Consider the following 56,577-nt stretch of genomic DNA (forward strand, 5'->3'; position numbering starts at 1 on the left):
CGGCGGGGGCCCCGGCACTGTTTTATTTGGCGCGGGGGGCGGCGCGTTTGGTGGGGGCGGTATGCCCCGGCCCGCCCCGGGGGGGGTCCCGGGGCGGGGTTGGGGGGGGGGGGGGGCGGGCCCCGCCCCCCCCCCACCGTTCGCAGATTCAGCCCCTCCGGCGTTTGAGGAACGGGTCCGGGGTGTGGAGCCCCAGGGGCGGAGGGGCGGAGGGGCGGAGGGGCGGAGGGTCGGAGGGGCGAGGGAAGCCTCGAGGACGGTCGCACGCTGCCCGGTCCGGGGGCGAGCCCTCCACCCGTGGGTGGAGGGATGAGGGTGTGGGGGATCCACCCACGATCCACCCGGGCGCCGATCTGCCGAGGGTGCGATTTCCGTAGCGTCGATGGTGTCGGCAGCGCTCGCTGCGGACACCCGCTCCTCGCTCACGGAGGCCGTGCATCAATGCTGTGGCGATTTTCGCCGTTGCCGTCGTGGTGATCGCGCGCCAGTTCCGCGCGCGCCGGATCAATTCGGACAGGCGCTGGTGGATCGTGCCCGCTGTGCTCGCCTTCATGGCACTGCGCGACCCCGGAGTGATCGACCCGCACCACCGGGTCGAGGCGTCCCTCCTGCTGGGCACGGAGCTGGTGACGGCGCTGGCCATCGGCGCCGGATGGGCGTGGACCACCCGGATATGGACGGAGCCGGACGGCGCATTGTGGAGCAGGAGCACCAAAGCCAGCGGGGCCATCTGGATCGCGGGCATCTGCCTGCGCCTGGGTCTGTTCGGTATCGGTGCCCTGCTCGGTGTGCAGCAGAACTCCTCTGCCTTGATGCTCGGACTGGCGTCCACCCTCCTGGTCCGTTCCGGGCTGGTGACCTGGCGGGCACAGTCCCTGCAGCCGGCGGCGACCCGACAGGGCTCGCCGTACGGTGACGGCGTGGGCCGGGTCCTGTGGAAGGAGCGCCTGTGACCGACAACGCCTGGATGCGCTGGCCCTCCCGTGAGGCACTCTCCCGAGTGGGCGTGCACAAGGCCCGCCGTGCGCTCAGCCGGTTCACGCGCGCCATCCTCCTTGCCATGCTCATCGCCACGACGTTCACGAACACGGAGCTGAACGGTTGGGCGCTAGCCGGAGGCGTCACGGGAATCGTGGCGTGCGGGCTCCTCGCCTGGGGGTTCTGGCGCACCACACTGGAGCATCGCCTGCTGCCGTCCCTGGTGCTGCTCGCTCTGCTGCTGGCGATCGCGGCCGTGGGGCAGAGTGCGGGCTTCCGGGTTCCGGCACTCGTTCTGTGGTGCGGGTGTGCCGCCGGCGCCATCGAACGGCTGCCCCTCGCGGCGGCGTTGCCCGCCACCGCGGTGGCGCTGAGCGCGTACGCGTCGGTCAACAACGACGTCTGGCTGACCACCGCGGCCACCACCGTGGGGCTCGCACTCGCCGGGTATGTGCTGCGCCTCGACGCGGAAGCGCGGGGGAGTGCGCAGCGGCTGCTGGCCCAGGAGCGCGCGGCCCGCGTGGCCGAGGCGGAGTCGGCGGCGCTCGCGGAGCGCGCGCGGATAGCGCGGGAGATCCACGACGTGCTCGCCCACAGTCTCTCGGCGCAACTTGTGCATCTGGAGGCGGCGCGGCTGCTCATCGAGAGGGGAGCGGACCGGGAGATCATCCTCGAACGGGTCGTGGCGGCACGCGGAATGGCCCGCGAGGGGCTCGCGGAGACGAGGCAGGCACTCTCCGCGCTGCGGGGCGAGATGTCTCCGCTGGAGGAATTCCTCGGCGAACTCGTCACCACAGCCGACGGTGCCGATGTCACGGTGACGGGCGACCGTCAGCCGCTGCCGGCGGAGGCCTCCCAGGCGGTGCGCAGAGTCGCGCAGGAGGCGCTGACGAACGTACGCAAGCACGCTCCGGGCGCCAAGATTCACATCCGGCTTGACTACGGCGAGCACGAAGTGACGCTGGACGTACGGGATTCGGGTGGAAAACCGGGCGAGCTCAGCGGTTCGGGAGCCGGGTACGGTCTGCTGGGCATGCGGGAGCGCGCCGAGCTGCTGGGCGGCTCGCTGGATGCCGGACCGGGCGAGGAGGGGTTCGTGGTGACGTTGAAGGTGCCGGTATGACCGAGCAGGTGGAGGGCAGGAAGCCGGCGCGGGTTGTGGTCGCGGACGATCAGACGGTCGTGCGCGAAGGCATCGTGATGCTGCTGGGACTGCTGCCCGGGATCGAGGTCGTCGGAGCGGCCGGTGACGGAGCCGAAGCGGTGGCGCTGGTGGCCGAACTCGCCCCGGACGTCGTGCTGATGGATCTGCGCATGCCCCGCTGCGACGGGGTCGAAGCGACTCGGCGCATCCGTGCCGAGTACCCCGGGACGCAGGTCGTCGTGCTCACGACGTACGCGGACGACGAGTCGTTGTTCCCCGCGCTCCGCGCCGGGGCCCGTGGCTATCTGACCAAGGACGCGGGAGGCGACGAGATCGTGCGGGCCGTGGAAAGCGTGCTCTCCGGGGACGCCGGGCTCTCGCCGAGCATCCAGCGACGGCTGCTGGAGCGGCTGTCGGATCCGGAACCGGAGCCCCGACCGCCCGCGGAGGCGCCCGACGGGCTCACCTCGCGCGAGACCGAGGTGCTCCTGCTGATCGCCGAGGGCCTCAGCAACCATGAGATCGCCCGCAAGCTGCATGTGTCCACGGCCACCGTGAAGACCCACATCAACAATCTCTTCGCCAAGACGGGTCTCAAGGACCGTGCGCAAGCGGTGCGTTACGCCTATGGGAAAGGTCTCGTACGGCCGCCCGCGGGATGAAGTCACCTGATGGGGTGAAGAGCCCGGAGAGAGGAGTCCGGGAGCCTCCCGATCTGCACATCCTTGGGCACGTGGCCGAAACGGGTCGCGGACAAGGAGAGTTCGGTGGACAAGCACGACGGCGGCGACTCCGGGGAGGTCCGGTTCGACGACCCCTGGTACGACGCGCTCGCTTCCGGCTGGGGCGAGTTGGACGGCACGGGTGCGCTCGCTCCCGCCGTGCCGGCCGCCCGCTCGGAGCACGAAGGACGAACGGGCGGAGCGGCCCACGTCTATCTGGAGGTGCAGCGCAGTGCCGCCTTCCAGGAAGTGCGCGGCAGGTACCGCAGGTTCGTGATCCCGGCCATCGCCGTCTTCTTCCCCTGGTACGTGGGTTATGTGGTGACCGCGACCACCGCGCCGGGCTTCATGGCGCGTCCCGTCGCCGGTGCGGTGAACGTGGCACTGCTCGCGGGACTCGGGCAGTTCCTCACGACGTTTCTGTTCGCGTGGGCCTACGCGCGCCACGCGCGGCTGCGCAGGGACCGGGCCGCGCTGGAACTGCGCTGGGACACCCAGGAGATGACGCGGAACGCCAGGGGTGGTGAGCGGTGAGCGGCCACCATCAGACCCTGGCCCTGTTGTTGTTCAGCGCGTTTGTCGCGGTGACGCTGGCGATCACGACGTGGGTGAGTCGCAACCGGCATGGTTCGGCGGAGGAGTTCTACGCGGGCGGGCGGTTGTTCTCGCCCATGGAGAATGGCTTTGCCCTCTCCGGGGACTACATGTCGGCCGCTTCCTTCCTCGGTATCGCGGGACTCATCTCCCTGTACGGCTACGACGGGATGCTGTACGCCGTGGGCTTCCTCGTGGCCTGGCTGGTCGTTCTGTTCCTGGTCGCCGAACTGGTGCGCAACTGCGGGCGGTTCACGCTCGCCGACGTCGTCGCGGCCCGGATGGACGAGCGGCCGGTGCGGATCGCGGCCGGAACTTCCTCGGTGGTGGTGTCCGTTCTGTATCTGGTGGCGCAGATGGTGGGTGCGGGCACCCTGGTCTCGCTGCTGCTGGGAGGTACGAGCGACGCGGCGCGCAACTGGACGGTGATCGGTGTCGGCGCGCTCATGGTGATCTATGTGTCGATGGGAGGGATGCGGGCAACCACCTGGATCCAGATCGTCAAGGCGGTTCTGTTGATCGGCGGGGCCGTCGTGCTCACCGTGCTGGTTCTGATGCGGTTCCACGGGGACATCAACGACCTGCTGCGTTCGGCCGCGCGGCGCAGCGGGCACGGTCAGGCCTTCCTCGCGCCCGGGTTGAAATACGGCGGTGACTGGACGGCACGCTTCGACTTCATGAGCCTCGGGCTCGCGCTGGTGCTCGGCACCGGCGGGCTGCCGCACATCCTGTCGCGCTTCTACACCGTGCCGACGGCTCGAGCCGCCCGGCGCTCGGTTTTGTGGGCGATCGGGCTCATCGGCGGCTTCTACCTGATGACGATCGTGCTGGGCTTCGGCGCGGCCGCCGTCGTCGGTCCCGACGCGGTGCGTGGATCGAACGCCGCGGGGAACACCGCGGTTCCGTTGCTGGCCCTCGACCTGGGCGGCGGAGCCAACTCCACGGGCGGAACCGTCCTGTTCGCGGTCGTCGCCGCCATCGCCTTCGCCACCATTCTCGCGGTCGTCGCCGGAGTCACCCTCGCGTCCTCGGCCGCCGTGGCCCACGACCTGTATGCCTCGCTGCGTCGCCGCCGCGCGAAGCCGCACGGCGAGGTCGCGGTGGCGCGCGCCGCGGCGGTCGGCATCGGCGTGATCGCCATCGCCCTGAGCCTCCTCGCCCGCGATCTCAACGTGGCCTTCCTGGTCGGTCTCGCCTTCGCGGTCGCCGCGTCCGCGAACCTGCCGGTGCTGCTGTACTCCCTGTTCTGGCGGTCCTTCACGACGCGCGGGGCCGTATGGGCCGTATACGGCGGCCTGGTGCCCGCGCTGCTGCTCGTGTTGCTGTCGCCGGTGGTGTCGGGCGGCCCCGAATCACTGTTCCCGGGCGTGGACTTCGAGTACTTCCCGCTCCAGAACCCGGGTCTCGTCTCGATCCCGCTGGGCTTTCTCGCCGGCTGGCTCGGCACCGTCACCTCGGCGGAGCCGCCGGACGAGGCCAAGCACGCCGAGGTCGAGGTCCGCGCGCTCACGGGCGCCGGGGCTGTCTGAGGGCCCCTGAGCCGCGTACGCGACCGGACTCGGGCGACGATCCACACGACAGCCCCTGGTCATGGGAGTGCGGCTCAGGGGGCCACCCACGCGTAGCGGTGTTCCGGGCGTCCCGCGTCGCCATATCTGAGGGAGAGGCGCAGCCGTCCCGCTTGTTCCAGGTGCCGCAGATAGCGCTGGGCGGTGGATCGGCTGAGGCCGGTCTCGGCGGCCACCTCGTGGGCCGACAGTGGGTGGCTCGCGCGGTGCAGCAGGTCGCAGATCAGATCCGTCGTCGGCTCCGAATGACCACTGGGCAGCCCGGGGGAGGACGGCGCGGGTGCGGTGCGCAGGGCGCCGAAGATCCGGTCGACCTGCTCCTGGCCCGTCACACCCCGGCCGCCCACCCGGTCGACGGTGCGGCGCAGGGCGGCGTAGGAGTCGAGGCGGGTGCGCAGGGCGGTGAAGGTGAACGGCTTGACCAGGTAGTGCAGGGCGCCCAGGCGCATCGCCGTCTGGACGGTGACCACATCGCTGGCCGCGGTGATCATGATGACGTCGGTGCCGTGACCGTTTTCCCGCATCTGGTGGACGAGTTCGAGGCCCGTCCGGTCCGGCAGATAGTGGTCGAGCAGCACCAGGTCGATGGGCGCGCGCTCGACCGCGGTCAATGCCTGGGCGGCACTGTGCGCGCGGGCGGCCACCCGGAATCCGGGAACCTTCCCCACGTACCTCGCGTTGATCTCGGCGACGCGGAAATCGTCGTCCACGACCAGGACGTCAATCATCGGGCCTCTTTCTCTCAAGGCCGGGGCGAGTGTTGCGCCCGTGTTTCGGCTCCGCTGTTGTAGCGCGAGCAAAATGAGCACAACAGACTCTTGCGAGCAGAAGAATGCCTTGCGCCCAGAAGACTGATGCTGTGGCCCGCACCACATCTACGGTCCCGGGCCATGAGCACAGACACCAGCCCCGCCATCGAGCTGCGGGGCGCCAGCAAGATCTTCAAGACCCCGTCAGGGGGTTTGCACACAGCCGTCAGGGAGCTTGACCTGACCATCGGCCGGGGCGAGTTCGTGGCCGTCGTCGGACCGACGGGCTGCGGGAAGTCCACCACGCTGACCCTGGTCAGCGGTCTTGAAGAGCCCACCGAGGGCGAGGTCCTGGTCGCCGGAGAGCCGGTCGCCGGCGTCGGAGAAAAGGTCGGCTTCGTCTTCCAGCAGGACGCCACTTTCCCCTGGCGCACGGTTCTGTCCAATGTGATGGCCGGGCCCCGCTTCCGCGGTGTGCCCAAGGCGGAAGCGAAGCAGCGTGCCCGGGAATGGCTCGCCCGGGTCGGGCTCGCGGCCTTCGAGGACCGCTATCCGCACCAGCTCTCCGGCGGTCAGCGCAAGCGCGTCGCCCTCGCCGCCACCTTCGTCAACGACCCCGAGATCCTGCTGATGGACGAGCCCTTCTCGGCGCTCGACGTGCAGACCAGGGCGCTGATGTCCGACGAACTGCTCGAACTGTGGGAAGGCACGGGTGCCTCGGTCGTCTTCGTCACCCACGACCTGGAGGAGTCCATCGCGCTCGCCGACAGGGTCGTCGTGATGACGGCGGGCCCCGCCACCGTGAAGCAGGTCTTCGACATCGATCTGCCGCGGCCGCGCAAGGTCGAAGAAGTACGCCTGGAGCCGCGGTTCATCGAGATCTACCGCGAGATCTGGGAGTCCCTGGGCGAAGAGGTCCGCATCACCCGCGAGAGGGGTGCCGCTCATGTCGCCTGAGGTCCTCAGCACCCCGGTCGTCGAAGCGGCCAAGATCCCGGGCCGCGCGCACTCCCGCGCCCGCGCCGCCCGCAAGCGCAAGATCGTGGTGGGCATCGCCCGGGTGCTGCTCCTGGTCGCCGTGCTCGGCCTGTGGGAAGTGCTTTCGCGGGCCAAGGTCATCGACCCGTTCAACTTCTCGATGCCTTCGAAGATCTGGGAACAGATCCACACCTGGGTGATGCACGGGACCGCGCTCGGCTCTCTCGGCGAGCAGGTCTGGTACACGCTTCACGAGGCGCTGCTCGGCTGGGTCATCGGTGTGGTCGCCGGTGTGCTCTTCGGTATCGCCCTCGGGCGGATCACCTTGCTGGCAGACATCCTTGGTCCATACATCAAGGTGCTCAACTCCATACCGAGGATCGTCCTCGCACCCATCTTTGTGATTTGGTTCGGCCTCGGACCGGCCTCCAAGATCGCCTCGGCCGTGGTGCTCGTCTTCTTCCCGGTGTTCTTCAACGCCTTCCAGGGTGCTCGGGAAGTCGACCGGAACCTGGTGGCCAACGCACGGATCCTCGGCGCGAGCGACCGCCGGGTGACGCTTCAGGTCGTCATTCCGTCCGCCACCTCGTGGATCTTCACCAGCCTCCACGTCAGCTTCGGTTTCGCGCTCATCGGCGCGATCGTCGGCGAGTACATCGGCGCCACCAAGGGCATCGGCCTGCTCGTCGCGCAGTCGCAGGGCACCTTCAACGCGGCCGGGGTGTACGCGGCGATGGTCATCCTCGCCGTCGTCGCCCTGCTCGCCGAGGGACTGCTGACCTTCGGCGAACGCCGCATCTTCCGCTGGAAGCCGTCGGAATCCGACCGCTGACCCCCGCCTTGCGGGCACGCACGAACCCGCCCGTACGTACTCGCGATTCCGCCGTACGCACGCACCGTCTCTCCTCCATTCACAAGGACGTGAACCACCATGCGCAAGACCGCCAGATACTCCGCGCTGGCAGCCGCCGGTCTGCTCGCTCTCACCTCGCTCACCGCCTGCGCCAACGACGCGGCGAGCACGACGGCCGACTCCGGCAGCGGCGGAGGTGGCGGCAAGGGGGAGCACGTCAAGATCATGGTCGGTGGCCTGGACAAGGTCATCTACCTGCCGGCGATGCTCACGCAGCGGCTCGGCTTCTTCCAGGACGAGGGTCTGGATGTCCAACTCCTCAGTGAGCCGGCCGGTGTCCAGGCCGAGACCGCCCTGGTCTCGGGACAGGTGCAGGGTGCCGTCGGCTTCTACGACCACACCCTCGACCTGCAGACCAAGGGCAAGGCCGTCGAGTCCGTCGTGCAGTTCTCGCACGCTCCGGGTGAGGTCGAGATCGTCTCCAACAAGCGTTCGGGCGACATCACTTCACCCAAGGACTTCAAGGGCAGGAAGCTCGGTATCACCGGACTGGGTTCCTCCACCGACTTCCTCACGAAGTACCTCGCGGTCAAGAACGGCGTGCAGGTCAGCGAGTTCACGCCGGTCGCCGTCGGCGCCGGGCCGACGTTCGTCTCCGCCCTCCAGCAGGGCGCCATCGACGGCGGCATGACGACGGACCCGACCGTCGCCACGGTCATGGAGAAGAACCTCGGCAAGGTACTCATCGACATGCGGACCCCCGAGGGCTCGCAGGAGGCGCTCGGCGGGCCGTACCCGTCGTCCAGCCTCTACATGCAGACGGACTGGGTCAACGGTCACAAGGAGACGGTCCAGAAGCTGGCGAACGCCTTCGTGAAGACCCTCCGGTGGATGGCCGAGCACAGCGCCTCCGAGATCGCCGCCAAGATGCCCGCCGACTACTCCCAGGGCAACAAGACGCTGTACGCCGGAGCCATCAAGAGCACGCTGCCGATGTTCACCGAGGACGGCGTGATGCCCGAGAACGGCCCCGAGACCGTCGAGAAGGTCCTCAAGGCGTTCAACCCCAACATCAAGAACGCCAAGGTGGATCTGAGCAAGACGTACACCACGGAGTTCGTGAAGAAGGCGGCCGGCTGACCGCCTGCGGCCGAGAATGCGTCGAGCTGCTTTGTCGCGCGTACGACTGTGCTCCCCCGGCAGTCGTACGCGCGACGGGTACGGCGCCGTCCCGCCTCGTCCACCGTGTCCTCAGGCGCGGGTCGCCCAGACGTAGCGATGCTCCGGGCGGCCCGCATCGCCGTATCTGAGGGTCAGTCCGGCCCTCCCCGTACGCTCCAGGAGCTTCAGATAGCGCTGCGCGGTCTGCCGGCTCAGTCCGGTCGCCTCCGCGACCTCCTGGGCCGAAAGCGAGCCCTCCGCGCTCAGCAGGGCGCGCCGTACGAGTTCGGCGGTCGGAGGGGAGTGCCCCTTGGGCAGATCGGGCGCGATGCCTGCCGAGAGGGCCCCGAAGATCCGGTCCACATCGGACTGTTCGGCATTGCCGCCGCGGTCGAGGGCGCGTCGCAGATCGGCGTACGCCTCCAACTTGGCCCGCAGCCCGGCGAACGAGAACGGCTTGACCAGGTACTGGAGTACGCCCTGCCGCAACGCCGCCCGGACGGTCGAGATGTCACGTGCCGCGGTCACCATGATCACATCGGTCTGGTGGCCCCGTCGGCGCATCTCCTGGACCACCGCGAGACCCGTCCCGTCGGGCAGGTAGTGGTCCATGAGGACCAGGTCCAGGCGCGGCAGGGTCTCCATCCGGCGCAGCGCTTCGGCGGCGCTGTGCGCCTCGCCCGTGACACGGAAGCCCGGCACCTTCTCCACGTACGCGGCGTTGACACGAGCAACCCGTGCGTCGTCGTCCACGATCAGGACCTCGATCACCGCGACTTCTCCTCGAGGTTCCAGGCGTCCCCGGCGTCCCGGGCATTCCTGGTGCCTCCTGTGCCTCCTGTGCCTCCTGTGCCTTCGGTGGCGGCGAGGGCGGCACCGAAGGTCTCCGGACAGGGGAGCTGTCGTACGACTCCTGGTTCCTGACCGGGGACGGGGCCGAGCCCGCTCCCCGCCGCGAGCCCGTCGGTCAGCACTCCGCTGTCCTTCGGCGCGAGCTCGGGGTCCGTCAGCGCCTCCGGCAGGACCACTGTGAACTGCGCGCCTCCGCCGTCCGCGTCGGCCACCTCCGCGCTGCCGCCCTGCCGCTCGGCGAGACGCCGCACCAAGGAGAGGCCGATTCCGCGCTTGCCGTGCGCGGGTGGCTTCTTGGTGCTCCAGCCGTCCGTGAAGATCAACTCCCGCCGCTCCTCCGGGACACCGGACCCGGTGTCCCGTACCCGCAGCACGGCGGTGCGCCCTTCGGAGCGCAATTCGACCTCTACGCGCGCGTGGAGCGTGCCCGCGACAGCGTCCAGCGCGTTGTCGACGAGGTTCCCGACGACGGTGACGAGCCCACGCGGGTCGACCAACCGATCGGGCAACAGCGTCCGGTCCGAGATCCACAGCGCCACGCCACGCTCGGCCGCCACCGTCGACTTTCCGACCAGGAGGGCGGCGAGCAGCGGATCGTGGATCTTCTCGGTGACCTGTTCCGCGGTGACCCTGTGGTCGCCGACCACCTCTCCGACGAACTCCACGGCGTCGTCGTACATCTCCAGTTCGAGCAGCCCCAGGAGCGTGTGCATCCGGTTGGCGTGCTCATGGTCCTGCGCGCGCAGCGCGTCGATCAGGCCGTGTGTCGAGTCGAGCTCGCGGCCGAGTTGCTCCAGTTCGGTCCGGTCGCGCAGTGTGGCGACGGCGCCGCCGTCCTCGGTGGGCATCCGGTTGGCGACGAGGACGCGCTGGCCGCGGACGGTGAGCAGGTCCGTGCCGGTGACGCGCCCGGCCAGCACATCCGTCGTACGGCCAGGTCCCAGCGCGTCGTCGAGCGGCTGCCCGATGGCCTCGGAGCCGACCCCCAGCAGCCGCTGCGCCTCGTCGTTCAGAAGGCGCACGCGACCGCCGCGGTCCAGGGCGACCACGCCCTCCCGGATGCCGTGCAGCATCGCCTCGCGCTCGGCCAGCAGCGCCGAGATGTCGGAGAAGGCCAGGTCACGGGTCTGTCGCTGAACCCTGCGGGAGATCAGATAGGCGGCCAGCGCGCCGACGGCCATGGCCCCGCCCGCGTACGCGAACAGTCCGGGAATCGCGTCGATCAACCGGGCCCGCACACTGCCGTACTTGATACCCACCGACACCGCGCCGACGATCCGGCCGGTGCCGTCACGCAGTGGCACCTTGCCCCGTGCGGAGCGCCCCAGTGTTCCGGTGTCGATGTCCATGACGTCCTTGCCCGCCAGGGCCAGGCGGGGGTCCGTCGAGACCTTCTTGCCGATCTCCGCCGGGTTCTTGTGCGACCAGCGGATGTGCCGCATGTCCATCACGACGACGTATTCGGCGCCGCTCGCCTTCCGTATCCGCTCGGCCTGGACCTGCACGGGGCCGGTTCTCGACGGGGCTGTCCTTTGGAGGTCCACGGCGATCTGCGGCTGGGCGGCCGTGGTCTGCGCGATCGCGAGGGCGCGCCGCATGGCTTGGTCGTCCAGCTGCGCGCTCAGCGGCGCCAGGAACAGTCCGGTGGCGAGTACGGCGACTCCCGCCGCGATCGCGATCTGCATCAGGAGCACTTGCGAGAACACCCGCCGCGGCAGACCGAGGCGCAGTCGTCGTGCGGGGGGAGTGGGACTCATGCCCATGACGGTACGGGGGCGTGCCCGTCCCCCCGAAGAGAGTGTGGCGTGGATCTCTTGATCAATGGGTGAGGCGGTCGTGGGGCCTGGCTGAGAGGGAGAGGATCTGGGAGGCGGGATCCGGGATCGGGGTCCGGGAGATTGCGGTCGGTGCGCCGGCGCGGGCCCCCGTACCTGGCACCAGCGGGCACGGCATGGCGTCACGGATCGGGCGACAGGAAGCTTGCAACGGTCCGGTTCGGGCGAGCCCGGCACCTCCGGCCGTCGGGCCGGACTCCGGGTCGCTGATCCGGCGCCAGGGAGCAGACGAGGGCTCCTGGTTCGTTCTGTGGCCCGTTCGGGTCAACCCGGACTCTGGCCCTCGGGGCCAGGTCGCGGCGTAGCTGATCCGACGGTACGGAGCCGGCCCCGGTTCGGGCGAGCGCGGGACGCGGGCCGTCAGCAGGCCACGGCGACCGCCGTCTCCTCCAGTTGCCGTACGGCCACCACGTCCATCCGGGCGGGTGAACCAAGGGCCGAGCCGCAGCTCTCCGGGCGGGGCGGCAGTGAGGCGCCCTGCGCGACGACGACCCGCCACAAGCGGCCGTCGGCGTGGGCGACGGTCACCGCCCAGCGCGGCGCCGCGCCGTCGGTGCGGATCACCGTCAGGACATCGGCGGCGTGCTCTCCCGAAGCCGTCCGTACGGCCAGCTCGGCCGCCTGGCCGGGGCGTTCCCAGGCGGAGTTCCCGCGACAGCCCTCGGCGACGACACGGCCCTCCCGGACGCCCTGGAGGATCTCCTTGACGGCGTGGGCCTCGGCGCGGCCGTACGCGTACCCGTACGGCAGGACCAGCACCGTGGGCGAGAAGCGATGACCGCCCAGATGGGTGACCTCCCAGGCGCCGTTGACACCGGAGGCGGCCAGTTCCGCCGCCAAGGGGCGTCCGAGCAGCGCGCAGCAGCGGTCGCGCTTGCCGTTGGTGCAGACGAGGGCCAGCGGATCGTCGGTGTGGGGCCGCCCTTGGAGAACCTGGTCGAAGGGGCGCGGATCACCCGTGCCGAGCGCCGCGAAGTCGAGGTCGAGCAGCCGCCCGGGATCACGCGTCATGGCGGCGTGCAGCCATACGCCTCCTGGGGTCGTGTGGGCCGCGTACACATGCCGCTCCGTGGACGCACCGCAGTCGGCATGGCGCCCGGGACGGCGGATGAGCGCGATCCGTACTCCTGTGCCCTGCGCGGCGGCTTCGAGGGCGCGGCCGAGCGTGGGGTCCAGGTGGCTCGAAGTGAGCGCCTTGGCACCCCAGGGTCCGGGCTGCTCGATGAGCAGCCATGTCCTCGCGGTGGCCGCGGTCCCGGAGAGGGGCTCATCGAGGTGCCGCGACGCGGTCGTGCACGTACTCACAGAGGTGAGCCTAACCTGACTTCGCCCGGGGCGACTTCCCGCCGTGTACAGGGGGCGCGTCAGGGGTGGTCCGGGCGTGCGGCCGGGTGCGCGGAAGTGCGTGCGGGGAGAGCGCCGGGAGGGCGCCTACAGGGTGCTCTCCGTGCTCTCCCCAGGCCCGGCGCCCCGGGCTGGCGGAGGGCACGTACACGGCGCTCTCCCCGTGACTGGGCTAGCGCGGGAGTGGCTGCGGCGGCCGCTCGCCCACGTAGTGCCCGCTCGGTCTCATCCGCAAGGGGCGCTCCGCGTACTCCTCCAGGGTGTGGGCGATCCAGCCCGCCGTCCGGGCGACAGCGAAGATCGTTTCTCCCGCCGAGGCCGGCATGCCGGACGAGACGGTGAAGACGGCCAGGGCGAGGTCGACATTGGCGTGCAGGGGTGTGTGGCGGGCCGTGGTGGTCACCACGTCATGGGCCGCCGCCAGGGCGGGCGCCGCACCGGGCACTTCCTCCAGGAGCGCGAACAGGGCACGCGCGCGTGGATCCTCGCCCGGGTAGAGCCGATGGCCGAGTCCGGGGACACGGCGCCCGGCGCGCAGTTCGTCGGCGACCACGGGAACGGCGGTGCCCTGGTCCAGTACGTCGAGCAGCAGCCGGTGGGCGAGCCCGCTGGCCGCCCCGTGCAGTGGCCCTTCGAGGACGCCGAGGCCCGCCGACACGGCCGCGTACGGGTTCGCGCGGGCCGAAGCCGCGACCCGGACCGCCAGTGTCGAGGCGGCCAGGTCGTGGTCGACGAGCAGCCCGAGTGCCGTGTCCAGCACTCGCAGTGACGCATCGTCGGGAGTGCGTCCGCTGAGCCGTGCCCACAGCCGATGTGCCAGCGGGCCCTCGTCGCGATGGTCGTGCCGTACCCGGGGAAGCGCGGCGACGAGGGTGGGGATGAGGGTGCGCCCGGTGCCGAGCACGGCGCTCTCGGAGAGGTCGAAACGCAGTGGATCGGCCGCCGCGGCGGCGATCGCCGCGACGCGCAGCCGGTCGGTCGGGCCGCTGTGATCGGGCAGCGCGTCGACGCTGCGCCGGGCGACGGCCGCGGACGCCTCCGGGGCCGTGAACGTGACACCGGGGCGCAGCTCGCCCGTCCACAGCCATTCGGCGATCTCTTCGTAGGAGTACCGCGCGGCCAGTTCCGTCGCGTCGACGCCTCGGAAGTAGTACCGGTCCTTGTCGATCAGGGTGATGCGGGTGCGGACGGACAGCTCGCCGCCACCGCTCGAACTGCCCCCGCCCTCCCGTCTGTTGCGCCGTGCGAGCGCCTCCACCTCCTTGGTGTCGAACGTGCTCCCGCGTCCTCCCGGCTCCCGCCTGCTGCTGAGCTGACCGCGGCTCACATACGCGTACACGGTCTCCGGCTTCACGCCGAGCAGTTCGGCGGTCTCCTTGGTGCTGAGCCGTCTGCCCTCGTGTGCCGGCGTTGCCGCTTCTCGATCCCTCATGAGCGCCACCGTATCTGTGGATCATTATATTGATTGGATCAATATTGACAGCTATAGAGTCAAGCATGGACAGTCGAATCAAGTCCAGGGAGGAAACATGCCGATCAACCGAGCCGCGTCCACCTCTGTCGACGTGCCGCGAGGACTCGCGGGCGTCGTCGTCACCGACACCGAACTGGGTGACGTCAGGGGGCTGGAGGGCTTCTACCACTACCGCCAGTACTCGGCCGTCGACCTCGCGCAGACCCGGGGCTTCGAGGACGTCTGGCATCTGCTGGCCCATGGTGAGCTGCCCGACCGGGCGCGCCGTGCCGCCTTCGCCGCGCGGACCGCGGGGCTGCGCCGGCTGCCGGACGACGTGCGCGCCGCGCTGCCCGCGATCGCCGCGGCGACCGGACCTTCGGGACCGCTCGCCGGACTGCGCACCGCGTTGTCGCTGCTCGGGGCCTCGCTGGGGTTCCGTCCGGTGTACGACATCGACGCCGGGCGGCGCCGCGACGACGGCCTCGCGGCGACGGCGGCCGTGCCGACGCTGCTCACCGCGCTGTACCGGCTCGGGCAGGGGCTGGAGCCGGTGGAGCCGCGCGAGGACCTGGGGTACGCCGCCAACTACCTGTACATGTTGACGGGTTCGGAGCCGGACGCGGCCCGTGCTCGTGCGGTTGAGCAATATCTCATCTCAACCATTGACCATGGATTCAATGCATCAACGTTCACGGCACGGGTGATCGCGTCCACCGGTGCGGATGTGGCGGCCTGCCTCGTGGGCGCGGTCGGGGCACTCTCCGGCCCTCTCCACGGTGGTGCTCCCAGTCGCGCCCTGGACACCCTCGACGCGATCGGGACCCGCGACCGTATCGACCCCTGGATACGCGAACGTGTCCTCGCCGGCGATCGCATCATGGGTTTCGGGCACCCCGTCTACCGTACGGAGGACCCGCGTTCGCGCATGCTCCGCGGGATGGCCCAGGGGTTCGGCGGCCCGCTCGTCGAGTTCGCCGTCGAGGTGGAACGCCAGGTGGAGGCGATCCTGGCCGAACTCAAGCCGGGCCGCGAGCTGCACACCAACGTGGAGTTCTACGCCGGCGTGGTCATGGAACTCTGCGGGCTGCCCCGCGGGATGTTCACCCCCACGTTCGCCGCCGCCCGTGTGGTCGGCTGGAGCGCCAACATCATGGAACAGGCGGAGGACTCGAAGATCATCCGCCCGGCGGCTCGGTATGTGGGGCCGGTTCCGCCGGTGGCGGTGCCCGCTCTCGGCTGAGCGGCCCGAAACGGGCCCGGCACCAGGTCGGTGCCGAGCCCGGGGTGGGGGTTGCTCCGGAACCGCTGCCGCTACGCGGGCGGAATATCGTCCTTGGCCTGGACGAGTGTCTCGCGCGTGATGACCACGATCCGCTCGTCGTCGGCTCGGGCGGCGTCGTGCGGGAGCTCCTGCTCGAGCTCCCGAGTGGCCTCACGCCCGATGACGGCGAAGCTGCCGTCGCTGAGCTCGAAGATGTCGGGACAGGACTGGCCGGTTGCGCTGCCTCGTGCACGGGGAGAGGCACCGATCCGACGGACGACAGTCGTCATTGTCTCGGCCTTTCGTGCGGTGACCCTGAGGTCACGGTGTAGGTCGTCCCGTGGCCGCCCACCGGACAGGGCGGCTTGCGAATCGGGGCCACCGAGGGCAAAGCGAACGCATAGCGATGTGATGGTCTGCCGTACTCGCGTGAGAGTACGGCTTTCGGTCACCTATACGTCGGGAATATCCGCCTTCGCGTGAATAAGGGTTTCGCGGGACACTACGACGATCCTTTCGTAGTCCGCCCGGGACGCGTCGGGGGGAAGATCGGCGTCGAGTGTCTCGGTGACATCTGTTCCGATCACAGCGAACCTGCCGTCGGACAGTTCGAAAATGTCTGGGCAAGTGGCACCGGACGTACTTCCTCGCAAACTCGGAGGAGTGCCAATCCGACGGATGATGTGGCTCACTGTTCTTGATTCCCTTTGATCTCGAGGTGGGATTGCCTGCGCACTGTTGCTGCGCGGCACGATGCGGCCCTGTGGGGCTGCGACCTCGGACCGGGCGGCGTGGAGCGACGGTTCGGTGGGGATCGACCCAAACGTAATAGCGCAGTAGTCAACCCTGTTGGCACCTGGGGAAACGCCGCGGTTTACTGGTTCGTTATGGCCCGAAGGTGTGATCCGCCCGCCAGGGTGGCGCGGATGAACATGCTTGCGCCGGAGCGTGGCAGGCGGAAGGCGCTACTCGCTCGGCGGTTCACCCACGACCCACCACTCGTCCGTGTCTGTCTCCTCCAGTTGTGCGAGGAGATCTTCGACCATAAGTCCGATTTGGGCTTCTTCTGATGTACTGATGAGAGCTGCTCGATGAGGGCGCGTCGCATACCAGTACTCGCGGAAGATCGGGTGCTGGAGCCACCCGCGGGCAAAGCCGAAGAATTCCTCGCGGGTGATGTTGCCCATGCGGTAGTAGCAGAGCGCGTTGGTGTACAAGGCGTTCGTGAAGAGGAACTGGCGCTGTTTCCTCGGGGAGACGGTCCCCTCGTACGCGTCCAGTACCTCGGCCAGTTCGGGATCGTCCATGGCCTTGCTCAATAGTTCCCAGTGAAGCCGCTGCTGGTGGGCGAGATTGGCCTGTCGCTGGGTCTGAGCGGCCTGCTCGAGCAGCTCGATCCGCGCGTGCAGCGCGTCAAGCGTGGTTCGCTGCGCGACGAGGGTGACGGCGGCCCCTGTCAGCAGGCCGATCGCCGCCGCGGCGGCGGAGCCCAACCCACGCACTTTGACTTTCCGTGTGGCCATGTCAACCCCCGAATCAGGCGACCGTCCGCCGGTCGTCGGTTGTGGGGCGACAGGGAGCGGACCGGCGAGCGGTGGGCGGCGCGCTTGCCGCCCCCCAGTGTTGCCGAGCGGCTCTGATCGGCAGGGAGGCGGAGAGGAGGCGCACGGAGGGATGTGCGGGTCGCGTCCACCGGCGCCATGTCCAACGTGTGCCCCGCGAGCGCCGCTAACAATCGTTCACTTCGGGGCGTTTCCTCCCACTCGTATGCTGGGTCGGCATTCATTCCTCGCGTGAGCGCCGGTCCCGTGAGCCGGTGCGCGCACAGGTTCAGAGAGGGCGCATGGTGAGCCAGTCGAGTCCCCGGCAGATCCCGGTCATCGTTCTCGCCGGCTTCCTGGGTTCCGGCAAGACCACGCTGCTCAACCATCTCCTGCACCGCAGCGGTGGCAGCCGTATCGGAGCCGTCGTCAATGACTTCGGGGCCATCGAGATCGACGCGATGGCGGTGGCCGGAGCGCTCGGCGACTCCACGGTCTCGCTCGGCAACGGGTGTCTGTGCTGTGCGGTCGATGTCGGTGAACTTGATCAATATCTTGATCGGCTCGCTCAACCCTCTGCCCGGATCGACGTCATCGTCATCGAGGCGAGCGGGCTCGCCGAGCCCCAGGAACTCGTGCGCATGGTGCTCGCCAGCGAGCACCCGGGGATCGTGTACGGAGGGCTCGTCGAGGTCGTCGACGCCGCCGAGTTCGCCGGCACACGCGAGAAGCATCCCGAGATCGACCGGCACCTCGCTCTCGCCGATCTCGTCGTCGTCAACAAGATCGACCGGGCCGACGACGCCGAGCGTGTGCTGAGTGTCGTCCGGGAACTCGCCGACCGCGCCGCGGTCGTCCCCGCGACCTACGGTCGGGTCGATCCGGAGTTCCTCTTCGACTGCAGGCCCGGCGAGGAGCGCATCGGACAGCTGTCCTTCGACGATCTCCACGGTCACGAGGAAGGCGGCCCGGGGGAGGGCGGTCAGGAGGAACACGGCCACTCCGGCCATCTGCACTCCGCCTATGAATCCCTCTCCTTCAGCTCCGAAGTGCCGCTGGGGCCAAGGCGGTTGATGGCATTCCTCGACAGCAGGCCCGATGGGCTCTACCGGATCAAGGGGTACGTCGACTTCGGCGTCCAGGACACCCGCAACCGGTACGCCGTGCACGCTGTCGGGCGGTTCCTGCGCTTCTATCCGGAGCCCTGGGCCGGTGCGGACGAGCGGCTCACCCAGCTCGTCCTCATCGGCTCCGGGATCGACGCGGTGGCCCTGGCCAAGGAGCTGGAGGCATGCAAGGAGGACACCCCGCATGCCGACGAACACAGCATGTGGGGCGTCCTCCGCTACGTACAGGAGCCGAACCCGGAGGGCTGACCGCGGACTACACCGGGCCCGCCACCACCGACACCGGCTTGCCCAGCGAGATGCCCGAGCCGTCACGGCGCGGGTCGATCTCCGGCAGGTCGACGGGCATGCCGGTCTTCTGTGCCGCGCGTCCCGGCGTCGGACCGGCCCAGGCCAGCGACAGGCAGTCCTCGCCCTTCAGGAACCGCTGGCAGCGCACACCGCCCGTCGCGCGGCCCTTGCGCGGGTACTGGTCGAAGGGTGTCAGCTTGGCCGTGGTCTGGACGGAGTCGTCCAGCGTCCCGCGCGAACCCGCCACCGTGAACACCACGGCGTCGACCGCCGGGTCGACCGCGGTGAACGAGATCACCTTCGCGCCGTCGGTCAGCTTGATGCCCGCCATGCCGCCCGCGGCACGGCCCTGCGGGCGTACCTGCGAGGCCTGGTAGCGCAGCAGCTGGGCGTCGTCCGTGATGAAGACCAGGTCCTCCTCGCCGGTGCGCAGCTCGACGGCGCCGACGATCCGGTCGCCGTCCTTGAGGGTGATGACCTCCAACTCCTCCTTGTTCGAGGGGTAGTCGGGCACCACACGCTTGACGACACCCTGCTCCGTGCCGATCGCCAGGCCCGGCGATGTCTCGTCGAGGGTCGCCAGACAGATCACCGTCTCGTCCGGCTCCAGGGCGGACAGGAACTCCGAGATCGGAGCGCCCCCCGAGAGATTGGGCGCCGACGCCGTCTCGGGCAGCTGCGGGAGGTCGATCACGTTCAGGCGGAGGAGGCGGCCCAGGGACGTGACAGCACCGATCTCGCCGCGTGCCGTCGTGGGCACCGCGGAGACGATCACGTCGTGCTTGGTGCGCTTGCCGTCCGGGTCCTCCCCGAAGGGATCACCGGTCGCCGTACGCGCCAGCAGTCCCGTCGAGGACAGCAGAACCCGGCACGGGTCGTCGGCGACCTGGAGCGAGACCGTCGTGGCGGGGCTGCCCGCGGACTCCAGGAGCACCGTACGCCGGTCGGTGGCGAACTTCTTGGCCACCGCGGCCAGTTCGCCGGAGACCAGCTTGCGCAGCTCGGCGTCCGAATCCAGGATGCCGGTCAGCTCGTCGATCTCGCCGTTGAGCCGGTCGCGCTCCGACTCCAGCTCGATGCGGTCGAACCGGGTGAGGCGGCGCAGCGGCGTGTCCAGGATGTACTGCGTCTGGATCTCCGAGAGGGAGAAGTGCTCGATCAGGCGCTCCTTGGCCTGCGCCGAGTTGTCGCTGGAGCGGATGAGGCGGATGACCTCGTCGATGTCCAGGAGGGCGACGAGGAGACCCTCGACCAGGTGCAGCCGGTCGCGCTTCTTGGTGCGGCGGAACTCACTGCGGCGGCGCACGACGTCGAAGCGGTGGTCGAGGTAGACCTCCAGCAGCTCCTTGAGGCCCAGCGTGAGCGGCTGACCGTCCACCAGTGCCACGTTGTTGATGCCGAAGGACTCCTCCATCGGCGTCAGCTTGTAGAGCTGTTCGAGGACCGCCTCCGGCACGAAGCCGTTCTTGATCTCGATGACCAGACGCAGTCCGTGCGAACGGTCGGTGAGGTCCTTGACGTCGGCGATGCCCTGGAGCTTCTTCGCGCCGACCAGGTCCTTGATCTTGGCGATCACCTTCTCCGGGCCGACGGTGAAGGGCAGTTCGGTGACGACGAGGCCCTTGCGGCGCGCCGTGACGTCCTCGACCGACACCGTGGCACGGATCTTGAAGGTGCCGCGGCCCGTCTCGTACGCGTCCCTGATCCCGGAGAGGCCGACGATCCGGCCGCCGGTGGGCAGGTCGGGGCCCGGGACGTGCTTCATCAGCGTCTCGAGGTCGGCGCCCGGGTACCGGATGAGGTGACGGGCGGCGGCGATGACCTCGCCGAGGTTGTGCGGCGGCATGTTGGTGGCCATGCCGACGGCGATTCCGGAGGAGCCGTTGACCAGGAGGTTCGGGAAGGCGGCCGGGAGGGCCACCGGCTCCCGCTCCTGGCCGTCGTAGTTGGGCGAGAAGTCGACGGTGTCCTCGTCGATCGACTCGGTCATCAACGACGTCGCGTCGGCCATCCGGGCCTCGGTGTAACGCATCGCGGCCGGCGGGTCGTCGTTGCCGAGCGAACCGAAGTTGCCGTGGCCGTCGACCAGGGGAAGACGCATGGAGAAGGGCTGCGCCAGACGCACCAGGGCGTCGTAGATCGACGCGTCGCCGTGCGGGTGCAGCTTGCCCATGACCTCGCCCACGACGCGGGCACACTTCACATAGCCGCGGTCGGGGCGCAGGCCCATCTCGTTCATCTGGTAAACGATGCGGCGGTGCACCGGCTTGAGGCCGTCGCGGGCGTCCGGCAGGGCTCGCGAGTAGATGACCGAGTACGCGTATTCGAGGAAGGAGCCCTGCATCTCGTCCACGACGTCGATGTCGAGGATCTTCTCCTCGTACGAGTCGTCGGGCGGCGGGGTCTTCGTGCTGCGGCGGGCCATCGCTGCTGCGGCTCCTTCACAGTCTCTGCCGGGGCATGAACGGGTTCTGACGCGCACCATTGTGGACCGCCCCACTGACAACGCCGACCGCGACCCGTCCGTAGCGCCCCTCCGGCGCGCTCCGCGGGCGTCGCCGAGACCGTTCCCGAGCGGCCCCCGAGCCCAGTACCCGTCGGCCCCCGAACGCATCCGCGGTAGTTCTCGGGGGGTTCTCCGGGGTGTGTCAGGGACACGCGTAAGTCTCGCTCTCGGCGTATGAGGTGCGGGAACTTCGCCAGCCGTCCGCGCGCTTGCATACAGTGGCAGGACCGACAGGAATGACGCAGTTCCGCGATCGAAGGGACGTACATGCCCATGGGTCACACGGCCACAGCTGAGGCAGGCTCCGGCGGCCTGACAGCGACCGAGCACCGCCTGGCCAACGGCCTGCGCGTGGTGCTCTCCGAGGACCATCTGACCCCGGTCGCCGCGGTGTGCCTCTGGTACGACGTCGGCTCGCGCCACGAGGTCAAGGGCCGGACCGGACTCGCCCACCTCTTCGAGCACCTGATGTTCCAGGGCTCCAAGCAGGTCCACGGCAACGGTCACTTCGAACTCGTCCAGGGCGCCGGCGGCTCGCTCAACGGCACGACGAGCTTCGAGCGCACCAATTACTTCGAGACCATGCCCACCCACCAGCTGGAGATCGCCCTCTGGCTGGAGGCCGACCGCATGGGCTCGCTGCTCGCGGCACTGGACGACGAGTCCATGGAGAACCAGCGCGACGTCGTCAAGAACGAGCGCCGGCAGCGCTACGACAACGTCCCGTACGGCACCGCGTTCGAGAAGCTCACCGCGCTCTCGTACCCCGAGGGCCACCCGTACCACCACACCCCGATCGGGTCGATGGCCGACCTGGACGCGGCCACCCTGGAGGACGCCCGCGCGTTCTTCCGCACCAACTACGCGCCCAACAACGCGGTCCTGTCGGTCGTCGGCGACATCGACCCGGAGCAGACGCTCGTCTGGGTCGAGAAGTACTTCGGCTCCATCCCCGGGCACGACGGCAAGGCCGCTCCGCGGGACGGCTCGCTGCCCGACATCATCGGCGAGCAGCTGCGCGAGGTCGTCGAGGAAGACGTCCCGGCGCGCGCCCTGATGGCCGCCTACCGGCTCCCGGAGGACGGCACGCGCGCGTGCGACGCGGCCGACCTGGCGCTCACCGTCCTCGGCGGCGGTGAGTCCTCCCGGCTCTACAACCGGCTCGTACGCCGTGACCGCACCGCCGTCGCGGCCGGGTTCGGCCTGCTGCGGCTCGCCGGAGCGCCCTCCCTGGGGTGGCTGGACGTGAAGACGTCCGGCGACGTCGAGGTCCCGGTCATCGAGGCCGCCGTCGACGAGGAGCTCGCCCGGTTCGCCGAGGAGGGCCCGACTGCCGAGGAAATGGAGCGCGCTCAGGCCCAGTTGGAGCGCGAGTGGCTCGACCGGCTCGGCACCGTCGCGGGCCGTGCCGACGAACTGTGCCGGTACGCCGTCCTGTTCGGCGACCCGCAGCTCGCCCTGACCGCCGTGCAGCGCATCCTCGACGTCACGGCGGAGGAGGTCCAGGAGGCCGCCAAGGCCCGCCTGCGCCCCGACAACCGCGCGGTGCTCGTCTACGAGCCGACCACCGCCGAAGCCACCGACGCGGCTGACTCCGCCGACGAGACCGACGAGGAGGCGGCGAAGTGACCGAGCTCGCCACCATGGACTTCCACCCGCAGCCCCAGGCCGGCCGGCCCAAGCCGTGGGCGTTTCCCGCCCCCGAGCGCGGCACCCTGGACAACGGTCTGACCGTGCTGCGCTGCCATCGCCCCGGCCAGCAGGTCGTCGCCGTCGAGGTCATCCTCGCCGCGCCGCTGGAGGCCGAACCCGCGGGTCTGGACGGCATCGCCACGATCATGGCGCGCGCCTTCTCCGAGGGCACCGACAAGCACTCGGCCGAGGACTTCGCCGCCGAACTGGAGCGCTGCGGCGCCACGCTCGACGCGCACGCCGACCACCCCGGCGTACGCCTGTCCCTCGAAGTGCCGGTCTCGCGCCTGACCAAGGCGCTGGGCCTGCTCGCCGACGCGCTGCGGGCCCCCGCGTTCGCGGACAGCGAGGTCGAGCGGCTGGTGCGCAACCGGCTGGACGAGATCCCGCACGAGACGGCCAATCCCGCCCGTCGTGCGGCCAAGGAGCTCTCCAAGGAGCTGTTCCCGGCGAGCGCGCGCATGTCGCGCCCGCGCCAGGGCACCGAGGAGACCGTCCAGAAGATCGACTCCGCGGCCGTACGCGCCTTCTACGACAAGCACGTGCGCCCCGCGACGGCCACCGCCGTCGTCGTCGGTGACCTGACCGGTGTCGACCTCGACGAGCTGCTCGGCGACACGCTGGGCTCCTGGACCGGTTCGTCCGCCGAGCCGCGTCCCGTGCCGCCGGTGAGCGCAGACGACACGGGCCGCGTGATCATCGTCGACCGCCCCGGCGCCGTCCAGACGCAGTTGCTCATCGGCCGGGTCGGCGCCGACCGGCACGATCGCGTGTGGCCCGCCCAGGTGCTCGGCACCTACTGCCTCGGCGGCACCCTCACCTCACGCCTCGACCGCGTCCTGCGCGAGGAGAAGGGCTACACCTACGGCGTACGGGCGTTCGGCCAGGTCCTGCGCGCCGCGCCGGACGGCACGGGTGTCGCGATGCTCGCCATCAGCGGCTCGGTGGACACGCCGAACACCGGTCCGGCGCTCGACGACCTGTGGAAGGTGCTGCGCACCCTCGCGGCCGAGGGGCTGACCGACACGGAGCGCGACGTCGCGGTGCAGAACCTGGTGGGTGTCGCGCCCCTCAAGTTCGAGACGGCGGCAGCCGTCGCGAGCACGCTCGCGGACCAGGTCGAGCAGTACCTGCCGGACGACTATCAGGCGACGCTCTATCAGCAACTGGCCGCCACCGGCACGGTGGAGGCCACCGCGGCTGCGGTGAGCGCCTTCCCGATGGACCGTCTGGTGACCGTGCTGGTGGGCGACGCGGCGACGATCGAGGAGCCGGTCAAGGCCCTCGGAATCGGTGAAGTCAGCGTGGTGGCCGCCGAGTAGAGCCCGCGCGACCCGAGGAGGGCCCTGGTGACTGAAGAGTCGTCAGGGCTCTCCTTTTCCCGCACGTGGCCCCCAAGATGTCCCTATTCGTGCGGGAGTTGCCCTTGTGCCCTGTGGGATACGTTACAAAAATCGTGATCCGTTTGTTGTTCGAATGACACCCCGTTTAGCGTCGGTCCGGCTGTTCGTCACGCACTGCGCCGCGCCCGCGGCACCGGACAGTCATCGCCGAGTCCCCCTATGGCGCGAGTCAGGGGAGCCGGGGACCCACGTAGTCCCTGGGGTGAATCGGACGCCCTCCCCGGAGGGGGTCCGTAGGAGACCTTCCTGCTCCGAACCCGTCAGCTAACCCGGTAGGCGAGAGGGAAGGAAAGGATCAGCCCCTACATGGCGTTCTCCTGTGGCACCGGCAAGCATCGTCGTCCGAGCCGGGTGCACAGCACCACCACGGCCGCCGTCGGGGTCGCGGCGCTCACCACCACCGGTGTGATCGGAACCCTGGCCGCCCCCGCGTTCGCCGCGGAAGCCTCCGTCGAGCAGACCGGGCTGACCCAGGCCGTCACCCTCGGCGACTCGGTCGCCGACCAGATCGACGCCCAGGCCTTCGCGCAGCAGCGCGCCGCCGACGAGGCCGCCGCGCGGAAACAGGCCGAGCAGACCGCGCGCAAGCACGCCGCGGAGCAGGCCGCGAAGTCCCGCGAGGCCAAGGAGCGCGCCGCCCGTGAGGCCGAGCGCAAGCGCCTGAACATGTTCGTCATCCCGATCACCGGTTCGTACATCTCCACCGGCTACCAGGCCAGCAGCAGTCTCTGGTCCTCGGGCAGCCACACCGGCGTCGACTTCCACGCCGCGTACGGCACCTCGGTCCACGCCGTGGGCTCCGGCACCGTCGTCACCACCGGCTGGGGCGGCGCCTACGGCAATCAAGTAGTGATCAAGATGCTTGACGGCACGTACACCATGTACGGCCACCTGTCGTCCATCGGTGTGTCCGAGGGGCAGACGGTCACTCCGGGGCAGCAGATCGGCCTCTCAGGGGACACCGGCAACACCACCGGACCGCACCTTCACTTCGAGGCCCGTACGACCGCGGAGTACGGCTCGGACATCGACCCGGTCGCGTACCTGCGCTCGCACGGAGTCAACGTCTGACGACCGCTTCGCGGCTTCTTCGCCGCTTTTGATGCCCCGGCTCAACGAGCCGGGGCATCATCGTTTCCGGAGGCCCTCTGTCCAAAAAATATCCATGGATTCAGGCCCGCCATCGGAAATTCAGGCTTCCTGCAATAGAGTCACTGAACAAGCGTCAATCGATGGCGTTTCGCGGGGATTAAAGCGGAGGTCGGTCATGCGTATTCCGGCGCACTCGGTATGCACGGCGATCCGTGACGACATCGTCGCGGGTGTCTACGAGCGCGGCGGCCGGCTCACCGAGGAACTGCTCGCGCGGCGCTACGGCGTCTCGCGCGTCCCCGTGCGCGAGGCTCTGCGCACCCTGGAGGCCGAGGGCTTCGTGGTCACCCGCCGGCATGCGGGCGCGTGCGTCGCGGAGCCCAGCGAGCAGGAGGCCGCGGACCTCCTGGAGATGCGCATGCTGCTGGAACCGCTGGGGGCCGCGAGGGCCGCCCAGCGGCGTACGGAGGCCCACCTCAAGGTGCTGCGAGGTCTGGTCAGGCTGGGGCAGGAGCGTTCCAGGAGAGGCCACAGCGAGGATCTGCGCTCACTGGGCGGCTGGTTCCACGAGACACTCGCACAGGCGTCCGGCAGCCCCGCGCTGACCTCCACGCTCGCCCAGCTGCGACACAAGATCGCCTGGATGTTCTCGGTGGACGCGCCGGCCAACCCCGCGGAGTCCTGGGCGGAGCACGGCGGCATCGTGGACGCGGTCGCCCGCGGCGACAGCGAGCGGGCCCGCGCGATCACGGCCCTGCACACCGAGCGCGCGACGACCGTGCACCGGCTCCGATTTCCCGGCGGCGATCGGACGGATCGTGTGAGAAGTTCGCAACCTCCCGTAAACATGATGGGCCCGCGTCATTAACACGGGCGCCGTATACAAAGAGGGATATTCGGCAGGGGCTCATTTCCGATGCCCTTTTATTCGCGTGTCCGGAATTTCGGTGCGCGCTATTCCCGTGACCGCGGCGTGAGGGCCGAGCGTGCCCCCGGGGGAATTCCTCCGGTGGGTACGGAAAACGGCTGAGCCGCGCCGCCCGGGGATGGGGAGGCGCGGCTCAGCCGCGTGTGTCCTGGGCGCCTTGTGGGCTCAGACGGTCTCGGGGAGCTCGTCGAGCCCCTCGGCGACCAGCTTCGCCAGACGGTCGAGAGCGGCGTCCGCGCCCTCGGAGTCCGACGCGAGGACGATCTCCTCGCCGCCCTGGGCGCCCAGGCCGAGGACCGCGAGCATGGAGGCCGCGTTGACGGGGTTGCCGTCGGACTTGGCGATCGTCAGGGGGATGCCGGAGGCCGTGGCGGCCCGGACGAAGATGGAGGCGGGGCGGGCGTGGAGGCCCTCGGTCCAGCCGACGTTGACGCGGCGCTCAGCCATGTGATGCTGCCCTTCGGGTGTTCCAGGTTGTCTAGACCAGTGTTCCATATCGTGAGGCATGCCCGGACGGTCCCCGGTTCCGCCTGCCGCGGCGCCGGTCCGCGGCCCCGCTCCGGCGTCCGTCACCCTCAGACTGCCTCGCGCCGTTGTCGTACGCGAGCCGTACTCTGGGCCCCATGCAGACCTCGTCGGACCGGCACGAGTACCCAGCTCACTGGGAGGCCGACGTGGTGCTGCGCGACGGCGGCACCGCACGCGTCAGGCCCATCACCGTCGATGACGCCGAGCGCCTGGTCAGCTTCTACGAGCAGGTGTCCGACGAGTCGAAGTACTACCGCTTCTTCGCGCCGTATCCGCGACTGTCGGCCAAGGACGTCCACCGGTTCACCCACCACGACTTCGTGGACCGCGTCGGCCTCGCGGCCACGGTGGGCGGCGAGTTCATCGCCACCGTGCGCTACGACCGCATCGACGCCGACGGGATGCCCGCGTCCGCGCCCGCCGACGAGGCCGAGGTCGCCTTTCTCGTACAGGACGCCCACCAGGGCCGCGGCGTCGCCTCGGCCCTGCTCGAACACATCGCGGCCGTGGCCCGCGAGCGCGACATCCGCCGCTTCGCCGCCGAGGTGCTGCCCGCCAACAACAAGATGATCAAGGTGTTCACGGACGCCGGATACACCCAGAAGCGCAGCTTCGAGGACGGCGTCGTACGCCTGGAGTTCGACCTCGAACCCACCGACCGGTCGCTCGCCGTGCAGCGCGCGCGGGAGCAGCGCGCCGAGGCCCGCTCCGTGCAGCGGCTGCTCGCCCCCGGCTCGGTCGCCGTCATCGGTGCCGGACGCACCCCCGGCGGAGTCGGCCGCAGCGTTCTCGACAACCTGCGGAAAGCCGGATTCACCGGACGTCTGTACGCCGTGAACGCGGCACTTCAGGAGAAGGAACTCGACGGAGTCCCGGCCCACCGCTCCGTCCGCGACATCGCCGAGCCCGTCGACCTCGCCGTCGTCGCCGTACCCGCCGAGCACGTTCCCGAGGTCGTCACGGAATGCGGCGAACACGGGGTGCAGGGGCTCGTGGTGGTCACCGCCGGGTACGCCGAGAGCGGTCCCGAAGGACGCGAACGCCAGCGCGAACTCGTGCGGCACGCGCGCACGTACGGGATGCGCATCATCGGGCCCAACGCCTTCGGCGTCATCAACACGTCCCCCGAAGTGCGTCTGAACGCCTCGCTCGCCCCGCAGATGCCCCGCCCCGGACGGATCGGCCTGTTCGCGCAGTCCGGCGCCATCGGCATCGCCCTGCTGTCCCGGCTGCACCGGCGCGGCGGCGGCGTCACGGGCGTGACCGGCGTGTCGACCTTCATCTCCTCCGGGAACCGGGCGGACGTCTCCGGCAACGACGTACTGCAGTACTGGTACGACGACCCGGACACCGACGTCGCCCTGATGTACCTCGAGTCCATCGGCAACCCGCGCAAGTTCAACCGCCTCGCACGGCGGACGGCGGCGGCGAAGCCACTGGTCGTGGTCCAGGGCGCGCGGCACGGCGGGGCCGCTCCCCAGGGCCATGCCGTACGGGCCACCCGGCTGCCGCACGCCACGGTGTCCGCGCTGCTGCGCCAGGCCGGAGTGATCCGGGTGGACACCATCACCGAACTCGTCGACGCGGGCCTGCTGCTGGCCCGCCAGCCGCTCCCCAAAGGACCCCGCGTGGCGATCCTCGGGAACTCCGAGTCGCTCGGGCTGCTCACGTACGACGCGTGTCTCGCCGAGGGGCTCAGGCCGCTGCCACCGCGGGACCTGACGACGGCGGCCTCGGCGGAGGACTTCCACCGGGCGCTGTCGCAGGCCCTCGCCGACGACGGATGTGACGCCGTGGTCGTGACGGCCATACCGGCACTGGGGGAGACCTCGGCCGCCGACGCGGAGCTCGCCGAGGCGCTCCGGTCCTCCGCCCTGGCGGCTCCGGCGAAACCCGTGCTCGTGGTGCACGTCGAACTGGGCGGGCTCGCCGAGGCCCTGTCCGCCGCCGCGAGCACCGCCCCCCAGGCCCCGGGGGCGGCACCCGGCGCGGCGCCCGGCGCCCGCTTCCACCCCTCGGACCGGTCACCCACCGCGGTGCGTGCCGAATCCGCGCCGGACTCCCGGCTCATCCCCGCCTACCCCGCCGCCGAACGTGCCGTCCGCGCCCTCGCCGAAGCCGTCAAGTACGCCCAGTGGCGCCTGGACGCCGGCGAGCCCGGCAAGGTGCCCGCATACGAGGACATCGACGAAAAGGGAGCGGCGGGGCTCATCGACGACCTCCTCGCGCGCGGGGAGGGCCTGACTCTGGGAGGCGAGGAGACGGCGGCACTGCTCGGGCGGTACGGCATCGACGTGCACCGCGCCCTGCCCGCCCCCACTCCGGACGACGCCGTCGCGGCCGCGCGGGCCATCGGCTACCCCGTGGCTCTCAAGACCACCGCCCCGCACCTGCGGCACCGCGCCGACCTCGGCGGCGTACGGCTGGACGTGGCGGACGAGGAACAGCTGCGCCGGGCCTACGCGGAGCTGACCGAGCTGTTCGGGACACCGACGGTGCTGCGCCCGGTCGTGCAGGGGATGGCGCCGCGCGGTGTCGACACGGTGGTCCGCGCGGTGATCGATCCGGCGGCCGGGGCGGTGCTCTCCTTCGGGCTCTCCGGAGCCGCCTCCGAACTGCTCGGGGACACGGCGCACCGGCTGATTCCGGTCACCGACCGGGAAGCGGGCTCCCTGGTCCGGTCGATCCGGACGGCGCCGCTCCTGTTCGGCTGGCGGGGCTCCGCGCCGGTCGACACGGCGGCCCTCGAAGAGCTCATGCTGCGGGTGTCCCGGCTGGTCGACGACCACCCGGAGGTCGTCGCGGTCTCGCTGGAGCCGGTGGTGGTCGCGCCGACCGGCCTGAGCGTGCTGGGCGCCACGGTACGACTGGCCCGCGCCCCGCTCCGGGACGACCTCGGCCCCCGGACACTGCCCGTCGTCTGAGTCGTCTGAGTCGTCCGAGGGGCGCGCTGCCTCCGGGGACGACAGGGGCCCCGGGGCCCGGGACGCTCGTCGTCGCCCGAGCGCTGCTGGCTGCGACCTCCCCGGCCCGGAACCCGGCGCAGTCCCAGGTGGCGTCCACCGCGCCCCCGCCCGTCCGGCGTGCCGCAGGGCCCGCCCCCGTGTCCGCCCCCACGTCCGCCCCGTCGCAGCCGCGCCATGGCCCTTGCCGTGCCCGCGTCGCACCGGTCGCCGTCCCCGAATCGATCTGATCAGTCCACGACAGACCCACGCGAGCGGTGCCTCGCAGTCAGTGGGCCCCCGTAGGATGGACGGCATGGCCAAGACCAGTACGACGACCCAGGGGCTGCGAGCGGCGATCGAGCGCAGCGGCTACTACCCGGCCCTCGTGGCCGAGGCGGTGGAGGCCGCGATCGGCGGCGAGACCATCCGGTCGTACCTGGTCCACCAGGAGACGACGTTCGACGCGAACGAGGTACGGCGGCACGTGACCGTGCTCGTCCTTACCGGCAACCGTTTCATCGTGAGCCACACCGACGAGCAGAACGCGGACACCACGTCCCCGACGCCGTACGCCACGACCTCGACGGAGTCGGTCAAGCTCGGCCGGATCTCCTCGGTCGTCGTCAGCCGCGTCGTCGCGAACCCGGAGTCGTACACGCCGGGCACGCTGCCCCGCGAAGTGGTCCTGACCATCGGCTGGGGCGCCGTCTCCCGCATCGACCTGGAGCCGGCCGCCTGCGGTGACCCCAACTGCGAGGCGGATCACGGTTACACCGGCAGCTCGACGGCCGACGACCTGAGCCTGCGGGTCAGCGAGGCGGGGGACGGTCCGGAGACCGTCCGTCAGGCCCTCGCATTCGCGCAGTCCCTCTCCGAGGCGACCGCGGACGTCGCCCGCTGATGGCCCTGCCCACCTGGGACCACCCGGAACCGCTCGCCATCGAGTCCGCGCCCGTCCCCGAGTACGGCGCCGGTTCGCTGGCCGACCTGCTGCCCACGCTCGCCGCCGGTATGTCCGTGCCCGGTGCGACCGCCGCCATACCCGAACTGACCGAAGCCGACCGGAACTGCGTGTTCCTGATCGACGGTCTCGGCTGGGAGCAGCTCAAGGCTCACCCGGACGAGGCACCCTTCATGACGTCGCTCCTCGCGTCCTCACGAGGCGGCACGGGGCGTCCGATCACCGCGGGCTACCCGGCCACCACCGCGACCTCCCTCGCCTCCGTCGGCACCGGCCTGCCCCCGGGCGCGCACGGCTTGCCCGGCTACACCGCGCGCAACCCCGCCACCGGTGAGCTGATGAACCAGCTCCGCTGGAACCCGTGGACCGAGCCGCGCGCCTGGCAGCCCTACCCCACGATCTTCCAGCTGGCCGAGGCAGCGGGTGTGCATACCGCCCAGGTCTCCTCGCCGACCTTCCAGAACACACCGCTGACGAAGATCGCGTTGAGCGGCGGGACGTTCCACGGCAGGCTGTCCGGCGAGGATCGCGTGGACCTCGCCGCCGAGCAACTGGCCGCCGGGGACCGCTCCTTGGTCTACACGTACTACGCGGAGGTGGACGGCAAGGGCCACCGCTTCGGCGTCGACTCGGACCCCTGGCGCGGCCAGCTGATGTATGTCGACCGCCTGGTCCAGCGCCTCGCGGAGCAGTTGCCGCCGCGCTCGACGCTGTACGTCACCGCCGACCATGGCATGATCGACATCCCGTTCGACGAGCAGCACCGCATCGACTTCGACGAGGACTGGGAGCTGCGCGCCGGAGTCGCCCTGCTGGGTGGCGAGGGTCGTGCCCGCCATGTGTACGCGGTCCCGGGCGCCGAGGTGGATGTGCTGACCTGCTGGCGCGAGGTCCTCGGCGAGCAGTTCTGGGTCGCCTCCCGTGACGAGGCGATCGAAGCGGGCTGGTTCGGCCCGCGGATCGACGAGCGGGTGTACGCGCGGCTGGGTGACGTGATCGCGGCCGCCCGGGACGATGTCCTGATCATCGCCTCCGAGCGGGAGCCGAAGGAGTCGCTGATGGTCGGCAACCACGGTTCGATGACCCCGGCCGAGCAACTGGTGCCCCTCCTCCAAGTACGCTCCTGACGCCCTCCCCCCTTACTCCGTTGCCGAAAGGTGCTCAACTCCCCATGCCCGAGCTGGTGTTCTTCTCCGGAACGATGGACTGCGGGAAGTCCACGCTGGCTCTCCAGATCGAGCACAACCGCTCGGCGCGGGGTCTGCAGGGCATGATCTTCACGCGCGACGACCGCGCGGGCGAGGGCAAGCTCTCCTCGCGCCTCGGCCTGGTCACCGACGCGGTCGAGGTGGCGGACGACCAGGACCTGTACGCCTATCTGGTCGACCACCTCTCGCAGGGAGGCCGGGCGGACTACGTGATCGCGGACGAGGCCCAGTTCCTGGCCCCGCCGCAGATCGACCAACTGGCCCGTGTGGTGGACGACCTGGGCGTCGACGTCTTCGCCTTCGGGATCACCACCGACTTCCGTTCCAAGCTCTTCCCGGGCTCCCAGCGCCTCGTCGAACTGGCAGACCGGGTCGAGGTCCTCCAGGTCGAGGCCCTGTGCTGGTGCGGCGCCCGCGCCACGCACAACGCCCGCACCGTGGGCGGCGAGATGGTCGTCGAAGGCGCCCAGGTCGTCGTCGGCGACGTCAACCAGCCGGAGAACATCGGCTACGAGGTCCTGTGCCGCCGGCACCACCGCCGCCGTATGACAGCAGCCACGGCCCACGCGAGCGCCCTGTCTCCCGACGTCCTGCCGATCCACTCGGTCTGAGGCCTGTTACCGGAGACTTTTTGCCCGAGGTCCGAGGTCCGAGGCCCGAGCCCGATGCCAGCCCCCATGGCCGGCGCCCGGCCCGGCGTCGGATCGTCAGTCCGGACGGTTCACTGGGTCATGTGACGGCATGGATCAGGGAGAACATCGCGCCCTCCGGATCCGCCACCGTCGCCACGCGTCCGTACGGGGAATCATGGGCCGCCCGCAGGAGGTGCCCGCCGAGTTCCGTGACCCGGCGGACGGTGTCGTCCAATTCGGCGGCCTCGAAGTACGTCAGCCAGTGCGGGCCCCGGTCGCGCGGCAGGGCGTTCCCGACGCCGTGGATGCCGGCCACCGGCCGACCGTCGATGTGCAGGGTCACATAGTCGAAGTCGGCCGAGACGGTCGGCTCCAGTTCGTAGCCGAAGACCCCCTGGTAGAACTTGACGACGCTCTCGGTGTCGCGCGTCACGAGCTCGTTCCACGCCGGGGTGCCCGGCACGCCGGTGATCCCCGTACCCAGATGGGCCGCCACCTGCCAGATGCCGAAGACGGCGCCCGACGGGTCGGAGGCGATGGCCAGGCGGCCGGCCTCGGCGGCGTCGATCGGGCCCACGCCCACGGTGCCGCCGCTGTGCCGTACCGTCTCGGCGGTCTGGTCCACGTCGGCCGAGGCGAAGTAGGGCGTCCAGGCGATCGGCAGGTGCCGGTCGGGCGGCAACTGGCCGATCCCGGCCACCTCGTGGCCGTCGAGAAGGGCCCGCGCGTACGGGCCGAGCTGCGGGGGGCCCGGCTGGAATTCCCAGCCGAACAGTGCTCCGTAGAAGTCCTGGGTCGCGGCCGTCTCATGCACCATCAGGCTCTCCCAGCAGGGTGTGCCGGGCGCGTGCCGAGCGTGCTTGGTGCCGTTCGGGCCGGCCGATTCCCGTGCCTCGGTCATCGTCACTCTCTTCTCGGCCCCTTGCGGTGGCCGGTCACCTTCCGCCTGCGAACACGCGTACTCAGTCGCGTGCGTGCACGCCCCGTGCCGATGTTCGCACCACCGGTCGTCCGTGCGTCCGGGCCGCGCCGCCGTTGAGCGGTGCGCGGACGGAGGACGCCCGATCTGTCGTTTCTCATCCGTTTCGGAGTGATTGCCGCGTGGTGTCCATCGGTTGTACAGCATGTGCCCGATCCCGTACGCGTGGTGATCGGACCTGTCCGGCGGAGCAGAGTAGCCGGACATGGACGAAGCGGCCACCCCGTGCGCAAGGATGGTGGCCATGAACGCCATCATCACGTCACCCGAACTCGCGAGTGACCTGGCGGGGCCGAACCCGCCGGTCCTCCTCGACGTCCGCTGGCAGTTGGGCGGCCCCAACCTGCGCTCCGAGTACGAGAACGCGCACATTCCCGGTGCCGTCTTCGTCGATCTGGATTCCGAACTCGCTGGTCCGGCCGGTGCGGCGGGCCGGCATCCGCTTCCCGGCCCCGAGATCTTCGGCGCGGCGATGCGGGCCGCGGGAGTGTCCGAGAACCGCGACGTCGTTGTGTACGACGGCGGGCAGGGCTGGGCCGCCGCGCGCGCCTGGTGGCTGCTGGGCTATTCGGGGCATCCGTCGGTACGCGTGCTTGACGGAGGGTTCGCCGCCTGGAGCGGACCGGTGTCCTCCGAGGTCCCCTCGCCGGTGCCCGGAACGTTCGTGCCGGCGCTCGGCGCCCGGCCGTCGCTCGACGCGGACGGGGCCGCCGCGCTCGCCCGCACCGGACTGTTGCTGGACGCCCGCGCGGGGGAGCGGTACCGGGGCGACGTCGAGCCGATCGATCCGGTCGGCGGGCACATCCCGGGCGCCGTCTCCGCGCCGACCGCCGAGAACGTCGCGGAGGACGGACGGTTCCTGCCGTCGGCCGAACTCGCCGACCGCTTCAAGTCCTTCGGCGTGACACCCGCGTCCGAGGTGGGTGTCTACTGCGGCTCAGGGGTCTCGGGCGCCCATGAGGTGCTGGCCCTCGCCGTGGCCGGCATTCCGGCGGCGCTGTACGTGGGTTCGTGGTCGGAGTGGTCCCAGGACGGCAACCGCGCTGTCGCGGTGGGTCCCGATCCTCAGTGAACCGGCGGCGGTGCCCGCTGCCGTTCTCACGGCAGCGTCCGCGGTGCCGCCCGCAGCAGCATCCGCGCTGCCGCCCGCAGTAGCACCCGTGGTGGCGCCCCCACGGGCGCCTGCGGTGCCGCTCACCAACACTTGCGGGTCGGCTCGGCAGCAGCACCTCGATGTGACCGCGGTGAGTGGAGGCACGGTACGCCGGGTGGTCGGTCGCGCCGGACGCGGGCGTCGGCCTCGCCGCTCGGCGCACGACGTGGGGGCCCGCACCGATCCGGTGCGGGCCCCCACGTCGTGGACCTGACTAGTCCTGTTTCTTCCGCCGTGTGCCGAAGACGATCTCGTCCCAGCTCGGGACCGCCGCTCTACGGCCGGGACGGACGCCGTCGGCCTCGGCCTGGCGGTCGGTCGCGCCGACGAGCCGGTCGCGATGGCTGCCGACCGAGCGCGGCATGAGCACGTCCGCGTACGCGGAACCGGCGCCCGCCGAGGCGGCGGGAGCCGGGGGCTCCTCCTCCTCGGGCTCGGGAACGGGCTCCTCGGCGGCGGGTCGCTCGGCGGGGGCGGTCCGCTCGGGCACCACCATGTCGCCCCGGAAGCTGGGCACCGCCTCCAGGAGGCTGGTCAGCGAGTCCCGGTCCTCGGCCTCCTCGGCCGGATCCGGGGAGGGCGGGGGCAGGCTCGGCCGCTCCATCTGCCGGTCCAGGGCGCGGTCCAGCGGACGGTCGCGGGGCAGCCGGGCGATCCGCGGCACGAACGGGAAGCTCGGCTCGGGCGCCGCGAGGTCGTCGGACTCGCCGATCAGCGAGCGTGCCTCGTCGTCGACGGCCTGGACGAGTCGCCGGGGCGGGTCGTAGGTCCAGCTCGCGGCATGCGGTTCGCCCGCGACCCGGTAGACCAGCAGGACTTCCCATGTGCCGTCGTCGCGGCGCCAGGAGTCCCACTGAACGGTGTCCTTCTCGGCACCCCGGATCAGCAACCGCTCCTGGACGGCCTCGCCGAGCTGGGGTCCGGCGTTCTCTCCGGGGCGGCGGACGGGAGTCTTCCTGGCGCGCTCGGCCATGAAGGCACGCTCGGCCAGCACGGGCCCCTCGAAGCGACGTACGCGATCGACGGGGATTCCGGCGAGCTGGGCGACTTCCTCCGCGGAAGCGCCGGCGCGTATACGCGCCTGGATGTCTCGGGGGCGGAGATGGCTCTCCACCTCGATCTCGATCTGGCCGAGGCGGGGACGGTCGCCGCGTACGGCGGCGCGCAGACGCTCGTCAATCGGAAGCGTGTACTCCGTACTGTCCGCAGCCTTCAGCACCAGCCGTGTGCCGTCGTTAGAGACGGCCACGACACGCAGTTCGGGCATGGGGACCTCCCGGGTGGTGCCTGCCGACGTCACGTGCGTCGCTGCTTCCGCTAGTCGAGTGTGGCCTGCCCGGGTGCAGCCTGCCACAACCTTGCCGAGTTGCCCGGCGTGTCGGGCACGGGCCCGGGGCCGCCGTTATGGCACGGTTACCTATTCGCAACGCTAAGTGACGAACTCCATCACCCTGTGCAACGAGCCCCCTCCCGGCGGTCCTGCAAGGCCCCGGACACCCTGGCGGGAGTCCGGACCCAGGGCTCGCAACAGTACTCCATTCGGGCCACTTGCGTGGATCGGCACGCCGCCCAACTTCGAGTGGGGGGTGCTAGTTGGCCGATCTCGGCGCCCTTTCGGCGGTCATGGGACGTGGCGCACTTCACGTAATCGGCAGAAACGGAACTTATCGCTTCGCCCGTACGTCCCCTTCTCGTGCGGTCGGTCGATCAAGTACGGGAAAGGCAGGCAAGGTCCGGGAATGCGTAAGAAGCCGGATGTCGGCGGCGAGCAGCCGGGTACCGACGTGGAACCGAGGAAGAGGCGGCTGGACCTGAGCGTCCCCCAAGTGGCTGGGAGCGCGGTCGCCGCGGTGGTCGCCGCGAAACTCGCGTCGTACTTCGGTGTGTACGGGACGATCCTGGGCGCCGGACTGGTCAGCGCCGTCGCCACCTGCGGAGGAACGCTTTTCCAGCACTTCTTCAAGCGCACCGGCGAACAGATCCGTGACGTGAAGGTGCAGACGAAGCCGAAGCCCCGGCAACTGCCCGGTCCCGCCGGAGAGTTCACCGAGGGGACCGTCTACCGCGCGCAGGTCAGGAGCTGGAAGAGGCCGCTGGTCGCGACCGCACTCGTCTTCGGCGTCACGATGGCCGGAATCACCTCGTACGAGATGGTCTCGGGGCAGAGCTTCAGCGGCGACGGCACGAACACGACGGTCGGCGACGCCTTCAAGGGGCACAGCGCCGGCTCGGGGAGCCCGGATCCCGGTACGGCTCCGACGACCGGGTCTTCGCCGTCCTCGGCCCCGGCCTCCCCGGAGGCGCCGGCGCCGTCCGCCGACGGTGGCGGCTCAGGTGACGTGGGCGGCGACGCCGGTGGCGCGACCTCGGTGCCGACGCCGGGCGACGGCGCGTCCTCGGGACCGGAAGCCGGGGACGGCACCCCGGCCCCCGCACCCAGCGAGACCGCTACGACCCCAGAACCCTCCGCAAGTAGTCATTCGCAAAGCGCCGGTCCGGATCGAGTCGATCCCGCAGCGCGGTGAACTCGCCGAAGCGCGGATAGACCTTGGAGAAGTACTCCGCGTCGCGCGTGTGCACCTTGCCCCAGTGCGGCCGTCCCTCGTGCGCGGTGAAGATCCGCTCGGCAGCGGTGAAATACGCCTGATAGGGGGTGCCCTTGAACATATGGACGGCGATGTACGCGCTCTCCCGTCCGGACGCCGTGGAGAGGGTGATGTCGTCCGCGGGCGCGGTTCGCACCTCCACGGGGAAGCTGACCCGCAGGGTCGAGCTGTCGACCATCGACTTCAGCTCGCGCAGCGTCTCGACGAGGGCCTCGCGCGGCACGGCGTACTCCATCTCCACGAACCGCACGCGGCGCGGAGAGGTGAAGACCTTGTACGGAATGTCCGTGTAGGTCCGCGAGGACAGCGCGCGACTGGAGAGTCCGGCGATCGACGGGATGGCCGCGGGAACGGCCCGGCCGAGCAGATTGGCCACCTGGAAGGCGCCGTTGGAGAGGAACTCGTCCTCGATCCAGCCGCGGATCGGCCCCACCGGGTTCTCGGGGCCCGCGCTGCGGTTGTTGCGCTTGGTGTTGCAGTTGCCTGTGTGCGGGAACCAGTAGAACTCGAAGTGCTCGTTCTCGGTGAAGAGTTCCTCGAAGTCGGCGGTGACCTTGTCGAAGGTCATCGGCTCCTCGCGGGCCGTGAGCAGGAAGACGGGCTCCACGGAGAAGGTGATCGCGGTGACGATTCCCAGGGCGCCGATCCCGATGCGGGCCGACGCGAAGATCTCCGGGTTCTCGTTCTCGGAGCAGGACAGGACCGAGCCGTCCGCCGTCACCAGCTCAAGGCCTGTGATCTGCGCGGCGATCGAGGCCGAGTCGCGCCCGGTGCCGTGCGTACCGGTGCTGGTCGCCCCCGAGACCGTCTGCTCCATGATGTCGCCCATGTTCGTGAGCGACAGACCTTCGCGCGCGAGGGCCATGTTGAGCCTCTTGAGCGGGGTGCCCGCCTCGACCGTTACCGTCATGGCCGCACGGTCGATCTTGCGGATTCCGGTCAACAGTTGAGGGCGGATCAATACGCCGTCGGTCGCCGCGGCGGCCGTGAAGGAGTGCCCGGTGCCGACGGCCTTCACCGTCAGGCCGTCCTCGGCCGCCTTCCGCACGGCGGCGGAGAGTTCGTCGACCGAGGCAGGGGTGACCTCCCGTACGGGACGGGCGGTGACGTTCCCCGCCCAGTTACGCCACGTGCCGCTCTTCCCGCTCACTGTGGTGCTCATGAGACCCTCCCCGCTGCGGAACCGGCCTGCTGAGCCGGCGATACCCGAGGAAACCGACCGCCACCGCGACGGCCCCGGACACCGCCGGAACCCCGTACCCGGCCTTCGCGCCGGCGGAGTCGATCACCCAGCCGGCCACGGAGGAACCGAGCGCGACCCCGACTGCGAGTCCTGTGCTCACCCAGGTCATGCCTTCGGTCAGTTTCGCGCGAGGTACGTGCTGCTCGATGAGGGACATCGTCGTGATCATCGTGGGAGCGATGGAGAGGCCCGCAACGAACAGCGCCACGGCCAGGAACGGCAAGTTTCCGACCAGTAGGAGGGGGATCATACTCACGGCCATCGCGCATATGCCCAGCAGCCACCTGCCTTCGGCCGCCCCCTTGAAGTGCAGCAGCCCGAAGACGGCCCCCGCGAGGCAGGAGCCCGCCGCGTAGAGGGCCAGGACGATGCTCGCGGCGCCCTTGTGGCCCTGCTCCTCGGCGAAGGCCACGGTGACCACGTCGACGGCTCCGAAGATCGTCCCGGTCGCCACGAACGTGGCCACCAGGACCTGGAGTCCGGCCGAGCGCAGCGCCGAGCCGCCTCCGTGCTGCCCGCGCGGATGCGGCTGGGGCTCGGTGGCCCGCTGGGAGGTCAGCCAGAAGACCCCGGCCGCCAGGAAGCAGGCGGCGAGCAGCGGTCCGGCCTCCGGGAACCACACCGTGGACAGGCCGATGGAGATGATCGGCCCGAAGATGAAGCAGATCTCGTCCACCACGGACTCCAGGGAGTACGCGGTGTGCAGTTGCGTGGTGCCTCCGTAGAGGGCCGCCCAGCGGGCCCGGATCATCGCGCCGATGCTCGGGACGCTGCCGATGCCGGCCGCGCACACGAACAGCACCCAGTCCGGCCACTCGAAGTGTGCGGCGAGCAGCAGCCCCGCGGCGGCCGTGAGCGCGAAGAGCGTCACGGGGCGCAGGATCCGCCGCTGACCGTGCCGGTCCACCAGTCGCGAGACCTGCGGGCCCATCGCCGCGGCCGCCAGGGCGATGGTCGCCGACAGGGCACCGGCGAGGCCGTAGCGCCCGGTCAGCTGGGAGATCATGGTGACGATGCCGATGCCCATCATGGACAGCGGCATCCGGCCGAGCAGGCCCGCTGTGGAGAAGCCCTTGGAGCCGGGGGCGGCGAACAGGGCGCGGTACGGGCTGGGCACGAGGGTCTCCGTCGGCTCGGCTCGGCCCCTCCCCGACACCGCGGGCGGCCCGAACTTCGGTAAGGTGTGAAGCTGGCCGATACAGCTTACGTGTTAGGTGAACCTAACGCACGCCTTCCGTACCCCGCTCCGGACGTCCCGCGCATGCCTCGTCACCCCGCCGGTTCTCGCCTGTCAGTGGCGGGTGGCAGGATCGGACACATGCCTGAAGTGCTCGATGCCACTCCCTACGACGCCCTGCTCCTGCTTTCGTTCGGCGGTCCGGAGGGCCCGGACGAAGTCGTCCCGTTCCTGGAGAACGTGACGCGGGGCAGGGGTATCCCCAAGGAACGGCTCAAGGAGGTCGGGCAGCACTACTTCCTGTTCGACGGGATCAGCCCCATCAACGACCAGAACCGCACCCTGCTCGACGCGCTGCGCAAGGACTTCGCCGAGCACGGTCTGGATCTGCCGGTCTACTGGGGCAATCGCAACTGGGCGCCGTACCTGACCGACACACTGCGCGAGATGGCCGCCGACGGGCGGCGCCGGATCCTGGTGCTGGCCACGAGCGCGTACGCCTCGTACTCGGGCTGTCGGCAGTATCGCGAGGACCTGGCGGGGGCGCTGGCCGTCCTGGAGGGGGAGGGGCTGGAGCCGCCGAGGATCGACAAGCTGCGGCACTACTTCAACCATCCCGGGTTCGTGGAGCCGATGACCGAGGGCGTCCTCAAGTCGCTGGCCGAACTGCCCGAGGAGGTCCGGGCGGGCGCGCACCTGGCGTTCACCACGCACTCGATCCCGGTCGCCGCGGCGGACACCTCCGGCCCGGCCGAGGGACACGGCGACGGTGGCGCGTACGTCCGGCAGCATCTGGACGTGGCCCGGCTGATCGCGGAGGCGGTGCGCGAGGAGACCGGGATCGACCACCCGTGGCGGCTCGTCTACCAGTCGCGTTCCGGAGCCCCGCACATTCCGTGGCTGGAGCCGGACATCTGCGACCACCTGGAGGAACTGCACGGGGCCGGGGCGGGGGCGGCGGTCATGGTGCCGATCGGCTTCGTCTCGGAGCACATGGAGGTCCTGTACGACCTGGACACCGAGGCGCGGGCTAAGGCGGAGGAACTGGGGCTGCCGGTGCGCCGTTCGGCCACGGTGGGCTCCGATCCCCGGTTCGCCGCGGCGGTCCGTGACCTGGTGCTGGAGCGCGCCGCGGCCGAGAGCGGCCGACGGGTGACACGGTGTGCCCTGGGCACGCTGGGCGCGAGTCATGACCTCTGTCCGGTGGGCTGCTGTCCGGCCCGCACGCCCAAGCCCGCCGCCGCGGGCACCGACAGCCCCTACGCATGAGGAGCCCCGTGACCGAGCCTCTGCACACCGAACTCCTCCAGCTCGCGCACGAGGCCGCCCGCCGCGCGGGCGCGCTGCTGCGGGACGGCCGCCCGGCGGACCTCGCGGTCGCCGCCACGAAGTCCAGTCCGATCGACGTCGTCACCGAGATGGACATCGCCGCCGAGAAGCTGATCACCACGCTGATCGCCGAGCACCGCCCTCGTGACGGCTTCCTCGGCGAGGAGGGCTCCGCCATCGAGGGCACCAGCGGCATCCGCTGGATCGTCGACCCGCTCGACGGCACGGTCAACTACCTGTACGGGCTGCCGACCTGGGCAGTGTCCATCGCGGCCGAACAGGACGGCGAGACCGTCGTCGGCGTCGTGGCGGCACCCATGCGCGGCGAGACGTACCACGCGGTTCGCGGCAGGGGTGCCCGAGCCTCCGGCGCCTGGGTCGGCGAACGCCGGCTTGCCTGCCGTCCGTCGCCGCCGCTCGACCAGGCCCTCGTTTCGACCGGCTTCAACTACGTGACCGAGGTCAAGATCCATCAGGCCGACGTGGCCCAGCGGCTCATCCCGCTGGTGCGCGACATCCGGCGCTCCGGCTCGGCGGCGGTCGACCTGTGCGACGTCGCGGCCGGGCGCCTCGACGGCTATTACGAGCGCGGTCTGCACCCCTGGGACCTCGCGGCGGGGGACCTGATCGCCAGGGAAGCGGGCGCGGTGACCGGTGGACGCCCTGGAGAGCGCCCCGCGGGCGATCTCACCGTGGCGGCCTCCCCGGGTGTCTTCGGGCCCCTCCAGCGACTCCTGGAGGACTTCGGGGCCTGGCACGACTGACGCCACGGCCGACTGAGGGCCACCGACAACCGACGGCGGACGGCGTAGGACGGCGGACGGCGTAGGCCAAGAGACGGCCGAGAACGAAAATGGAGCGGGGCCCCGGTACTGGATCGATACCGGGGCCCCGCTCTCGTACGTACCGATCAGACGCGCGTGGCGCCGACCTCCACACCGTGCTCCGCGGCAAGGCGGTGCAGGTCGTCCAGCTCGGCCTGCTCGACCTCCGCGAGGAAGTCGTCGCCTGTTTCGCGAGCCCGCGTCAGGTCGGACTCGGTCGCCCTTATGCGCTGCAGAAGTCCTGCGGTGAATGCGTCCATGCTGCGCCCCCTCGTCCTGGGTCGTGGGTCGGGTGGCACGGGGGTGTGCCGATGGGAAGGGGCGATCACGTCTCTGATGGGGTGCCCAGCGCTGCCCGGTCTGGGCGGCGACGGTGCCGGACACCCACGCCCGCTCTGCGGAAGCGGTTGGACGTACCACAATGTGGCTTGCCACATGCAGAGCGTGATCGCGGGGTGTAAAGCCGTCCTCCCCCCGCTCTCTTCCGTGGAAACCTCAACCCGACGAGAAAATCTCGCATTCCCGGTCCCCTGGACGGGCCTCCCTGGTGCCTTCCCCCCGTCTTACAGCCGGTTTATGGCCGAAACGGGCAGGATGGAGCTCTCATCCGTGACGGACCTGCCCGCGTGGTGCGCTGAACGTGCCCCGCCGGTGGACAGAGGAAGGACAAGCGACGTGCGCGTACTCGTCGTCGAGGACGAGCAGCTGCTCGCCGATGCGGTGGCCACCGGACTGCGCCGGGAGGCCATGGCCGTCGACGTCGCGTACGACGGCGCGGCCGCGCTGGAGCGCATCGGGGTCAACGACTACGACGTGGTCGTCCTCGACCGCGACCTCCCGCTCGTGCACGGCGACGACGTCTGCCGCAAGATCGTCGAGCTCGGCATGCCCACGCGCGTGCTGATGCTCACCGCGTCCGGCGATGTCAGCGACCGTGTCGAGGGCCTGGAGATCGGCGCCGACGACTACCTCCCCAAGCCGTTCGCGTTCAGCGAGCTGACCGCACGCGTGCGTGCCCTCGGACGTCGTACGAGCGTGCCGCTGCCGCCGGTCCTGGAGCGTGCCGGGATCAAGCTCGACCCCAACCGCCGCGAGGTCTTCCGCGAGGGGAAGGAGGTCCAGCTCGCTCCCAAGGAGTTCGCCGTCCTGGAAGTGCTGCTGCGCAGCGAGGGCGCCGTCGTCTCCGCGGAGCAGCTCCTGGAGAAGGCCTGGGACGAGAACACGGACCCGTTCACCAATGTCGTGCGCGTGACCGTCATGACGCTGCGCCGCAAGCTCGGCGAGCCCGCCGTGATCGTCACCGTGCCCGGCTCCGGGTACAGGATCTGATCCACCGTGGCCACCACCCCCGCGCCGCCCGCGGCGCCTCCGAAGCCCACCTGGGACCCCAGAAGGGCGGAGCCGCCGTTCCCCTGGCTGCGTCCCACGATCCGCATACGGCTCACGCTGCTGTACGGCGGCATGTTCCTGATCGCCGGCATCCTGCTGCTGTCGATCATCTACCTGCTCGCGGCGCAGGCGTTGAACGTGGGCAGCGAGCTCCCCTTCAAGATCATTTCGGGGCAGGTCGGCAGCAACACCTGCAACCTCCCCTCGGGGGACGAGCTCAACCACGCGATGTACGAGTGCGTGAACCGGCAGCGCCAGCACGCACTGGACGACCTGCTCAGCCGCTCGCTGCTGGCCCTGCTCGGTCTCGCGATCATCGCCTTCGCGTTCGGCTACGCGATGGCGGGCCGCGTCCTTTCGCCGCTCGGCCACATCACCCGCACCGCGCGCGCGGTGGCCGGCTCCGACCTGTCCCGCCGGATCGAGCTGGACGGCCCGGACGACGAGCTGAAGGAGCTCGCGGACACCTTCGACGACATGCTGGAGCGGCTGCAGCGGGCCTTCACCGCCCAGCAGCGGTTCGTCGGGAACGCCTCGCACGAACTGCGCACCCCGCTCGCGATCAACCGCACACTCCTGGAGGTGCACCTCTCCGGTCCGGGGGTGTCGACGGAGCTCGCGCAGCTGGGCAAGACGCTGCTCGCCACGAACGAACGCAGCGAGCAGCTCGTCGAGGGACTGCTGCTGCTGGCCCGCAGCGACAACCAGATCGTGGAGCGCAAGCCGGTGGATCTCGCCGAGGTCGCCTCTCAGGCCGTCGACCAGGTGCATGCCGAGGCGGAGGCCAAGGGTGTGACGATCCGTGGACGGCGGGCTCCGGTGGTCGTCCAGGGCAACGGCGTGCTCCTGGAGCGGATCGCCCTGAACCTCGTCCAGAACGCCGTTCGGTACAACGTGCCCAAGGACGGCTGGGTCGAGGTCACGACGGACACGGAGCACGGCCGGGCGGTCCTGGAAGTGTCGAACACGGGACCGGTGGTTCCCGCGTACGAGGTCGACAATCTTTTCGAGCCCTTCCGGCGGCTGCGTACGGAACGCACGGGCAGCGACAAGGGCGTGGGCCTCGGCCTGTCGATCGCCCGGTCGGTGGCCCGTGCACACGGAGGTCATATCGTCGCTCGGCCCCGTGAAGGGGGTGGGCTCGTGATGCGCGTCACCCTTCCCATCTGAGACCATGTCGCGGACACGCGGCGATGTTCGCTTTGCGCTGAATTTTCTGGTCACCCACCCGAGTGACCCGTGTGTGATCGATCACAAGGGTGATTTTCGGTCCATCTACTCTCCGTGATTATGCAGGCGGTCGGAAAGCCGGGAAAATCCGGGTTTTCGGGGGTCTTGATCACGGGAAGTACACGGTGGGGCGCCTTTGAAGTGTGGCGCCAGGACCGTGTACGGTCCGCTTCGCCATCCAAGCCGATCACTCTCAAGGGGTCCGGTTGGGTGTCGATTGAGTAACAGACCTTGATGTGAGGCAAAATCTCCGCCTCAGGTCGGGCACAAGTCCGGCCTCTCACGCGTTACGTGCGCTGGAGACACCAGCAGATACCCAGAGGGGGAGAGCGACAATGGCAACGGATTACGACACCCCGCGCAAGACCGACGACGACGTCGACTCGGACAGCCTTGAAGAACTGAAGGCTCGCCGGAACGACAAGTCGACTTCGTCTGTCGACGTAGATGAGTTCGAGGCCGCAGAAGGCCTGGAGCTGCCCGGTGCGGACCTCTCGAACGAGGAGCTGGCCGTCCGGGTGCTGCCCAAGCAGCAGGACGAGTTCACTTGCATGAGCTGCTTCCTGGTGCACCACCGCAGCCAGCTGGCCCGCGAGAAGAACGGTCAGCCGATCTGCCGCGACTGCGACTGAGGCAGGGTCGGCCGTGACTGGCTCGACCTCACCCTGGAAGCGCCGCCTCCCCTCCGGGGCGGCGGACGAAGGGTCCTTCAAGGGCCCTGAAGGCGTGCGTGACGACGAGCGGGGCTCTTCCGAACAGGGATCAGCCTCGCTCGACCGAGCGGGCGCCACAGACGGCCTGACGGCCCCCACGGACACTCCCGCGCCCGCCGCAAGGCGCCGCGCGGCGGCTGTCCGGGACGGGGTCATGAGGGGCGTCACGAAGAGCGGTGTCCGGGCCAGGGCGGGCCTGGCGTACGTCACCGATCGCATCATCGACATCGCCCCGCGGGTTCCCGTACGGGACCTCGCCACCCTCCGCAGACAGTTCCCGGGCCTCGGCCCCGAGGAGCTCGCGGACAAGCTCATCACGGGCGCCGCCGCCGCGACGTCCACCGTCGGTGCCGGGATCGGCGCCGCCGCGATGCTGCCGGTGCCGCCGGCCATGCCCACGGAGCTGGCCGCCGAGATCACCGCCGTCGCCGCGATCGAGCTGAAGCTGATCGCCGAGCTCCACGAGGTCTACGGCCTGCGTCCGCCGGGCAACCTCAAGCAGCGCAGTACCGCGTATCTGCACTCCTGGTCGGGCGAGCGCGGCATCGATGTGACCAAGCCCGTGACGATCGACGCCGCACTGGGCGGCCGGATGAAGCGCGAGCTGCGCCAGCAGATCATGAAGCGAACGGTTCGGGACCTGCCCAATTTGATGCCGTTCATGGTCGGCGCGGCGGTCGGGGCGGTGATGAACCGACGTGACACCAAACGCGTGGCGGGCCACATCCGCAAGGACCTGCGCAAGATGCAGGTGCCGTGGGACGCGCTCCCGGAGCTGGCACCGCTGGAGAAGCCGACGGATCCGGTGCGGATCGGAGAGATCCCCACAGACCTGGGGCACTGAAGCCGTACGCGCGGCCGGCGCCCGCGACCGTCCGTCCGCGCTCGGCCGACCGCTCACTTCGTCGGTGGCCCGGCTCGGGCACCGGCGGACGCGGTTAAGGAGCCGACCGGTCCCCGCGGGCGGGGCCTGAGGCATGCGCTGCGCCCGCGCCCTGCCCTGAGGCCGGGCGATTCAGCTGGGAAGCGTGACTGGCGACGTCCCGCAGGGATGCCGAGCCGGGGCGCTGCCTCGTCGGCGAGAGTGTGCCGAACCCCGAGTCCGCGCCGTGATCCAGAACGTTGGCCCGTAGCCGTAGCCGTAGCCGTAGCCGTAGCCGTAGCCGTAGCCGTAGCCGTAGCCGTAGCCGTAGCCCCGTAGCCCCGTAGCCCCGTAGCCCCGTAGCCCCGTAGCCCCGTAGGCCCTAGCTCTCTGTGGGCCGGACCGACTCCCGCGCTGTCTCCAGGGCGGCCACCAGGCGCTCCGGCTCCCGCGTCGACAGATACAGGTACGGAGTGGGGTCCGCCGGGTCCGTGACCTGGACGCGCAGCGCCGTGGGGATGTACGAGCGCAGGAGCATGAAGGCACGGGTGTCGGCCTTGTAGGTGCGCCAGGCGCGTGCCTCCTCCTGGTCCATGATCTCCGTGTCACCGAGGGCCGAGACCGGGATTTTCGCGTCGCCGGCGATCAGCGAGTCACCGACCACGCGGATGCGGATCGAGCCGTACGCACTGGCCGCGACCCCCGCGAACGCGGTGCCGCCGACCAGCGCTCCGAGCATCGGCAGCGTGCCGAACGGGAGGAAGACCAGGGCCAGCGCGACCCCGGCCAGGAAGCTGATCAGCCACCACGACCGGGGTGCGGTGAGGCGTTCTTCGTACGGGGAGGCGGAAAGCTGCATGTGGCCAAGCTTGGCACGGTGCGAAGACTTGGTGGACGCGCGGGTAAGGTCTGCGGCTGTGAGTGGTACTTCCGCAGCTCTGACGCCTCCCGCCGACGCCGTCGCGCCGGTGCGGCACCCCGACGCGCCTGCCCCCGGAGAGCTCCTCGGAGCACATTACGAACAGTGTTTCGGGTGCGGTGAGGGGCAGTCCCACGGACTCCATCTGGAGGCCCGCGCGGGCGACGGGGTCCGGGTCACGGCGGAGTTCACCGTGCGGCCCGTCCATCAGGGTGCCCCCGGTCTCGCGCACGGCGGCGTTCTCGCCACCGCGCTCGACGAGACGCTCGGATCGCTGAACTGGCTGCTGCGCACGATCGCCGTGACGGGCCGCCTGGAGACCGACTTCCGGCGCCCTGTACCCGTCGACACCGTGCTGTACCTGGAGGCCGAGGTCACCGCGGTGGCCGGCCGGAAGATCTACTGCACCGCCACCGGACGGATCGGCGGCCCCGACGGGCCCGTCGCCGTCCGCGCGGACGCCCTCTTCGTCGAGGTGAAGGTCGACCACTTCATCGACAACGGCCGCCCGGAGGAGATCCGTGCGGCGATGAACGACCCGGACCAGATCCGGCGAGCCCGTGCCTTCGAGGTGAACCCGTGACCCGCAGTCCCGGGGCCCGTGAGCCCAGTCAAGAAGTAGCCGTGCTGATCCGGCGCGTCGATCCGGAAGTCCCGCTTCCCGAGTACGCGCACCCCGGTGACGCGGGAGCCGATCTGCGCACCACCGAGAGCCGCGAGCTGAAGCCCGGTGAACGGGCCGTGCTTCCGACGGGCGTGTCCATCGCGCTGCCCGAGGGGTACGCGGCCTTCGTGCACCCGCGTTCCGGCCTTGCCGCCCGCTGCGGAGTCGCCCTCGTGAATGCCCCGGGGACGGTGGATGCCGGGTACCGTGGGGAGATCAAGGTGATCGTGGTGAATCTCGATCCGCGCGAGTCCGTGCGGTTCGAGCGCTTCGACCGGATTGCTCAACTGGTCGTCCAGCAAGTCGAGAAGGTTCGCTTCCAGGAGGTGGCGGAACTTCCCGATTCGGCGCGGGCCGCAGGGGGCTTCGGGTCCACCGGCGGTCATGCCGCCGTGGACAGCACAACGGGTGGGAATCGATACGCGTCGGTCGTATCCGACCGGGAAGGACAGTGACGTGTTCGGACGTCGCAAGAAGGGCAGTGCCGCCGAGGACGCGGCGGGCGAGGCCGAGCAGGTCGTCGACGGCGTCGACACTGAGGCGGACGAGGACGGGGAGCGCGAGCGCGTGAGGCTCGAACCCGAGCCGCGTCCCGACGGGCCCTGGGACAGTGAAGAGGTCCGTGACCCGGCCGAGGGCCGGGTGGACCTGGGTGGTCTTTTCGTGCCCGGAGTCGATGGCATGGAGCTGCGGGTCGAGGTCGCGGGCGACGCGATCGTCGCGGCGACCGTCGTCGTCAACGACAGCGCCGTGCAGCTCCAGGCCTTCGCCGCTCCCAAGCGCGAGGGCATCTGGGGCGAGGTGCGCGAGGAGATCGCCTCCGGGATCACCCAGCAGGGCGGTGTCATCGACGAGGTCGAGGGCCCGCTGGGCTGGGAGCTGCGGGCGCAGGTACCGGTCCAGCTGCCGGACGGCACGGGCGGTTTCCAGGTCGTGCGATTCGTCGGCGTGGACGGTCCCCGCTGGTTCCTGCGCGGAGTGATCTCCGGGCAGGGTGCCGTGCAGCCGCAGGCCGCGGGTCTGCTGGAGCAGATCTTCCGGGACACGGTCGTCGTCCGCGGTGAGGGCCCGATGGCCCCGCGCGACCCGATCGTCCTGAAGCTGCCGAATGACGCGCAGATGGTCCCCGAGGGTGTTCAGCAGGAGGACCAGAGCGGCTCCCGCTTCTCCGGCGGCATGGGGCAGCTGCAGCGTGGACCGGAGATCACCGAAGTCCACTAGACGGACAAACGGACAACAGGCGGGCCGCATCCCCAGGGGATGCGGCCCTTTCCTGTGTGTGGGTTCCTTCAGGGGCACACCCCGCCAGGTTCTTGTATGTGAACAGCAGTTGAGCAGCGGGTCTTTCTTCAGACCTTGACGGAAGTCTGGTCCGTACCTATGGTCACCGGCCAGCGCAGCTGTTCAGCATCCCATGCGTAGTTCACATACAAGAACGGATGGCTCCTGCATGTCCGACACCCCCACTCGGCACCGCCGCAGACGGCGCCCCGCTCTCCTCGTCACCGTCGCCGCCGCGACCGCCGCACTCGTGGGCACCCTTCTGTCCTGGCCCGGCGCGCACCGGGCCGACGCGGCGCCCGCCACCTTCGTCCACCCCGGAGTCACCGTCTCCAGGGGGCAGCTGGACTTCGCCCGCACCCAGGTCCTGGCCGGCGCCCAGCCCTGGAAGGGCGCCTACGACCAGATGATGGCGAGCAAGTACGCCTCGCTCGCGCGCACCCCCATGCCCCGCGCGACCGTCGAGTGCGGCTCGTACTCCAACCCGAACTACGGCTGCACCGACGAGCGCGAGGACGCGATAGCCGCGTACACCGACGCCCTCGCCTGGTACGTCACCCGCGACGACCGCTACGCCAAGAAGGCCATCGAGCTGATGGACGCCTGGTCCGCGGTGATCAAGGCGCACACCAACAGCAACGCGCCCCTGCAGACCGGCTGGGCCGGCTCTTCCTGGCCCAAGGCCGCCGAGATCATCAAGTACACGTACACCGGCTCCTGGGCGAACTCCGGCCGCTTCGCGACCATGCTGCGCGACGTCTACCTGCCGGAGATCATCAACGGCTCCAACTCCAACGGCAACTGGGAACTGTCGATGATGGAGGCCGCGGTCGGCATCTCCGTCTTCCTGGAGGACAAGACGTCGTACGACAGGGCCATGGCGAAGTTCCGGACGCGTACGGCGGCGTACGTCTACCTCTCCACCGACGGCGCCGTGCCGAAGACCGTGCCGAGCCAGAACCTCGACACCACCGCGAAGATCGTCAGCTACTGGCAGGGGCAGTCCACGTTCGTCACCGGGCTCACCCAGGAGACCTGCCGCGACTTCACCCACACCGGTTACGGCATCTCGGCCATCTCGCACATCGCCGAGACCAGCCGCATCCAGGGGCAGGACCTGTACGGCACCGATGTGGGCGAGCGGCTGCGCCAGGCGCTCGGCTTCCAGTCGAAGTACCAGCTGGGCACGGCGGTGCCGAGCTGGCTGTGCGGGGGATCGCTGAACCTCGGGCTCGGCCCGGTCACCGAGGTGGGCTACAACGCGCTGCACAACCGCCTGGGCATCGCGATGACCAACACCCAGACGCTCACCCAGCAGAACCGCCCGGCCGGCAGCAACAACCTCTTCGTGGCGTGGGAGACGCTGACACACGGCGACAATCCCGCGTGAACCGAAGCAGGGGTCCCATCCGATGAACCATCGAGGGACCGGGCGTCCGGTCGCGACACGGACGCCCGGTCCACGGCTCCCAGGGGGCGCGGGGGCGAACGCGGGCGTGTGGGCATCAGGGTTGCGTCAAAGACGTTCGCCGGCCGGGCGCTCGTCCCTTTCGTCGGGAATCTTGGCCGTAAGGTCGACGCTGCGTACACAGCGGTGACAGGAAGACAATAGGGCTCATGGGACGCGGCAAGCTTCGGATCTACCTCGGTGCGGCACCGGGCGTCGGCAAGACGTACGCGATGCTCTCCGAGGCGCATCGCCGCGTCGAACGCGGGACGGACTGCGTGGTGGCGTTCGTCGAGCACCATCACCGGCCGCGCACCGAGGTGATGCTGCACGGTCTGGAGCAGGTGCCGCGCAAGGAGCTGGAGTACCGGGGCGGCGTCTTCACCGAGATGGACGTCGACGCCGTGCTCCGGCGGGCCCCGGCCGTCGCCCTGGTGGACGAACTGGCGCACACCAACGTGCCCGGCTCCCGCAACGACAAGCGCTGGCAGGACGTGGAGGAGCTGCTCGCCGCCGGCATCGACGTCGTCTCCACCGTCAACATCCAGCACCTGGAGTCACTGGGCGATGTCGTCGAGTCGATAACGGGCGTTCGACAGCGCGAGACCGTGCCGGACGAGGTGGTGCGGCGGGCGGACCAGATCGAGCTGGTCGACATGTCACCGCCCGCGCTGCGCCGCCGGATGGCGCACGGCAACATCTACAAGCCCGACAAGGTCGACGCAGCTCTGTCCAACTACTTCCGTCCGGGCAATCTCACGGCGCTGCGCGAGCTCGCGCTGCTGTGGGTCGCCGACCGGGTTGACGAATATCTGACCGAGTACCGCAGCGAGCACCGGGTCTCCAAGATCTGGGGCTCCCGGGAGCGGATCGTCGTCGGGCTGACCGGCGGTCCGGAGGGGCGGACGCTGATCCGGCGTGCCGCGCGGCTCGCCGAGAAGGGCGCGGGCGGCGAGGTCATGGCCGTCTACATCGCCCGCAGCGACGGGCTCACCTCCGCCTCGCCGAAGGAGCTGGCCGTCCAGCGCACCCTGGTCGAGGACCTCGGCGGCACCTTCCACCACGTGGTCGGCGACGACATACCCGCCTCCCTGCTGGACTTCGCGCGCGGCGTCAACGCCACCCAGATCGTGCTCGGCTCGTCCCGCCGCAAGACCTGGCAGTACGTCTTCGGGCCGGGCGTCGGCGTCACGGTCGCCCGGGAGTCCGGCCCCGACCTGGACGTCCACATCGTCACCCATGAAGAGGTCGCCAAGGGGCGCGGTCTTCCGGTGGCACGCGGGGCACGGCTCGGGCGCTCCCGGATCATCTGGGGCTGGGTGATCGGGGTGGGCGGCCCCGTGGTGATGGCGCTGCTTCTGAACACGGTCGACCTCGGCCTCGCCAACGACATGCTGCTGTTCCTGGCGGTGACGGTCGCGGCCGCACTGCTCGGCGGTCTCCTCCCGGCTCTCGCCTCGGCGGCCTTCGGCTCCCTGCTGCTGAACTACTTCTACACACCACCCCTGCATCGGCTGACCATCGCCGACCCGAAGAACATCGTCGCCATCGTGATCTTCGTCGGCGTCGCCGTCTCCGTGGCGTCGGTGGTGGACCTCGCGGCCCGCCGCACCCACCAGGCGGCGCGGCTGCGGGCCGAATCGGAGATCCTCTCCTTCCTGGCGGGCAGCGTGCTGCGTGGCGAGACCAGCCTGGAAGCCTTGCTGGAGCGGGTCCGGGAGACCTTCGGGATGGAGTCGGTCGCGCTCCTGGAGCGGGCGGGCGACGTCGACCCGTGGACGTGCGCGGGCAGCGTCGGACCGGCGCCCTCGACCCGCCCCGAGGACGCCGACGTCGACATGCCGGTCGGCGACCACATGGCGCTCGCCCTGTCCGGACGGGTGCTGCCCGCCTCCGACCGCCGGGTGCTGGCCGCCTTCGCCGCGCAGGCCGCGGTGGTCCTGGACCGCCAGCGCCTTCAGTACGAGGCCGACCAGGCCAAGGAACTGGCCGAGGGCAACCGCATCCGCACCGCCCTGCTGGCCGCCGTGAGCCACGACCTGCGCACCCCGCTCGCCGGGATCAAGGCGGCGGTGTCGTCCCTGCGCTCCGACGACGTGGCCTGGTCCGACGAGGACCGGGCCGAGCTCCTCGAAGGCATCGAGGACGGCGCCGACCGCCTCGACCACCTGGTGGGCAACCTCCTGGACATGTCCCGGCTCCAGACCGGCACTGTCACCCCGCTGATCCGCGAGATCGACCTCGACGAGGTCGTCCCGATGGCGCTCGGCGGTGTCCCCGAGGACAGCGTGGACCTGGAGATCCCGGAGAGCCTGCCAATGGTCGCCGTCGACGCCGGACTCCTGGAGCGCGCCGTCGCCAACCTCGTCGAGAACGCCGTCAAGTACAGCCACGTCGACGAACGGGTCCTGGTCGCCGCGAGCGCCATCGCCGACCGGGTGGAGGTACGCGTCGTGGACCGCGGCCCCGGCGTCCCGGACGAGGCCAAGGACCGTATATTCGCGCCCTTCCAGCGCTACGGAGACGCCCCGCGCGGCACCGGAGTGGGCCTCGGCCTCGCGGTCGCCCGCGGCTTCGCCGAGGCGATGGGCGGCACCCTCACCGCCGAGGACACTCCCGGCGGCGGACTCACCATGGTGCTCACGGTGCGGGCGGTGGACCGCCGGCCCGACCTGGCCGCCCGATCAGCAGTCGCAGAAAGGCAGGCCTCATGACCCGGGTCCTCGTGGTCGACGACGAGCCGCAGATCACCCGAGCCCTCGTGATCAACCTGAAGGCGCGCAAGTACGAGGTCGACGCGGCCCCCGACGGAGCCACCGCGCTCCAGCTCGCCGCCGCCCGCCACCCCGACGTCGTCGTGCTCGACCTCGGCCTGCCCGACATGGACGGGGTCGAGGTGATCAAGGGGCTGCGCGGCTGGACCCGGGTGCCGATTCTGGTGCTGTCCGCCCGGCACTCCTCCGACGAGAAGGTCGAGGCGCTGGACGCCGGGGCCGACGACTACGTCACCAAGCCGTTCGGCATGGACGAGCTGCTCGCCCGGCTGCGCGCCGCCGTCCGCAGAGCGGAGCCCACCGGGGGCGAGGAGGACGACGTGATCGTGGAGACCGCGGGGTTCACCGTCGACCTGGCGGCGAAGAAGGTGCACCGCGACGGGCGCGACGTCCGCCTCACCCCCACGGAGTGGCACCTGCTGGAGGTCCTGGTCCGCAACACGGGGCGTCTGGTCAGCCAGAAACAGCTGCTCCAGGAGGTCTGGGGGCCGTCGTACGGGACGGAGACGAACTACCTGCGGGTCTACATGGCTCAGCTGCGCCGCAAGCTGGAGGCGGACCCCTCGCACCCGAAGCACTTCATCACCGAGCCGGGGATGGGGTACCGCTTCGAGCGATGACGTGCGTCACCTGTGCGAGTGACGGTGTGCGGGCCGGTTCGAGGGGGGTTCGTGCCCGGTTCGGGTGACGGTGCCGCGGGTACGTAGCTGTCAACGCCCCCCGGTACGCTTTCGGTATGAGTGCTGTTCCTCGTTCCGAAAAGCCGGCGGGCCGCTTCCGGCGCATGATGGACCGGCTCTCCTCGTCCCAGGAGGACCTGGAGTCCGAGGAGCTGCGGGAGGACGCCGCGACCGCGGGCTGCACCCGTATCGGTGACTGCCACGACCGGCAGATCGTCACGGTTACTGGTACCTTGCGCACGGTCACTCTGCGGCCGCGGGCCGGTGTCCCGGCCCTGGAAGCCGAGCTGTTCGACGGCTCGGCCGCCCTGGACGTGGTCTGGCTCGGCCGCCGCTCCATCGTCGGCATCGAACCCGGACGCAAGCTGATCGCCTCCGGCCGTATCTCGATGAGCCGGGGCCGTAGGGTGTTGTTCAATCCGAAGTACGAACTCAGACCCCTCGGACGGGAGTAGCCGGTGACGTCGCTCGACAAGCCGACCGAAGACGCCCAGGACGCCCAGCAGGATGCGCGGGCGGTGACCGAGGCCGCACTCTTCGAGGCGTTCGGCGGCGTGCGGGGCATGGTCGAAACGGTGGTGCCGGGCCTCCTCTTCGTCACCATCTTCACGATCAACAAGGATCTGCACTGGTCGGCGATCGCCGCCCTCGCCGTGTCCCTGCTGCTCGTCGTGGTCCGCCTGGTGCGCCGCGACACCGTGAAGCACGCCTTCAGCGGTGTCTTCGGCGTCGCCTTCGGTGTGGTCTTCGCGATGATGACGGGCAACGCGAAGGACTTCTACCTGCCGGGCATGCTGTACACGCTCGGGCTCGCCGTCGCCTATATCGTCACGACCCTCGCGGGTGTACCGCTGATCGGCTTGATGCTCGGCCCGGTCTTCAAGGAGAACCTCTCCTGGCGTACCCGCAACCCCGGTCGGAAGAAGGCGTACACGAAGGCAAGTTGGGCCTGGGGCCTGATCCTGCTCGCCAAGTGCGCGGTGCTCTTCCCGCTCTACTGGTGGGGCGACACCACCCAGTTCGGCTGGGTCCTGATCGCCCTGAAGATCCCGCCGTTCCTGCTCGCCGTCTGGCTCACCTGGGTCTTCCTGGCCAAGGCGCCGCCGCCCATCGACGTGTTCGCGGAGATGGAGGCCGAGGAGCAGGCCGAGAAGGAGCGCAAGGCCGCCCTCGCGCAGGAGCGCGGCGAAACCGCGGCCCCGGCCCGGCACCGCCGCGAGGCGTAAGCCCCAGGACGCCTGAGCACGACTGTTCCACGACGACACGACTGTTCAACGACGAAGGGGGCGCCCGGAGAAATCTCCGGGCGCCCCCTTCGTCGTACCGCCGCGCGGAACGTCCTCCCGTCGGCGGGACGTCGTACCGCCGACGGGAACGACTAGCTTGTCGCGTTCGTGTCGCGGCGCACCGACAGCAGGTCCTCCAGCTGCTCCTCACGGGCCTGGGCGGCCACGAAGAGGAGTTCGTCGCCCGCCTCCAGGGAGTCCTCCCGGGAGGGCGTCAGGACGCGGGTGCCGCGGATGATGGTCACCAGTGAGGTGTCCTCCGGCCACGCGACGTCGCCGACGGTCGTGCCCGCCAGGGCGGACTCCGGCGGCAGGGTCAGCTCGACGAGGTTGGCGTCGCCGTGGCTGAAGCGGAGCAGCCGCACCAGGTCGCCGACGCTGACGGCCTCCTCGACGAGGGCCGACATCAGTCGCGGGGTGGAGACGGCGACGTCCACGCCCCAGGACTCGTTGAACAGCCACTCGTTCTTGGGGTTGTTCACCCGGGCGACGACCCGCGGGACCCCGTACTCGGTCTTCGCGAGCAGCGAGACGACGAGGTTGACCTTGTCGTCTCCCGTGGCCGCGATGACCACGTTGCAGCGCTGCAGCGCTGCCTCGTCCAGGGAGGTGATCTCGCAGGCGTCGGCGAGCAGCCACTCCGCCTGCGGGACGCGCTCGACCGAGATGGCGGTCGGCGCCTTGTCGATCAGCAGGATCTCGTGGCCGTTCTCCAGCAGTTCGCCCGCGATCGAGCGGCCCACGGCACCGGCACCGGCAATGGCGACTCTCATCAGTGACCCGCCTCTTCCTCAGGGCCCTTGGCGAACGCCGCCTCGACCTTTTCCACCTCGTCGGTGCGCATCATCACGTGCACGAGATCGCCCTCCTGCAGCACCGTCTGGGAGGTGGACAGGATCGCCTCACCCAGCCGGGTGAGGAAGGCGACGCGCACGCCCGTCTCGTCCTGGAGGCGGCTGATCTTGTGGCCCACCCAGGTGGCGGAGGCGTGCACCTCGGCGAGCTGCACACCGCCCGTGGGGTCGCGCCACAGCGGCTCGGCGCCCGAGGGGAGCAGTCGGCGGAGCATCTGGTCGGCCGTCCAGCGGACGGTGGCGACGGTCGGAATGCCGAGGCGCTGGTAGACCTCGGCGCGGCGCGGGTCGTAGATGCGTGCGGCGACGTTCTCGATGCCGAACATCTCGCGGGCCACCCGGGCGGCGATGATGTTCGAGTTGTCACCGCTGGAGACCGCCGCGAACGCGCCCGCCTCCTCGATGCCCGCCTCGCGCAGGGTGTCCTGGTCGAAGCCGACTCCGGTGACACGACGGCCGCCGAACCCGGAGCCCAGCCGCCGGAAGGCGGTGGGGTCCTGGTCGATCACGGCGACCGTGTGCCCCTGCTGCTCCAGGTTCTGGGCAAGCGCGGAACCCACTCTTCCGCAGCCCATGATGACGATGTGCACGACCGTCCTTCCGCATGTGAATGGTTACGGCTCAGGCTAAACAGGGTCTCAGACCGTCGCCCAAGCTACACACGCGCGGTCGACCGGGGGCACCCTTGCGCAGGTTCGCCTGCGGTTTTTCGCGGAACGTTCCGGGAACGCCGGTGAACGCAGGGTTCAGCGCCGTGTGATGCTGCGGACACTCGCGAGAGTCAGGATTCCGAGGCCGATCAGTCCGAGGGTGGCGCC

General features: G+C 70.1%; 52 protein-coding genes and 1 riboswitch. Of the genes, 34 read left to right on the forward strand and 18 right to left on the reverse strand.

The annotated features are described in order from the left end of the window. Positions 1-437 precede the first annotated feature (437 nt). The 5 genes from ACFYR3_RS37300 to ACFYR3_RS37320 all read left to right on the forward strand — a co-directional run bounded on the left by ACFYR3_RS37300 (position 438) and on the right by ACFYR3_RS37320 (position 4,967). Positions 438-953, forward strand: a complete 516-nt coding sequence (locus ACFYR3_RS37300) for a DUF1453 domain-containing protein (RefSeq protein ID WP_389286484.1) — start codon at positions 438-440, stop codon at positions 951-953. After that, the gene (locus tag ACFYR3_RS37305) at positions 950-2,101 is read left to right on the forward strand and encodes a sensor histidine kinase (protein ID WP_389286411.1); all 1,152 of its coding nucleotides are present in this window, start codon (positions 950-952) and stop codon (positions 2,099-2,101) included. The genes ACFYR3_RS37300 and ACFYR3_RS37305 overlap by 4 nt, the downstream gene beginning before the upstream one ends. Next, positions 2,098-2,784, forward strand: a complete 687-nt coding sequence (locus ACFYR3_RS37310; protein WP_355853332.1) for a response regulator transcription factor — start codon at positions 2,098-2,100, stop codon at positions 2,782-2,784. The genes ACFYR3_RS37305 and ACFYR3_RS37310 overlap by 4 nt, the downstream gene beginning before the upstream one ends. Positions 2,785-2,889: 105 nt before the next feature. Continuing rightward, positions 2,890-3,378, forward strand: a complete 489-nt coding sequence (locus tag ACFYR3_RS37315; RefSeq protein WP_355853335.1) for a DUF485 domain-containing protein — start codon at positions 2,890-2,892, stop codon at positions 3,376-3,378. Then, entirely contained in the window at positions 3,375-4,967 is a 1,593-nt protein-coding gene (locus ACFYR3_RS37320; protein ID WP_355853337.1) for a cation acetate symporter, read from the forward strand. Before ACFYR3_RS37315 ends, ACFYR3_RS37320 begins: the two co-directional genes overlap by 4 nt. A 74-nt stretch (positions 4,968-5,041) precedes the next feature. Here ACFYR3_RS37320 and ACFYR3_RS37325 read toward each other — a convergent pair whose 3' ends face one another. After that, positions 5,042-5,734 carry a response regulator gene (locus ACFYR3_RS37325; protein ID WP_355853340.1) on the reverse strand — a complete coding sequence of 231 codons (693 nt, stop codon included), beginning with the start codon at positions 5,732-5,734 and terminating at the stop codon, positions 5,042-5,044. Between the two features lie 162 nt (positions 5,735-5,896). Here ACFYR3_RS37325 and ACFYR3_RS37330 point away from each other — a divergent pair, with 162 nt between their 5' ends. The 3 genes from ACFYR3_RS37330 to ACFYR3_RS37340 all read left to right on the forward strand — a co-directional run bounded on the left by ACFYR3_RS37330 (position 5,897) and on the right by ACFYR3_RS37340 (position 8,726). Then, on the forward strand, positions 5,897-6,712 hold the full coding sequence (locus tag ACFYR3_RS37330; protein ID WP_261707656.1) for an ABC transporter ATP-binding protein: 816 nt from the start codon (positions 5,897-5,899) through the stop codon (positions 6,710-6,712). Further along, on the forward strand, positions 6,702-7,565 hold the full coding sequence (locus ACFYR3_RS37335; protein WP_355853343.1) for an ABC transporter permease: 864 nt from the start codon (positions 6,702-6,704) through the stop codon (positions 7,563-7,565). Before ACFYR3_RS37330 ends, ACFYR3_RS37335 begins: the two co-directional genes overlap by 11 nt. A 99-nt stretch (positions 7,566-7,664) precedes the next feature. Next, the gene (locus tag ACFYR3_RS37340) at positions 7,665-8,726 is read left to right on the forward strand and encodes an ABC transporter substrate-binding protein (RefSeq protein ID WP_355853346.1); all 1,062 of its coding nucleotides are present in this window, start codon (positions 7,665-7,667) and stop codon (positions 8,724-8,726) included. Positions 8,727-8,837: 111 nt separating this feature from the next. Here the strand turns inward: ACFYR3_RS37340 and ACFYR3_RS37345 are convergent, their stop codons facing one another. The 4 genes from ACFYR3_RS37345 to ACFYR3_RS37360 all read right to left on the reverse strand — a co-directional run bounded on the left by ACFYR3_RS37345 (position 8,838) and on the right by ACFYR3_RS37360 (position 14,210). Further along, complete coding sequence (locus ACFYR3_RS37345) at positions 8,838-9,518, reverse strand: response regulator (protein ID WP_389286415.1); 681 nt, start codon at positions 9,516-9,518, stop codon at positions 8,838-8,840. Further along, a complete protein-coding gene (locus ACFYR3_RS37350) occupies positions 9,515-11,356 on the reverse strand; it encodes an ATP-binding protein (protein WP_389286417.1) in 1,842 nt (613 codons plus the stop codon). Before ACFYR3_RS37350 ends, ACFYR3_RS37345 begins: the two co-directional genes overlap by 4 nt. 438 nt (positions 11,357-11,794) lie before the next feature. Beyond that, a complete protein-coding gene (locus ACFYR3_RS37355) occupies positions 11,795-12,739 on the reverse strand; it encodes a sucrase ferredoxin (protein ID WP_355853355.1) in 945 nt (314 codons plus the stop codon). A 211-nt stretch (positions 12,740-12,950) separates the two neighbouring features. Continuing rightward, entirely contained in the window at positions 12,951-14,210 is a 1,260-nt protein-coding gene (locus ACFYR3_RS37360) for a citrate synthase (protein ID WP_389286419.1), read from the reverse strand. A gap of 97 nt (positions 14,211-14,307) precedes the next feature. Between ACFYR3_RS37360 and ACFYR3_RS37365 the strand changes: the two genes are divergently transcribed. Beyond that, positions 14,308-15,474 carry a citrate synthase/methylcitrate synthase gene (locus tag ACFYR3_RS37365; RefSeq protein ID WP_389286421.1) on the forward strand — a complete coding sequence of 389 codons (1,167 nt, stop codon included), beginning with the start codon at positions 14,308-14,310 and terminating at the stop codon, positions 15,472-15,474. Between the two features lie 71 nt (positions 15,475-15,545). Here the strand turns inward: ACFYR3_RS37365 and ACFYR3_RS37370 are convergent, their stop codons facing one another. From ACFYR3_RS37370 to ACFYR3_RS37380, 3 genes are all read right to left on the reverse strand, one after another. After that, the gene (locus tag ACFYR3_RS37370; RefSeq protein ID WP_389286423.1) at positions 15,546-15,785 is read right to left on the reverse strand and encodes a hypothetical protein; all 240 of its coding nucleotides are present in this window, start codon (positions 15,783-15,785) and stop codon (positions 15,546-15,548) included. A 162-nt stretch (positions 15,786-15,947) separates the two neighbouring features. After that, a complete protein-coding gene (locus ACFYR3_RS37375) occupies positions 15,948-16,175 on the reverse strand; it encodes a hypothetical protein (protein ID WP_355853482.1) in 228 nt (75 codons plus the stop codon). Between the two features lie 285 nt (positions 16,176-16,460). After that, entirely contained in the window at positions 16,461-16,997 is a 537-nt protein-coding gene (locus tag ACFYR3_RS37380; RefSeq protein ID WP_355853367.1) for a DUF6082 family protein, read from the reverse strand. A gap of 341 nt (positions 16,998-17,338) precedes the next feature. Here ACFYR3_RS37380 and ACFYR3_RS37385 point away from each other — a divergent pair, with 341 nt between their 5' ends. Beyond that, positions 17,339-18,412 (forward strand): CobW family GTP-binding protein, encoded by a 1,074-nt coding sequence (locus ACFYR3_RS37385; protein ID WP_356782722.1) that lies wholly within the window; start codon positions 17,339-17,341, stop codon positions 18,410-18,412. Positions 18,413-18,419: 7 nt separating this feature from the next. On the opposite strand, the gene ACFYR3_RS37390 is transcribed toward ACFYR3_RS37385, so the two are convergent. After that, positions 18,420-20,879: a DNA topoisomerase IV subunit A gene (locus tag ACFYR3_RS37390; protein ID WP_356782721.1), complete on the reverse strand. Its 2,460-nt coding sequence runs from the start codon at positions 20,877-20,879 to the stop codon at positions 18,420-18,422. A 354-nt stretch (positions 20,880-21,233) separates the two neighbouring features. Here ACFYR3_RS37390 and ACFYR3_RS37395 point away from each other — a divergent pair, with 354 nt between their 5' ends. From ACFYR3_RS37395 to ACFYR3_RS37410, 4 genes are all read left to right on the forward strand, one after another. Then, positions 21,234-22,589, forward strand: a complete 1,356-nt coding sequence (locus tag ACFYR3_RS37395) for a M16 family metallopeptidase (protein ID WP_389286486.1) — start codon at positions 21,234-21,236, stop codon at positions 22,587-22,589. Then, a complete protein-coding gene (locus ACFYR3_RS37400) occupies positions 22,586-23,974 on the forward strand; it encodes a pitrilysin family protein (protein WP_355853376.1) in 1,389 nt (462 codons plus the stop codon). Before ACFYR3_RS37395 ends, ACFYR3_RS37400 begins: the two co-directional genes overlap by 4 nt. A 216-nt stretch (positions 23,975-24,190) precedes the next feature. Next, a riboswitch (cyclic di-AMP (ydaO/yuaA leader) is annotated at positions 24,191-24,349 on the forward strand. Between the two features lie 12 nt (positions 24,350-24,361). Further along, complete coding sequence (locus ACFYR3_RS37405; RefSeq protein WP_355853379.1) at positions 24,362-25,126, forward strand: peptidoglycan DD-metalloendopeptidase family protein; 765 nt, start codon at positions 24,362-24,364, stop codon at positions 25,124-25,126. A 196-nt stretch (positions 25,127-25,322) separates the two neighbouring features. Further along, positions 25,323-26,015, forward strand: a complete 693-nt coding sequence (locus ACFYR3_RS37410; RefSeq protein WP_355853382.1) for a GntR family transcriptional regulator — start codon at positions 25,323-25,325, stop codon at positions 26,013-26,015. 225 nt (positions 26,016-26,240) lie between these two features. Here ACFYR3_RS37410 and ACFYR3_RS37415 read toward each other — a convergent pair whose 3' ends face one another. Continuing rightward, a complete protein-coding gene (locus tag ACFYR3_RS37415; RefSeq protein ID WP_355853385.1) occupies positions 26,241-26,522 on the reverse strand; it encodes an HPr family phosphocarrier protein in 282 nt (93 codons plus the stop codon). Positions 26,523-26,698: 176 nt separating this feature from the next. On the opposite strand from ACFYR3_RS37415, the gene ACFYR3_RS37420 reads away from it, so the two are divergent. From ACFYR3_RS37420 to ACFYR3_RS37435, 4 genes are all read left to right on the forward strand, one after another. Next, positions 26,699-29,527 (forward strand): GNAT family N-acetyltransferase, encoded by a 2,829-nt coding sequence (locus ACFYR3_RS37420; RefSeq protein WP_389286427.1) that lies wholly within the window; start codon positions 26,699-26,701, stop codon positions 29,525-29,527. A 334-nt stretch (positions 29,528-29,861) separates the two neighbouring features. Beyond that, a complete protein-coding gene (locus ACFYR3_RS37425) occupies positions 29,862-30,449 on the forward strand; it encodes a DUF5998 family protein (protein WP_261707673.1) in 588 nt (195 codons plus the stop codon). Continuing rightward, positions 30,449-31,636, forward strand: a complete 1,188-nt coding sequence (locus ACFYR3_RS37430; protein ID WP_355853392.1) for a nucleotide pyrophosphatase/phosphodiesterase family protein — start codon at positions 30,449-30,451, stop codon at positions 31,634-31,636. Before ACFYR3_RS37425 ends, ACFYR3_RS37430 begins: the two co-directional genes overlap by 1 nt. A 44-nt stretch (positions 31,637-31,680) precedes the next feature. Further along, positions 31,681-32,328 carry a thymidine kinase gene (locus ACFYR3_RS37435; protein WP_355853395.1) on the forward strand — a complete coding sequence of 216 codons (648 nt, stop codon included), beginning with the start codon at positions 31,681-31,683 and terminating at the stop codon, positions 32,326-32,328. Between the two features lie 118 nt (positions 32,329-32,446). Here ACFYR3_RS37435 and ACFYR3_RS37440 read toward each other — a convergent pair whose 3' ends face one another. After that, on the reverse strand, positions 32,447-33,250 hold the full coding sequence (locus tag ACFYR3_RS37440) for a VOC family protein (RefSeq protein WP_355853398.1): 804 nt from the start codon (positions 33,248-33,250) through the stop codon (positions 32,447-32,449). 322 nt (positions 33,251-33,572) lie between these two features. Between ACFYR3_RS37440 and ACFYR3_RS37445 the strand changes: the two genes are divergently transcribed. Continuing rightward, positions 33,573-34,400 (forward strand): sulfurtransferase, encoded by an 828-nt coding sequence (locus ACFYR3_RS37445; RefSeq protein ID WP_355853401.1) that lies wholly within the window; start codon positions 33,573-33,575, stop codon positions 34,398-34,400. Between the two features lie 295 nt (positions 34,401-34,695). Here ACFYR3_RS37445 and sepH read toward each other — a convergent pair whose 3' ends face one another. Then, positions 34,696-35,748, reverse strand: coding sequence for a septation protein SepH (sepH, locus tag ACFYR3_RS37450; protein WP_356782716.1), 1,053 nt, complete (start codon positions 35,746-35,748; stop codon positions 34,696-34,698). A gap of 472 nt (positions 35,749-36,220) precedes the next feature. Here sepH and ACFYR3_RS37455 point away from each other — a divergent pair, with 472 nt between their 5' ends. Beyond that, positions 36,221-37,006 (forward strand): hypothetical protein, encoded by a 786-nt coding sequence (locus ACFYR3_RS37455; RefSeq protein ID WP_389286431.1) that lies wholly within the window; start codon positions 36,221-36,223, stop codon positions 37,004-37,006. On the opposite strand, the gene ACFYR3_RS37460 is transcribed toward ACFYR3_RS37455, so the two are convergent. Together ACFYR3_RS37460 and ACFYR3_RS37465 are read right to left on the reverse strand one after the other, a co-directional pair. Further along, complete coding sequence (locus ACFYR3_RS37460) at positions 36,930-38,249, reverse strand: D-arabinono-1,4-lactone oxidase (protein WP_355853410.1); 1,320 nt, start codon at positions 38,247-38,249, stop codon at positions 36,930-36,932. The two genes, ACFYR3_RS37455 and ACFYR3_RS37460, sit on opposite strands and share 77 nt — an antisense overlap. Continuing rightward, on the reverse strand, positions 38,209-39,447 hold the full coding sequence (locus tag ACFYR3_RS37465) for an MFS transporter (protein ID WP_355853413.1): 1,239 nt from the start codon (positions 39,445-39,447) through the stop codon (positions 38,209-38,211). Before ACFYR3_RS37465 ends, ACFYR3_RS37460 begins: the two co-directional genes overlap by 41 nt. Before the next feature lie 201 nt (positions 39,448-39,648). Between ACFYR3_RS37465 and ACFYR3_RS37470 the strand changes: the two genes are divergently transcribed. Together ACFYR3_RS37470 and ACFYR3_RS37475 are read left to right on the forward strand one after the other, a co-directional pair. Further along, positions 39,649-40,776, forward strand: coding sequence for a ferrochelatase (locus ACFYR3_RS37470; RefSeq protein ID WP_355853416.1), 1,128 nt, complete (start codon positions 39,649-39,651; stop codon positions 40,774-40,776). Positions 40,777-40,784: 8 nt separating this feature from the next. After that, on the forward strand, positions 40,785-41,600 hold the full coding sequence (locus ACFYR3_RS37475; protein WP_355853419.1) for an inositol monophosphatase family protein: 816 nt from the start codon (positions 40,785-40,787) through the stop codon (positions 41,598-41,600). Positions 41,601-41,746: 146 nt separating this feature from the next. On the opposite strand, the gene ACFYR3_RS37480 is transcribed toward ACFYR3_RS37475, so the two are convergent. Next, positions 41,747-41,920, reverse strand: coding sequence for a hypothetical protein (locus tag ACFYR3_RS37480; protein WP_167459062.1), 174 nt, complete (start codon positions 41,918-41,920; stop codon positions 41,747-41,749). A gap of 415 nt (positions 41,921-42,335) precedes the next feature. Here ACFYR3_RS37480 and ACFYR3_RS37485 point away from each other — a divergent pair, with 415 nt between their 5' ends. From ACFYR3_RS37485 to ACFYR3_RS37500, 4 genes are all read left to right on the forward strand, one after another. Then, a complete protein-coding gene (locus tag ACFYR3_RS37485) occupies positions 42,336-42,989 on the forward strand; it encodes a response regulator transcription factor (protein WP_389286434.1) in 654 nt (217 codons plus the stop codon). Positions 42,990-42,995: 6 nt separating this feature from the next. Beyond that, positions 42,996-44,219 (forward strand): HAMP domain-containing sensor histidine kinase, encoded by a 1,224-nt coding sequence (locus ACFYR3_RS37490; protein WP_356782712.1) that lies wholly within the window; start codon positions 42,996-42,998, stop codon positions 44,217-44,219. A 395-nt stretch (positions 44,220-44,614) separates the two neighbouring features. Then, positions 44,615-44,911, forward strand: coding sequence for a DUF4193 domain-containing protein (locus ACFYR3_RS37495; protein ID WP_003997302.1), 297 nt, complete (start codon positions 44,615-44,617; stop codon positions 44,909-44,911). Between the two features lie 13 nt (positions 44,912-44,924). Beyond that, a complete protein-coding gene (locus tag ACFYR3_RS37500; RefSeq protein ID WP_355853424.1) occupies positions 44,925-45,836 on the forward strand; it encodes a hypothetical protein in 912 nt (303 codons plus the stop codon). A 400-nt stretch (positions 45,837-46,236) separates the two neighbouring features. Here ACFYR3_RS37500 and ACFYR3_RS37505 read toward each other — a convergent pair whose 3' ends face one another. Further along, positions 46,237-46,713 carry a DUF3093 domain-containing protein gene (locus ACFYR3_RS37505; RefSeq protein ID WP_355853427.1) on the reverse strand — a complete coding sequence of 159 codons (477 nt, stop codon included), beginning with the start codon at positions 46,711-46,713 and terminating at the stop codon, positions 46,237-46,239. A 58-nt stretch (positions 46,714-46,771) separates the two neighbouring features. Here ACFYR3_RS37505 and ACFYR3_RS37510 point away from each other — a divergent pair, with 58 nt between their 5' ends. The 8 genes from ACFYR3_RS37510 to ACFYR3_RS37545 all read left to right on the forward strand — a co-directional run bounded on the left by ACFYR3_RS37510 (position 46,772) and on the right by ACFYR3_RS37545 (position 54,845). Next, a complete protein-coding gene (locus tag ACFYR3_RS37510; RefSeq protein ID WP_355853430.1) occupies positions 46,772-47,356 on the forward strand; it encodes a PaaI family thioesterase in 585 nt (194 codons plus the stop codon). A 41-nt stretch (positions 47,357-47,397) separates the two neighbouring features. Next, a complete protein-coding gene (gene dut, locus ACFYR3_RS37515) occupies positions 47,398-47,892 on the forward strand; it encodes a dUTP diphosphatase (protein WP_355853488.1) in 495 nt (164 codons plus the stop codon). 1 nt (position 47,893) lies between these two features. Beyond that, positions 47,894-48,658 carry a DUF3710 domain-containing protein gene (locus tag ACFYR3_RS37520; RefSeq protein WP_261707690.1) on the forward strand — a complete coding sequence of 255 codons (765 nt, stop codon included), beginning with the start codon at positions 47,894-47,896 and terminating at the stop codon, positions 48,656-48,658. Between the two features lie 229 nt (positions 48,659-48,887). Next, the gene (locus ACFYR3_RS37525) at positions 48,888-50,108 is read left to right on the forward strand and encodes an alginate lyase family protein (protein WP_389286437.1); all 1,221 of its coding nucleotides are present in this window, start codon (positions 48,888-48,890) and stop codon (positions 50,106-50,108) included. A 227-nt stretch (positions 50,109-50,335) separates the two neighbouring features. After that, positions 50,336-52,879 (forward strand): ATP-binding protein, encoded by a 2,544-nt coding sequence (locus tag ACFYR3_RS37530; protein ID WP_355853436.1) that lies wholly within the window; start codon positions 50,336-50,338, stop codon positions 52,877-52,879. Beyond that, positions 52,876-53,559 (forward strand): response regulator, encoded by a 684-nt coding sequence (locus tag ACFYR3_RS37535; RefSeq protein ID WP_351121435.1) that lies wholly within the window; start codon positions 52,876-52,878, stop codon positions 53,557-53,559. Before ACFYR3_RS37530 ends, ACFYR3_RS37535 begins: the two co-directional genes overlap by 4 nt. 116 nt (positions 53,560-53,675) lie before the next feature. After that, complete coding sequence (locus tag ACFYR3_RS37540) at positions 53,676-54,074, forward strand: OB-fold nucleic acid binding domain-containing protein (protein ID WP_261707694.1); 399 nt, start codon at positions 53,676-53,678, stop codon at positions 54,072-54,074. A 3-nt stretch (positions 54,075-54,077) separates the two neighbouring features. Then, complete coding sequence (locus ACFYR3_RS37545; protein ID WP_355853440.1) at positions 54,078-54,845, forward strand: DUF3159 domain-containing protein; 768 nt, start codon at positions 54,078-54,080, stop codon at positions 54,843-54,845. Between the two features lie 152 nt (positions 54,846-54,997). Here the strand turns inward: ACFYR3_RS37545 and ACFYR3_RS37550 are convergent, their stop codons facing one another. Beyond that, positions 54,998-55,678, reverse strand: a complete 681-nt coding sequence (locus ACFYR3_RS37550) for a TrkA family potassium uptake protein (RefSeq protein ID WP_261707696.1) — start codon at positions 55,676-55,678, stop codon at positions 54,998-55,000. Beyond that, complete coding sequence (locus ACFYR3_RS37555) at positions 55,678-56,349, reverse strand: TrkA family potassium uptake protein (protein ID WP_355853443.1); 672 nt, start codon at positions 56,347-56,349, stop codon at positions 55,678-55,680. Before ACFYR3_RS37555 ends, ACFYR3_RS37550 begins: the two co-directional genes overlap by 1 nt. Positions 56,350-56,577: the final 228 nt, after the last annotated feature.

It is taken from the genome of Streptomyces sp. NPDC005784 (genome assembly GCF_042871525.1).
Taxonomy (GTDB): domain Bacteria; phylum Actinomycetota; class Actinomycetes; order Streptomycetales; family Streptomycetaceae; genus Streptomyces.

Excerpts from the sequence above, each read along its gene's own strand:
- ACFYR3_RS37310 (WP_355853332.1), top strand. The coding sequence starts at position 2,098 with ATGACCGAGCAGGTGGAGGGCAGGAAGCCGGCGCGGGTTGTGGTCGCG.
- ACFYR3_RS37325 (WP_355853340.1), bottom strand. The coding sequence starts at position 5,734 with ATGATTGACGTCCTGGTCGTGGACGACGATTTCCGCGTCGCCGAGATC.
- ACFYR3_RS37330 (WP_261707656.1), top strand. The coding sequence starts at position 5,897 with ATGAGCACAGACACCAGCCCCGCCATCGAGCTGCGGGGCGCCAGCAAG.
- ACFYR3_RS37335 (WP_355853343.1), top strand. The coding sequence starts at position 6,702 with ATGTCGCCTGAGGTCCTCAGCACCCCGGTCGTCGAAGCGGCCAAGATC.
- ACFYR3_RS37340 (WP_355853346.1), top strand. The coding sequence starts at position 7,665 with ATGCGCAAGACCGCCAGATACTCCGCGCTGGCAGCCGCCGGTCTGCTC.
- ACFYR3_RS37350 (WP_389286417.1), bottom strand. The coding sequence starts at position 11,356 with ATGAGTCCCACTCCCCCCGCACGACGACTGCGCCTCGGTCTGCCGCGG.
- ACFYR3_RS37360 (WP_389286419.1), bottom strand. The coding sequence starts at position 14,210 with ATGAGGGATCGAGAAGCGGCAACGCCGGCACACGAGGGCAGACGGCTC.
- ACFYR3_RS37365 (WP_389286421.1), top strand. The coding sequence starts at position 14,308 with ATGCCGATCAACCGAGCCGCGTCCACCTCTGTCGACGTGCCGCGAGGA.
- ACFYR3_RS37370 (WP_389286423.1), bottom strand. The coding sequence starts at position 15,785 with ATGACGACTGTCGTCCGTCGGATCGGTGCCTCTCCCCGTGCACGAGGC.
- ACFYR3_RS37385 (WP_356782722.1), top strand. The coding sequence starts at position 17,339 with ATGGTGAGCCAGTCGAGTCCCCGGCAGATCCCGGTCATCGTTCTCGCC.
- ACFYR3_RS37390 (WP_356782721.1), bottom strand. The coding sequence starts at position 20,879 with ATGGCCCGCCGCAGCACGAAGACCCCGCCGCCCGACGACTCGTACGAG.
- ACFYR3_RS37395 (WP_389286486.1), top strand. The coding sequence starts at position 21,234 with ATGGGTCACACGGCCACAGCTGAGGCAGGCTCCGGCGGCCTGACAGCG.
- ACFYR3_RS37405 (WP_355853379.1), top strand. The coding sequence starts at position 24,362 with ATGGCGTTCTCCTGTGGCACCGGCAAGCATCGTCGTCCGAGCCGGGTG.
- ACFYR3_RS37410 (WP_355853382.1), top strand. The coding sequence starts at position 25,323 with ATGCGTATTCCGGCGCACTCGGTATGCACGGCGATCCGTGACGACATC.
- ACFYR3_RS37415 (WP_355853385.1), bottom strand. The coding sequence starts at position 26,522 with ATGGCTGAGCGCCGCGTCAACGTCGGCTGGACCGAGGGCCTCCACGCC.
- ACFYR3_RS37420 (WP_389286427.1), top strand. The coding sequence starts at position 26,699 with ATGCAGACCTCGTCGGACCGGCACGAGTACCCAGCTCACTGGGAGGCC.
- ACFYR3_RS37425 (WP_261707673.1), top strand. The coding sequence starts at position 29,862 with ATGGCCAAGACCAGTACGACGACCCAGGGGCTGCGAGCGGCGATCGAG.
- ACFYR3_RS37430 (WP_355853392.1), top strand. The coding sequence starts at position 30,449 with ATGGCCCTGCCCACCTGGGACCACCCGGAACCGCTCGCCATCGAGTCC.
- ACFYR3_RS37435 (WP_355853395.1), top strand. The coding sequence starts at position 31,681 with ATGCCCGAGCTGGTGTTCTTCTCCGGAACGATGGACTGCGGGAAGTCC.
- ACFYR3_RS37440 (WP_355853398.1), bottom strand. The coding sequence starts at position 33,250 with ATGACCGAGGCACGGGAATCGGCCGGCCCGAACGGCACCAAGCACGCT.
- ACFYR3_RS37445 (WP_355853401.1), top strand. The coding sequence starts at position 33,573 with ATGAACGCCATCATCACGTCACCCGAACTCGCGAGTGACCTGGCGGGG.
- sepH (WP_356782716.1), bottom strand. The coding sequence starts at position 35,748 with ATGCCCGAACTGCGTGTCGTGGCCGTCTCTAACGACGGCACACGGCTG.
- ACFYR3_RS37455 (WP_389286431.1), top strand. The coding sequence starts at position 36,221 with ATGCGTAAGAAGCCGGATGTCGGCGGCGAGCAGCCGGGTACCGACGTG.
- ACFYR3_RS37460 (WP_355853410.1), bottom strand. The coding sequence starts at position 38,249 with ATGAGCACCACAGTGAGCGGGAAGAGCGGCACGTGGCGTAACTGGGCG.
- ACFYR3_RS37470 (WP_355853416.1), top strand. The coding sequence starts at position 39,649 with ATGCCTGAAGTGCTCGATGCCACTCCCTACGACGCCCTGCTCCTGCTT.
- ACFYR3_RS37480 (WP_167459062.1), bottom strand. The coding sequence starts at position 41,920 with ATGGACGCATTCACCGCAGGACTTCTGCAGCGCATAAGGGCGACCGAG.
- ACFYR3_RS37495 (WP_003997302.1), top strand. The coding sequence starts at position 44,615 with ATGGCAACGGATTACGACACCCCGCGCAAGACCGACGACGACGTCGAC.
- ACFYR3_RS37505 (WP_355853427.1), bottom strand. The coding sequence starts at position 46,713 with ATGCAGCTTTCCGCCTCCCCGTACGAAGAACGCCTCACCGCACCCCGG.
- ACFYR3_RS37525 (WP_389286437.1), top strand. The coding sequence starts at position 48,888 with ATGTCCGACACCCCCACTCGGCACCGCCGCAGACGGCGCCCCGCTCTC.
- ACFYR3_RS37530 (WP_355853436.1), top strand. The coding sequence starts at position 50,336 with ATGGGACGCGGCAAGCTTCGGATCTACCTCGGTGCGGCACCGGGCGTC.
- ACFYR3_RS37535 (WP_351121435.1), top strand. The coding sequence starts at position 52,876 with ATGACCCGGGTCCTCGTGGTCGACGACGAGCCGCAGATCACCCGAGCC.
- ACFYR3_RS37540 (WP_261707694.1), top strand. The coding sequence starts at position 53,676 with ATGAGTGCTGTTCCTCGTTCCGAAAAGCCGGCGGGCCGCTTCCGGCGC.
- ACFYR3_RS37550 (WP_261707696.1), bottom strand. The coding sequence starts at position 55,678 with ATGAGAGTCGCCATTGCCGGTGCCGGTGCCGTGGGCCGCTCGATCGCG.